The sequence below is a fragment of the Phyllobacterium brassicacearum genome, from assembly GCF_003010955.1.
GTDB lineage: Bacteria > Pseudomonadota > Alphaproteobacteria > Rhizobiales > Rhizobiaceae > Phyllobacterium > Phyllobacterium brassicacearum.
Map to the genome: position 1 here is coordinate 56410 of NZ_PGGO01000012.1, position 56571 is coordinate 112980.

Below are 56571 nucleotides of genomic sequence, written 5' to 3' on the forward strand. Positions count from 1 at the left end.
GCTGATCATGTTTAACCAAGGATTTATTGAACATCTTCTTTTGGTCATATTCAACCGGCTACAGCGAATTTTGGGATCGCGAAATAGCGCGTAACCTTGCCAAACTGAACTATTCTTGGGCGGCAAACCCCAGCAAACCCATGAACAGGCGGTATAAATGAGGAAGCAGATCAATGTTGGCGACGCGGAATCCATGGCGATCAATTCTTTGATGTTTCTGGCTGACGACAGCGAGTTGCTTGCCCGGTTCCTTGCGTTGACCGGAATTACCGCCGATCAGATTCGAACAGCAGCCGGCGAGCCGGGATTTCTGGCGGGCGTTCTCCAGTTCTACCTTGGGCACGAACCGACATTGATGCGCTATTGCGAAGCAACTGGAACAGATCCTGCCCTCTTCCAGGAAGCGCTTCGGCTTCTTCCTGGCGGCCGGCAAGACATCGATTGAACAGTTGATAGCCCGCTGCCGGTCGTTGCAAGCCAAAGGCACCTTCGATAAGGTCTGCGTGTTCCTTTTATGTTCCGGACCTGGCCACCATGGCGACCCTCAACGATCCGAGATTTGGTTTTTGCCGTGATTGCCTGGCCGCACAGACGTCGGAAGGACGCCGCTGCCATGTGTGCGGGAGTCCGCGTCTCTTGCGCCATCCGGAGCTTTACCGGCTCCGGATCGCCCATGTGGATTGCGATGCGTTCTACGCTTCGGTAGAAAAGCGCGACAATCCGGAATTGCGAAACAGGCCCGTGATCATTGGCGGCGGCAAACGTGGCGTTGTTTCAACGGCTTGCTATGTCGCCCGCATCCATGGCGTGAAGTCTGCCATGCCGATGTTCAAGGCACTTGAGGCCTGTCCGCATGCCGTCGTGATCGGGCCTGACATGGAGAAATATGTCCGGGTCGGCCGCGAAATCCGGCAGATGATGCGCGATCTGACCCCGCTCGTCGAACCGCTATCGATTGACGAGGCCTTTCTCGACCTGTCAGGGACCGAGCGCCTGCACCACGATCCACCGGCACGTGTGATGGCGCAGTTCTCCAATCGCGTTGAGCGGGAAATGGGATTGTCCGTTTCCGTTGGAATTTCCTATTGCAAGTTCCTGGCGAAAATCGCGTCCGACTTCGACAAGCCGCGCGGTTTTTCCATCATCGGCCAAGAAGAAGCCCTCACCTTCTTGGCTGACAAGCCGGTCACGATGATCTGGGGTGTGGGCAAGGCTTTTGCGGCGACGCTGGAGCGCGACGGAATCCGCACGATCGGCCAGCTGCAAACCATGGAGCTCGGCCCGCTTATGGCCTCGTACGGGACCATGGGCCAGCGACTGTACCGCCTGTCACGCGGCCTCGACACCCGCCGTGTAGAGCCGGAAAGTGAAAGCAAGAGCGTCTCCGCTGAGACCACCTTCAACGAAGACATTGCGTCGCTCGATGAACTTGTCCCGATCCTGCGCTCGCTGTCAGAGAAGGTTTCCCGGCGTCTCAAAGCAGCCGACATCGCCGGGCGCACAGTCGTGCTTAAACTGAAGTCGCGCGATTTCAAGTTGCGGACAAGAAACCGCCAGCTTGCCTATCCAACGCAACTTGCCGATCGTATTTTCCGTACGGGCATGTCATTGCTTGAGAAGGAAATCGATGGAACCCGGTTTCGCCTCATCGGAATCGGTGTCAGCGACCTCAGCGACGACGGCCGGGCCGATCCGCTCGATCTCGTCGATACGCAGGCGACTAAACGAGCAGTTGCAGAGACTGCCATCGACAAACTGCGCGGGAAATTCGGGAATAATGCTGTCGAAACGGGCTATACGTTCAGGAAGTTCAATTCTCGAACGCCGACCGTTCCCGATGAAATCGATCCGAACGAGAATGGGTGAATTTGGTATGAGTTTTACCAAATCAGATACAAGAAACGCCGGTTCTGGTACCAGAATCTCCATCTGACATTGTGATTTTAGTGTAGCGGGTTGAAATCCTACCCCATTTCCACTTCGACAATACCTGGAATGGCCTTCATCGCGCTGGCGATCTGCGGGCCGACACGATAGCGGTTGGGCAATTCGATCTCGACTTCGGTTGCGCCGTTTTCCTTGATCAAGATCAAGCTGACGACCTGCCCATCGTTCTGTGGTGCCAGATAGGGTGTAATGGCGCTCAGCGGCTCGCTGGAGCGCATGTAGAGGCGCAAAGCCTTCTGCATGCGCGTCGCCTCGTCTTCAAGCGATTGCGCCGTCTGGATGCGTAGGCTGATGCCTTCCGGCCGGTCTTCGGCGCCAACCGTTACGACGACCGACCTGCCCGGCTCGAGCAGGTCGCGATACTGCGCCAGGGCTTCCGAGAAGAGCACCGCCTCGAATTGCCCTGAAGAATCAGAGAATTGGATGATTCCCATCTTGTTGCCGGTCTTGGTCTTGCGCTCCTGCTTGGCGGTAATGGTACCGGCCAAGCGACCGGCATTGGCACCGCGCTTCACAGCCGCCGAAAACTCGGCCCAGGTCTGCACCCGCATCTTTTCGAGAATCGGCCGATATTCGTCGAGCGGGTGCGCAGAAAGGTAGAAACCCGCCGCTTCGAATTCGCGTCGCAGTTTTTCCGCCGAGAGCCACGGTGCAGCCGCCGGCAGTTGTATCGTCTGAACGCCTGCACCTGCCATGCCGCCAAATATGTCGGCCTGGCCGCTGACACTGTCCTCCTGGGTGCGCTGAGCATGGCCGATGATGCGGTCGAGTCCTGCAATCAAGGCTGGCCGCTCGCGTCCGAAGCAATCGAATGCACCGGCATTGATCAGGCTTTCAAACACCCGCCGGTTGACGACCCGCGGATCGATCCGTTCGCAGAAATCCTCAAGGCTGGCGTAAGGCGTGGCCCCACGCTTCTCGACAATATGATCAACTGCGGCTTCGCCCACGCCCTTGATGGCCGCCAGAGAATAGTAGATGCGGTTTTCACCGACCTCGAACAGGCGATACGAGGTGTTGACGGAAGGTGTCACTACTTCAATGCCAAGCCGCACAGCCTCCCGGCGGAAATCGTTCAGCTTGTCCGTGTTCGACATGTCGTATGTCATTGATGCGGCAAGGAATTCGACCGGATAGTGTGCCTTCATGTAGGCGGTCTGGAATGACACGATGGCGTAGGCGGCGGCATGGGATTTGTTGAAGCCGTAGTCGGCGAACTTGGCGAGAAGATCGAAAATGAAGTTGGCTTGCGGCTTGGTCACGCCGCGTTCCACGGCGCCGTCGACGAACCGCACCCGCTGCATGTCCATTTCGGCACGGATTTTCTTGCCCATGGCGCGGCGTAGGAGATCGGCCTCGCCCAGCGTGTAGCCGGACATCTCCTGCGCGATCTGCATCACCTGTTCCTGATAGATGATGACGCCTTGAGTCTCCTTGACGAGATGGTCGATTTTCGGGTGGATCGACGCCATCTCCTCGTCGCCGTTCTTGCGCGCGTTGTAGGTGGGGATGTTTTCCATCGGTCCCGGCCGATAGAGCGCAACGAGCGCGATGATGTCCTCAATCCGATCAGGCCGCATGCCGATCAGAGCCTTGCGCATCCCAGTGCTTTCCACCTGGAACACGCCGACCGTCTCGCCTCGCGACAGCATCTCGTAGGTAGGCTTGTCATCGAACGGCAGATTGGAGAGATCAACGGTGATCCCGCGCCGCTTGACGAGATTAATGGCGGTCTGAAGCACGGTCAGCGTTTTCAGGCCGAGGAAGTCGAATTTGACCAGCCCCGCCTCTTCAACCATCTTCATGTTGAACTGGGTTACCGGCATGTCGGAACGCGGATCGCGGTACATCGGCACGAGTTCAGACAGGGGTCGGTCTCCGATCACGATACCCGCCGCGTGGGTCGACGCGTGACGATAAAGGCCTTCCAGCTTCAACGATATGTCAAGCAACCGCTCAACCACCGGCTCCTTGTCACGCTCCTCGCGCAGACGCGGTTCGTCTTCGATCGCCTTCGACAAAGTCACGGGATTGGCGGGATTGGCGGGCACCATCTTGGTGAGACGATCGACCTGGCCATAGGGCATTTCGAGGACGCGCCCCACGTCCCGCAATACAGCGCGAGCCTGCAGCGTACCGAAGGTGATGATCTGCGCTACCTGATCGCGGCCGTATTTGCCCTGCACATATCGAATGACCTCATCTCGCCGATCCTGGCAGAAGTCGATGTCAAAGTCCGGCATCGAGACGCGGTCCGGATTGAGGAAGCGTTCGAACAGCAGTGAAAACCGGAGCGGGTCAACGTCCGTGATCGTAAGCGCATAGGCGACGAGCGAACCTGCGCCCGATCCACGGCCCGGACCAACTGGAATATCATGGGCTTTTGCCCATTTGATAAAGTCGGCAACGATGAGAAAGTAGCCCGGATATTTCATCCGGGTGATGATGGAGATCTCGTATTCAAGCCGCTCGGCATATTGCTCGCGCGTGTGCCCTTCCGCGAGCCCCGAAGTCTCGATGCGTTGCGCCAGGCCTTCCCTGGCCTGCCGTGCCAACTCATCGGCTTCGGCCCGCAGGGCAGCCTCGGGATCATCACTCTCGCCGGTAAACCGCGGCAGGATAGGCGCCCGATTTTTCGGATAATAGGAACAGCGCTGCGCGATCTCGACCGTGTTCTCCACCGCTTCCGGAAGGTCTGCAAACAATTGCACCATCTCGTCTTCGCTTTTGAGATAGTGGTCGGACGTCAGGCGCCGCCGGTCGTCGATTGACAAAAGCGAACCCGATGCGATCGCCAGCAGGGCATCGTGGGCCTCGTAATCCCCGCTCTTCGAGAAGAAAACGTCGTTCGTTGCTACGAGCGGTAATTCCAACTCGTAGGCAAGTTCAACCTGTGCTGCCTCGAGCGCGCGATCATAGCCCCGATGCCGCTGCAACTCGATATAGAGCCTGTCGCCAAAGAGCGACCTCAAATAGATGAGCCGCTGACGCGCGCGATCAACACGGTCGTCCTTGATCGCCTTGGCAATCGTTCCTTCCGGCCCGCCGGACAAGGCAATGATGCCCTCCGCACGGCCCGGCAACCAATGGGACGCAATATGAACGGGATCACCAGCCGCCGTCTCGAGATATGCGCGGCTCACAAGGCGCACGAGATTTGCGTAACCTTCTTCCGTTGCCGCAAGAAGGACAAGCGGCGCCAGACCAAGGGCCTCGCGGCGATTGGCGCTGCGGCTTTCTTCCGTTTGATCGTGAAAAGCGATGTCAAGCTGGCAACCAATGATAGGCTGCAGTCCGGCTTTTGACCCCTTCTGCGCAAACTCCAGAGCGCCAAAGAGATTGTTGGTATCGGTGATGGCAATCGCCGGCGCCTTACTTGCAACGGCAAGATCGATGACTTTTGGAACCTGCAAAGCGCCTTCAAGCAGCGAATAGGCAGAATGAACCCTCAGGTGAACGAAGCGCAACGCCTGCCTGCTTGCATTGCTCTCGCCGCTATAGCCCTGTTCGTCTGCCAATTTTCACTATCTCCGGAACACGTACGGAGAAACCGATTCACCGCGCCATTATAGTCCGACATGCGCGATGAGGTGTCCACCTGAATTGAGGATTCCTCCCGCTTCAACAGTGGACAGAAATGGATCGCAGGATCTCCGATCTCTGCGACCCTTATCAATCAGATTGCGCTTACCCACATTGCGAACGTCGCAATGAAAAGGCTAACTGTAACGAATGACATGACGTCCTGGAAAAGTTCGCTCATCGGTAAAACCCTTCTTCGTTGTCTCTATGTCTATGTTTTGTTCTATTTTTGTTCCAAAGTCAAGCGGGCCAAAGCGCCGAATGGCGCTATGGTTTTCGAAATATTAATGGAAGGTAAAATGAGAAGGAAACGGTCAAAGATTGGTGATCTTGCCGTCCTTCAGAGTCACGCGGCGGTCCATGCGGCGTGCAAGCTCAAAATTGTGCGTGGCAATCATCGCCGACAGACCCGATTGGCGCACCAGTGCCTCCAGCGCCTCAAACACATAGGAAGACGTTACCGGATCAAGGTTGCCTGTCGGCTCGTCCGCCAGGAGCACCAGTGGAGCATTGGCTACCGCGCGGGCAATTGCGACGCGCTGCTGTTCGCCACCAGAGAGTTCGCTTGGCCGATGCGAGGCACGTGCACCCACTTTCATGTAGTCGAGCAGTTGCTGGGCGCGCTCGGAGGCCACGCCAGGTTTCATGCCGCGAATCAATTGCGGCATCATCACGTTTTCAAGCGCGGAAAACTCCGGAAGGAGATGGTGAAACTGGTAGACGAAGCCGATATCGTTTCGGCGGATTGCAGTTCTCTCGTCATCGGAAAGCGACCCGCACGACCTGCCATCAAGGAGAACGTCGCCGCTGTCCGGTCGCTCAAGCAAGCCGGCCGTGTGCAGCAATGTTGATTTGCCCGCCCCGGAGGGGGCGACAAGCGCGACCATCTCACCCTTGCCAAGGGAAAAATTGGCGCTGTCGAGAATGACCAGTTCACGGCCGATCTCATTGTACCGACGACCGACGCCCGTCAGCTCAAGAATGGACCCGTTTGCCATATTATTCGTACCTCAAGGCTTCAACGGGATCGAGCGTGGCCGCGCGCCATGCCGGAAACAGCGTTGCCAGAAACGACAGGACAAGTGCCATGAGGATAACCGAGAACGTTTCGTTGAAATCCATCTTTGCCGGCAATGTGCTCAGGAAATAAAGCTCAGGATTGAACAGGGTTGTTCCAGAAACCCAGGAGAAGAACTCCCTGATGCGCTCGACATTGAGACAGACAACCACACCAAGCACGACCCCTGCAATGGTCCCCGTGACACCGATCGCGGCACCAGTCATCAGGAATATGCGCAGGATCGAGTTACGTGTCGCGCCCATGGTACGGAGGATCGCGATGTCATGCCCCTTGTCCTTCACCAACATGATCAGGCCGGAGATGATGTTAAGCGCAGCAACGAGCACAATCAGCGTCAGGATCATGAACATGACATTACGCTCGACCTGCAGCGCGGAGAAGAACGTCTGGTTGCGCTGGCGCCAGTCGGTGAGCATCAACGCCCGCTGCCCTGCTTCTTCAATCGGCTTCTTCAGCGCATCCACATTGTCCGGGTTATCGGCAAATATCTCGATCGACTGAACTTTGTTGTCCTGATTGAAGTAGAGCTGCGATTCTTCGAGCGGCATCAGCACGATCGAGGCATCATACTCGGACATGCCAATCTCGAAGATCGCCGTTACTGGATAGGATTTGACACGTGGCGCCATACCGAGCGGCGTTACATCGCCGTCCGGCGAAATCAGGGTCAGCTTGTCGCCGAGGCCCAATCCCATGTTCTCAGCCATGCGTGTGCCTATGGCGACGCCGCCGCCGCTGTTGAATCCCTCGAACGTCCCCTGGCGAACATTCTTGGCGACGAGTTGGAGTTTCGCGATGTCTTCCTCGCGCAGGCCGCGAACCAAGGCGCCGGTGCCAGCCCCGACATTGCCCTTGGCCAGCACTTGCCCCTCCACGACGGGAATAGCGAAGGAAACCCCGGGTACGGCATCGATGCGCTTGATCACGGCATCGAAATCGTCAAGCGGCCGATCCATTGGCTGCATTATGACATGGCCGTTTATGCCAAGGATGCGTGTCAGGAGTTCGCTGCGGAAACCGTTCATCACCGCCATCACGATGATGAGCGTCGCGACGCCGAGCATGATCCCGGTAAACGAAAATCCGGCAATCACCGAAATAAACGTTTCCTTGCGCCTGGCCCGCAAATAGCGCCAGGCGATCATTCGCTCATAGGATGAGAAAGGCTTGGAACCGGACGTCGCGGTGGCGGTCGCTTCGCTCATAGAATTCCTGCCTGAAAGTTCGCAGGCCCCGCGAGCTTGTTGATTGCCGCCTCTATGCTCAAGGTTTCCCGTGCACCGGTTGCGCGGTCCTTGATTTCAACTTCACCGGCCACGACCCCGCGCGGACCGACAATCACCTGCGTTGGCAAGCCGATGAGATCCATGGTCGCGAACTTGGCGCCCGGACGATCGTCGGTATCGTCCAGCAACGGCTCGAGACCGGCGTTCGTCAGGGCTTCGTAAAGCTTGCCCGAAACGGCATCACAGCCTTCATCACCCGGCTTCATGTTGACGATGCCCGCGCCGAAAGGCGCAACGGCTCTCGGCCAGATAATACCGTTCTCGTCATGCGAGGCCTCGATGATCGCTGCAATGACACGCGACGGGCCAATGCCGTAGGAACCCATCGACACCAGATGATCCTTGCCGTCAGGGCCGCTCACCTTTGCGCCCATAGGTTCAGAATACTTTGTGCCGAAATGGAAAATGTGGCCCACCTCGATGCCGCGCGCGGCGAGCTGTTCGGATTGTCCAACCTTTGCCCACGCAGCCTCGTCATGCATTTCGTCGGTCGCCGCATAAGGCGTCGTCCAGCGGGTGACGATATTGGCGATCTCAGCGTCATCGTCGAAGTTCGTATCGGCACCCGGCACCGGTAGATCGAGATATGCACGGTCGCAGAAGACCTGGCTCTCCCCCGTATCGGCGAGAATGATGAATTCATGGCTGAGCTCGCCGCCAATCGGTCCCGTATCGGCCCGCATCGGGATTACCTTGATACCCAAACGCGAGAAAGTGCGCAGGTAAGCGACAAACATGCGGTTATAGGCAGCCTTGGCGCCGTCAAAATCGAGATCAAATGAATACGCATCCTTCATCAGGAATTCGCGCGAACGCATGACGCCGAAGCGCGGACGGCGTTCATCGCGGAATTTCCACTGGATGTGATAGAGATTAAGCGGCAGGTCCTTATAGGATTTCACATAGGCCCGGAAAATCTCTGTGATCATTTCCTCGTTGGTCGGGCCGTACAGCATCTCACGCTCGCCCCGGTCCTTGATGCGCAGCATCTCGTCACCGTAGGCATCGTAGCGACCACTCTCGCGCCACAGATCGGCCGACTGGATCGTCGGCATCAGCAATTCGATCGCACCGGAACGATTCTGTTCCTCGCGGATGATGTTGCTGACCTTGTTGAGTATGCGCAGACCCGCCGGCAGCCAGGCATAGATGCCGGCAGATTCCTGACGGATCAGACCGGCACGCAACATCAGCCGATGCGAGACGATTTCCGCCTCCTTGGGGTTTTCTTTGAGAATGGGCAGAAAGTAGCGGGAAAGGCGCATCGAGAATCACCAAATTGAACACTGCCTGAGTGCTTTAAGAATCAGGCAAAACCAAGTGCAAAGTCGATGTTTCTTAACCGTATCGAAGCTGATTGGGAACCCGCAACCGCAAATGAAACGGCCGGGAATTCACGGAGGATTCACCTCTCTGCCAGATTTGTAAGCAAAAAATGACCAGGACGAATATTTTTCGTGACATTTCGAAGGCACTCCGCTATTTTTTTAATCATAAGGAGAAAGTAAGAATATTTCTGCTTTCCTACGCGGTCAAAGTCTTGGGAGGATGTGACCTTTGGCGCGGTTAAACCGCAGCCGCCACGCAAGTGGATTAGGTCGGACGCGATCTTCAAATGCAAGGTGAAAGCCTTGCATTTTTTTTGTCCTCAATCGCCTGCTCAATATGTTACTGGCTTTTCCTCGAGTAACTTTTCAGCGTCGCATTGGAATAGCCAAAGATCCATCACGAAGACTGTAAAGCGTCCGGCTCTGCATCTGGAATGACCATGGCAGATGGACTTGCACAGGTGAACCCGGACAATTCGACCCTTTGCAGTTTTGTTGGCTAATGAATATCCGGCCATTCAGGTTGTCTTTCGCCGTCCCAGGGAACAGCGCAACCTACCTTAACTGCGGGAAGAACACCGGAATATCGTCAACACCATATCCAAGTTTCTGGTTCACGACATAAAAGATCGCAAAGATGATGGCGGAAATGATCGTCGTGAGCAGAAAGACCCTGCCCATTCTATGTTTGTGCGGGGCGCTTGCAGGCGTTCCTAGCGTCACATCCTCTTCATCGCCCTGGGTCCGCAGACCGATCGGCAGCATGGTAAAGAGTGTCAGCCACCACAGGATAAAATAGACCGCCATGGCGGTTGCGATTGGCATTTACTCTTGCTCCAGTTCAATCAGTGTCCCATTGAAGTCCTTCGGGTGAAGAAACAGTACGGGTTTGCCGTGTGCGCCGATTTTTGGCTCTCCATCGCCGAGAATACGCGCGCCCTGTTCTTTTAGCCGATCGCGCGCCGCAAGAATATCGGGCACTTCGTAGCAGACATGGTGGATACCACCGGACGGGTTCTTTGCCAGAAACGCCGCGATTGGCGAATCCGCACCCAAAGGCTCCAGCAGCTCGATCTTCGTATTGCCAACGTCGATGAAGACGACCGTGACGCCGTGTTCCGGCAGAATCTGCGGGTCTGTCAGCTTTGCTCCAAGTGTGTTCCGATAAATCGCGGACGCCGCCGCCAAATCCGGGACTGCAATTGCGACGTGATTGAGGCGGCCAAGCATTTGTCTACCTCAAGGCCGCGTCACGAAGACGGTCACTATCGGCTTCTTGCCCCACACTTCATTGGTTGCGGCCCGTACGGCCCGACGCACGGCCTCGCGCACCATGGCAATGTCCTTGCGCTTTTCGCGCGGAATACTTTGAACGGCACCGACTGCCGCGTCATAAAGGAGATCTTCGAGCAATTCCCCCTCATCATCATTCTCAGGGAGGCCGATCGGAACGATCTCGGGATCCTCAATAATGTTGTATCTCTCATCAAGCAGCATCGAAACGGCAACGTGACCGACATAGGAGAGCTTGCGCCGGTCGACGATCCCAACCTCCTCTTCATCGCCAATCAGCTTGCCATCCTTGTACAATCGTCCGAAGGGCGCCTGATCGATGATTTCAGCTCTGCCGGGTGCCAGACGTAATACGTCGCCGTTGCGCACCTGCGGCACTTCCGGAATCCCAGCCATGGCCGCCAGCGACCCCTGCCCTACAAGATGTGCTGCCTCGCCGTGCACGGGAACGAGAATGCGCGGGCGCACCCATTCATACATGCGTTTCAACTCATTACGGCGCGGATGTCCAGAAACATGCACCAACGCATCGCCATCGGAAATAACGTGGATGCCCTGCTCGATCAGGAGGTTCTTCGTCTCAATGATCGGCTTTTCGTTACCCGGAATGGGACGCGAGGAGTAGATCACTGTGTCTCCCGGCGACAATGCAACACTACGCATTTCGTCACGAGCCAGCTTTGCCAGCGCGGCGCGCGGCTCTCCCTGGCTGCCGGTAAGAATGACAACGATATTCTCGCGTGGAATGAAGCCATAATCGTCCTCGGAAAGGAACTCCGGAACGCCATCAAGGTAGCCAAGTTCGCTCGCCACATCGATCATGCGCTTCATCGAGCGGCCAAGAACGAGAACCTGGCGTCCGGCATCACGCGCGGCCAAGGCAATCGAACGAATGCGCCCCACATTGGACGAAAAGGTCGTGATGGCAACGCGCCCGCGCGCTTTCTCGATGATTTCGCGAAGGCTTTCGCCCACTTCCAGTTCCGATGGAGACTCTCCATCGCGAAGCGCGTTGGTGGAATCACACATCATGGCGAGCACGCCTTCGTCGCCGAGCGCACGGAAACGTGATTCATTGATCAATGGTCCGAGCGACGGTTCCGGATCCATCTTCCAATCACCGGTGTGAACAACCATGCCGAGCGGCGTTCTGATCGCCAACGACATCGGTTCCGGAATCGAATGGGTCACTGCCAGCGCTTCGAACTCGAAAGGACCGACCGTGAAGGTCTCACCGGCTCGATAGACAGTCACCGGAATGTCCGGGGCTCCTGGTTCCGACTGACGCTTTGCATCGAGCAAGCCAGCGGTGAAGGGTGATGCATAGACAGGAACGTTGAGCATCGGCCACAAATCAAGCAAAGCACCGTAATGGTCTTCATGGGCATGCGTAATCACAATGCCCTTGAGATTATTGCGCTCTGCTTGCAGGAAACGGATGTCTGGCAGCACGAGATCGGCGCCCGGAAGGTCCGGGCCAGCGAAACTCACGCCCATGTCAACCACGACCCATTCACGCTTGTGCGCGGGGCCATAGCCGTACATGGCCAGATTCATCCCGATCTCACCGACACCACCTAAGGGAAGGAAAACAAGCTCGGCCTGATCGGAAGTTGGCATTTATACTCCTAGAAACTGAACTATTCGGCACTGGCCGACGCAACTGCACCAAAATGGACATCGCCGGCGGCAATCTTCACCCGCTGTCCATCATTGTCGCGAATAACGAAGCGGCAGTCCTCGTCAATCGTCTCGAATATACCACGCAGGACGGTCCCGTCGACTCGCACAGCCACTTCGCTGCCTAGACCGGCCGCGCGCGCAAGCCAACGCTTGCGTATTGCGGCAAGCCCACGCCCCTCACCCCACATACGGCTATTCTCTTCCCATGCATCGGACAGTGCCAAAAAGAGCGTTTCCGCATCACAATTAGCGCCAAGCCGTGTTAGCGAAGTGGCCGGGTAAGGAACATCCTCGGGATAGGCAACGACATTGACACCAATGCCGACGACAATCGCCATGCGATTATCCGGCAACTGCGTCGACTCGAGCAATATGCCCGCAAGCTTTGCCCCATCGGCCAAGAGATCATTGGGCCATTTGAGCTCCACGCGCAAAGGTGACTTGCCCGTCTCCGTGTTGGCGGCGCCATCAAGGCCAACCGAGAATTTGGCGGATGGACACACAGCATCCAAGGCGTCGGCCAGCGACAGTCCCGCGACAAAGCCAAGCGTTGCCGCAGTCTTGAGCTCAAAACGACCAGTCAACAGTAATGAAGCCGCAAGATTTCCGTGCGATGTGGCCCAGGCGCGGCCACGCCGGCCGCGTCCGCTTTCCTGCTTCTTGGAGACAATCCATAATTTTCCCGGATCACCCGCCTGCGCCCTTTCGAGCGCGACGGCGTTGGTCGAGCCGATCGTCTCAAACGCCTCCAGCCGAAAGCCATTTTGCTGTGCCAGAGGCGAAAGCGAGAATCCCATGGGGATGCTCAGAAGAAGGTCTTGGCGGCAGCTTCTGCGTATGTGCTGACTGGTCCACCAATCAGAACGTAGAACAGAACCAGCAGACCGGACACTCCGAGCACGAGACGAAGTTCGCCCGACATTGGTACAAAGGCGCCGACCGGTTCATCGAACCACATGATCTTGATAATACGTAGATAGTAGAAGGCACCCACGACCGACGCAACGATGCCGATGATCGCCAGCGCGTAAAGATTAGCCTGCATTGCCGCCAGGAATGTGTACCACTTGCCCCAGAAGCCGGCGAGCGGTGGAATGCCGGCGAGCGAGAACATCAGGATGGTAAGGATCGTCGCCATGATGGGATTGGTGCGCGACAACCCCGCCAGATCACCGATCTGCTCGACATTTCCTTCCTTGCGGCGCATGGCAAGAATGAAGGCAAATGTGCCCAATGTCGTCACAAGATAGATCAGCATATAAATCGCAACACCGCGAACACCAATCACTGTACCGGCAGCGAGACCGACGAGAGCGTAGCCCATGTGGCTGATCGAAGAATAGGCCATCAGGCGCTTGATGTTGCGCTGACCGATCGCCGCGAACGCACCAAGGATCATCGATGCGATTGCAATAAATACGATCACCTGCTGCCAGTCATGGGTGATCGGCTGGAAAGTCTCAACGGCAACACGGGTCAGCAAAGCCATGGCAGCCATTTTCGGCGCGCTGGCGAAAAACGCCGTCACCGGGGTTGGCGCACCCTCGTACACGTCCGGCGTCCACATGTGGAACGGTACGGCTGAGATCTTGAAAGCCAGTCCGGCCAAGATGAAGACCAGGCCGAACACCACGCCAAGTTGCCGCTGTTCGCTTGCCAGGGCCTGGGCAATAGCCTCGAAACCAGTGTGGCCAGTGAAGCCATAGACCAGAGAAATGCCGTAGAGCAGCATGCCGGACGACAAGGCCCCAAGGACGAAGTATTTCAGGCCAGCTTCTGTCGAACGGACATTGTCGCGATTGATGGCAGCGACGACGTAAAGTGCAAGCGACTGCAATTCGAGACCAAGGTAAAGCGACAGCGTGTCGTTTGCCGAGATCATCAGCAGCATGCCGAGCGTCGCCAACAGGATCAGGATCGGGAATTCGAAGTTGTCAAACTTTTCGGCCTTGGCGAAGCCAACGGACATGACTAGCGTCACAACTGAACCAACCAATGTCAGCACTTTCATGAAACGCGAGAACGGATCGCTGACAAACGCACGTCCAAACACATTACCATCCTGCGGAAACAGAACGACCAGGGCGAGCGCAGCCAGAAGCACGGCCACCGAGAGGCCAACAACCAGCGTATTTGCCCGCTCACCGGAAAACGCGCCGATCATCAGGAGAGCCAGCGCACCCACTGTGATCAGTAGTTCAGGTGCCATAAGCGTCAAGTTGGCAATCATGTCGTTTCGGCCTCTTCCTGCTATTTCAGCGCCAGTGTGGCAGCTGAGGACAGCGCGTTATTGTATTGATTGATCACGGCGTGGACGGAGCTTGCCGTCGCATCGAAGACAGGCATTGGATAGACGCCATAGAAGATCGTCAGGATCACCAGCGGATAGATCACTGCCTTTTCGCGCGGTGTCATGTCCAGAAGCGATTTCAGGCTGTCCTTGTCGAGTACACCGAATATCACCCGGCGATAAAGCCAGAGCGCGTAGGCCGCCGAGAAAATAACACCGCTGGCGGCAAAGAGCGCAACCCAGGTGTTGACGCGGAAGACACCGAGCAAAGTGAGGAATTCACCGACAAAGCCCGAGGTGCCCGGCAGGCCCACATTGGCCATGGTGAAAATCATGAACACCACAGCATATTTGGGCATGTTATTCACGAGACCGCCATAGGCCTTGATTTCCCGCGTGTGCGTCCGGTCGTAGACGATGCCGACGCATAGGAACAGCGCGCTCGAGACCAGCCCATGCGAGAGCATCTGGAAAATGGCACCCTGGATACCCTGCTCGTTGGCGGCAAAGATCCCCATCGTCACGTAGCCCATGTGGGCGACCGACGAATAGGCGATCAGCTTCTTGATGTCGTCCTGCATCAGCGCGACGAGTGACGTGTAGATGATGGCGACGACCGAGAGCGTATAGATCAACGGAGCAAAGTCAGCCGAAGCAATCGGGAACATCGGAATGGAGAAGCGGATAAAACCGTAGCCGCCGAGCTTCAACAGAATGCCCGCCAGGATCGCAGACGCTGCTGTTGGCGCCTCCACATGCGCGTCCGGCAACCAGGTATGAACCGGCCACATCGGCATCTTCACGGCAAATGAGGCAAAGAAAGCCAACCAGAGCCACGTCTGCATTGATGCCGGGAATTTATAAGCAAGCAACGTCGGAATGTCGGTCGTGCCTGCCTGCCAGTACATGGCCATGATGGCCAGCAACATCAGGACCGAGCCAAGCAGCGTGTAAAGGAAGAACTTGAAGCTCGCATAGACACGGCGCTTGCCGCCCCACACGCCGATAATGATGAACATCGGCAGGAGAACGGCTTCGAAGAATACGTAGAACAGGACGATGTCGATTGCACAGAATACACCGATCATCAGCGTTTCCAGTACGAGAAACGCGATCATGTATTCCTTGACGCGGTTCTGGATCGCCTCCCAACTCGCCAGAATGCACAGCGGCATCAGGAAAGTCGTTAGGATGACGAACAGCATCGAGATGCCGTCCACGCCCATATGATAGGAAATGCCGGAATCGAGCCACGCGGCCTTTTCGACGAACTGGAATCCGGCTTGGCCGTTGTCGAAATAGTACCAGATCGGCAGTGACAGCAGAAACGTGATGATCGTCGTCCACAGTGTCACAATGCGAATGTTGCGCGTCGCAGCCTCACTGTCATCCCGGATCAGCAGGATAATGAGGGCACCGACCAAAGGCAGGAAGGTAACGGTCGAGAGAATTGGCCAGTCGGTCATCAGAAGTTGCTCCCGAGCATCATCCACGTGACGAGTGCGGCGACCCCAATGAGCATCGCAAACGCATAATGATAAAGGTAACCCGTCTGTAGGCGGACCACCCGGTTGGTGACGTCAACGACGCGCGCGGAAATTCCATCCGGCCCATGACCATCGATCAGCCAGCCATCGCCCTTCTTCCAGAGGAAGCGGCCGAGCGACTTTGCCGGGCGAACGAACAGGAAATCGTAGAGCTCGTCGAAATACCACTTGTTGAGCAGGAACTGGTAGAGGCCAGGATGGTTGGCAGCCAGCTGCTTCGGCGTCTCCGGCGACCTGATGTAGTAATACCAGGCGACGATAAAACCCGCGGCCATAGCTAGGAACGGCGACATGGCCACCAGGAACGGCACGTGGTGATGTTCCTCGAGAATTTCGTTTTCCGGACCAGTGAAAATTGCGCCCTTCCAGAACTCGGCATACTCATGGCCGAAGAAATATTCGCGGAAACCAACGCCGGCAAAAAGCGCGCCGAAGGCCAGGATGAACAGAGGGATCAGCATCACGTACGGCGATTCATGCACGTGATGCATGACATCGTGGCTGGCGCGGGGCTTGCCGTGGAATGTCATAAATATCAGACGCCATGAATAGAAGCTGGTGAAGATCGCAGCGACAACGAGAAGGATGAAGGCATAGCCTGCAACCGGGCTGTGCGATGCATAGGCCGACTCGATGATCATGTCCTTGGAGAAGAAGCCGGCGGTGCCAATGAGCGTCCCCGGAATACCGAGGCCGGTTAGTGCGATCGTACCGATGATCATCATCCAATAGGTCTGCGGGATCAACTTCCGGAGACCGCCCATATGGCGCATGTCCTGTTCGTTAGACACGGCGTGAATGACGGAGCCTGCACCGAGGAACAGCAGCGCCTTGAAGAATGCGTGCGTAAACAGGTGGAAAATGCCGGCACCGTAAGCACCAAGACCGAGCGCCACGAACATGTAGCCGAGTTGCGAACAGGTCGAATAGGCGATGACGCGCTTGATGTCGTTCTGCACCAGACCGACGGTTGCGGCGAAGAAGGCGGTCGTTGCACCGATGAAGGTGACAAAGATCAAGGCCGCATGCGACAATTCAAAGATCGGCGACAAACGAGCGACCATGAACACGCCGGCCGTCACCATCGTCGCTGCATGGATCAGTGCCGACACCGGTGTCGGGCCCTCCATAGCGTCAGGCAACCATGTGTGCAGCAGGAACTGCGCCGACTTGCCCATCGCGCCCATGAAGAGCAGCAGGCAGGTGATCGTGATAGCGCCCTGCTTGTCGAGCGAATAACCCAGGAAATTCAGGACAGTCTGGCCGCCCTCGGCCGCCCCTTCTGCCGGGAGATACTGTGCGGCAGATGTGAACAGCGTGTCGAACTGCACCGTATCGAAAAGAACGAAAAGTGCAAAAATGCCGAGGAGGAAGCCGAAATCGCCGACGCGGTTGACAACGAAGGCCTTGATGGCAGCAGCGTTGGCGGAAGGCTTTTTGTACCAGAAACCGATCAGCAGGTAGGATGCAAGACCCACACCTTCCCAGCCAAAGAACATCTGGACAAGATTGTCGCCGGTCACCAGCATCAACATGGCGAAGGTGAAGAGCGAAAGATAGGCGAAGAAGCGTGGCCGATCCGGATCGTGATGCATATAGCCGATCGAGTATGTATGGACGAGCGCCGAGACGGTGTTGACGACAACCAGCATGACCGCTGTCAGCGTATCGATGCGCAGTGCCCAGTCGAAGCTCAGCGAACCAGACTCGACCCAAAGCGCAACTGGCACCTTGAACGCTTCGCCGTGGCCGAGTGCAACTGTGCCGAAGGCAATCCAGGACAGGACCGCACAGACGATCAGCAGTCCGGTCGTAACATACTCGCTCGCCTTCGCACCGATCGACGAGCCGAACAGACCCGCGATCAGGAAGCCGAGCAGCGGAAGGAAGACAATCGCCAGATACAGCATGCCCCCGTCAACCTTTCATCATGTTGACGTCTTCCACGGCAATCGATCCGCGATTGCGATAGAACACGACGAGAATAGCAAGACCGATAGCTGCCTCCGCGGCGGCAACGGTCAGTACAAACAATGCGAAAATCTGGCCGACCAGATCACCGAGCGCTGCAGAAAACGCCACGAAGTTGAGATTGACCGCAAGCAGGATCAGTTCGACGGACATCAGGATGACGATGACGTTCTTCCGGTTGAGGAAGATGCCGAAGATCCCGAGCGTAAACAGCAGGGCAGATACGGTCAGATAATGTGCGATACCGATTTCCATCATGACACCTCTGTCAGGCCCTTGCCTGTCTCAACCTGTTTAACTTCGATGGCAGTGGCAGGCGTACGAGCGACCTGCTCCGAAATATTCTGGCGTTTGATGTTGGGCTTGTGGCGAAGCGTCAGCACGATCGCCCCGATCATCGCAACCAGCAGCACAAGACCAGCGATCTGGAAGAAATAGATATAATCCGTATAGAGAATATCCCCGAGCGCGGCCGTGTTTGTGCGCGTAGCAACGTCGGGTGTTGGCTGAAACGCCGGGGTTCCCAACTGCGGCGCGAATACCGAACCTCCGAGAACGATGATCAACTCTGCAGCAAGGATGAGGCCAACGAGTGCGCCGATTGGCGCGTATTGCAGCGCACCGCTCTTCAGTTCCGCAAAATCAACGTCCAGCATCATGACGACGAAGAGGAAGAGAACCGCAACCGCTCCGACGTAGACGACCAGAAGTATCATCGCAAGGAACTCAGCGCCGGTCAGCAGGAACAATCCTGCGGCGTTGAAGAATGCAAGGATCAAGAACAGCACGGAATGCACGGGATTGCGTGCCGCAATCACCATGAACGCACTGGCGACGGTTATGAAGGCGAATAGGTAAAAAAACGCCGCCGCGATACCTGTCAGCATGGGTTCCCCCGATTTCCATTCCGGCAGGTCTTCCTGCCATTTCTAACTTCGTCTTGCCGCAATTCCGGTCGGGAAACCGGTTCCCACTTACCCTGGAATTGCTCATGCGATTCACGGTGTTTCCGTACGTTCGCAGCTCTTAACGCATGTTTCCGTCCGGTAGAAGCACCCTTCCGAGGACACAAGCGCGCACTCACTATTTACCGGTACGGCGCATCCATAGCGATGTTGCGCGCCAATTCCCGCTCCCAGCGGTCGCCGTTGGCGAGCAGCCGGTCCTTGTCGTAATAGAGTTCTTCCCGGGTTTCCGTTGCAAACTCGAAGTTCGGTCCCTCGACAATGGCATCAACCGGGCAAGCCTCCTGGCAGAAGCCGCAATAGATGCACTTCACCATGTCAATGTCATAACGCACAGTGCGGCGCGTTCCATCATTGCGGCGCGGGCCAGCCTCGATGGTAATGGCCTGCGCCGGGCAGATCGCTTCGCAGAGCTTGCAGGCGATGCAACGCTCTTCGCCGTTTGGGTAACGGCGTAACGCATGCTCACCGCGAAAGCGGGGGCTGAGTGGCCCCTTCTCATACGGATAGTTCAAGGTCGCCTTTGGAGCGAAGAATTGCCGCATCGACAGGAAGAATGCCCCGACGAATTCCAGAAGCAGGAGCGATTTTGCAGCTTGTGCAAGTGAACTCATGGTGTAAGCCCCGTGATTTTAAGGAAGGCGGCAGTGGCGATGACCATGAAGATCGAGATCGGCAGGAAAACCTTCCAGCCAAGACGCATCAGCTGATCGTAGCGGTAGCGCGGAACGAATGCCTTCACCATGGCAAACATGAAGAAGCAGAAGAAGAGTTTCAGCAAGAACCAGACGACGCCCGGTACCCAGTTCAGAATCCAGATATCAACGGGCGGAAGCCAGCCGCCGAGGAACAGAATGGTGGTCAGGGCGCACATCAGCGTTATCGCAACATATTCGCCGAGGAAGAACAGCAGGAACGCCGTTGAGGAATATTCGATCATGTGACCGGCAACGAGTTCTGATTCAGCTTCGACCAGATCGAAGGGTGGGCGGTTGGTTTCCGCCAGTGCCGAAATGAAGAAGATGATGAACATCGGGAACAGGCCGAGCCAATGCCAGTCGAGGAACGAGTTCGGCAAGCCGACCATCGTACCAAGGCCATTTGTCTGCGAGATCACGATGTCGGTCAGGTTCAACGAACCAACACAGAGCAAGACCGTGACAATGACGAAACCGATGGAGACTTCATAGGAGACCATCTGTGCGGCGGAGCGCAATGCACCAAGGAACGGATACTTTGAGTTCGAAGCCCATCCGGCCATGATCACGCCGTAGACCTCCAGCGAAGAAATCGCGAGGACGTAGAGTATGCCGACATTGACGTTGGCAACCGCCCAGCCCTCATTGACCGGGATAACCGCCCAGGCGGCCATGGCGAGAACAGAAGAAACCAACGGCGCCAACAGGAAAATGCCCTTGTTGGCGCCAGATGGGATGATTGGTTCCTTGACGACGAACTTGAGCAAGTCAGCAAAGGATTGCAGCAATCCGAAAGGACCGACGACATTGGGGCCACGACGCAACTGCACGGCCGCCCAGATCTTGCGATCCGCCAGGAGCAGATAGGCAATGATGAGCAGCATCACCACCAGCAATAGCACGGACTTTCCGAGGATGATCAGCAGCGGCAGGATGTAGGTTGCGAAAATTTCTTCCATATCAGTCTCTTCCCGCCTACTCGGCTGCCTGCTTGAAGCCGCCCTTAGCGAGCGCAGAGCATTCGGCCATGACGGCAGAAGCGCGCGCGATCGGGTTGGTCAAATAGAAATCCTTGATCGGCGATACAAAGGCTGTTTTCTCAACAGAACCCGATGCATTTGCCAGCTTCTCGATGTCGGCCGGATCGCCGGCCGCAATCGAGTCGGTTGCGGCGAGATGCGGATACTCTGCATAGAGGGCCGAGCGCAAGGCCGCCAGCGAGTCGAACGGCAATTTCTTGCCGAGAACATCCGACAGGGCACGCAGAATTGCCCAATCTTCCTTGGCGTTACCGGGTGCAAAGCCAGCTCGGCTGGTCATCTGCACGCGACCCTCAGTGTTGACGAATGTGCCCGACTTTTCCGTATAGGTTGCGCCAGGCAGAATCACGTCCGCGTTGTGCGCACCCTGATCGCCGTGTGTCCCAATGTAGACAGTGAAGGCCTTGTCTGTCTTGGCCCAATCCAATTCGTCGGCGCCAAGCAGGAACAGCACGTCGAGCTTGCCCTTCATCGCGGCGACAGCCTTGCCGCCCTTGCCTGGCACGAAGCCGATATCGAGCGCACCGACGCGGCTGGCAGCTGTATGGACGACACCAAAGCCATTCCATTCGGTGCTCAGGGCGCCGGTGTCCGCCGCAATCTTGGCCGCGAGACCAAGCACCGCCGCACTGTCCGGACGTGACAGAGCGCCCTGCCCGATGATGATCATCGGATTTTTGGCTTTCTTCAGAACGGAGAGGAATTTTACGGAGCCGGCAGCTAGATCCGCCAATGTCTCGGCTCCGCTACCCAGATACTCATATTTGTATCGCAGATCCGCCTGCTCGCCGATCACGGCGATCGGCGTTCCGGACGCGCGCCAACGCTTGCGGATCCGGGAATTAAGCAACGACGCTTCAAAGCGCGGGTTCGAACCGATAATCAGGATCGCATCCGCTTGCTCGATACCATCGATGGTCGGATTGAAGATGTAAGACGCACGTCCATTGGCCGGGTCCAGTACCGAGCCATCCTGACGTGCGTCGATGTTGGCAGAACCGAGCGCCGTCATCAGCGCTTTCAGCGCATACATTTCTTCAACGCTGGCAAGATCACCCGCGATAGCACCGATTTTGTCGCCCTTGGCCGCGGCCACAGCCGCCTTGATCGCATCAAACGCTTCCGGCCAGCTTGCAGCCACCAGACGGCCATCATTGCGGATGTAAGGACGGTCGAGCCTCTGCGTGCGCAGGCCATCCCAGATGAAGCGGGTCTTGTCGGAAATCCACTCCTCGTTCACCTGCTCGTTGACACGGGGGAGAATGCGCATCACCTCGCGGCCGCGCGTATCAACGCGAATTGCCGATCCGACGGCATCCATCACATCAATGGATTCGGTCTTGTTGAGCTCCCACGGACGTGCCTGGAAGGCATATGGCTTCGAGGTCAGCGCACCAACCGGGCAAAGGTCGATCACGTTGCCCTGCAACTCCGAGGTCATCGCATGTTCGAGATAAGTAGTGATTTCGGCGTCTTCACCGCGACCGATCAGACCAAGCTCGGAAATGCCGGCAACCTCCGTGGTGAAACGGACGCAACGCGTGCAATGGATGCAGCGCGTCATGATCGTCTTGACGAGCGGACCGATGTACTTGTCCTCAACGGCGCGCTTGTTTTCCTTGTAGCGCGAAGAATCCACACCGAAGGCCATGGCCTGATCCTGCAGATCACACTCGCCGCCCTGATCGCAGATTGGGCAATCCAGGGGATGATTGATCAGCAGAAATTCCATCACGCCTTCGCGGGCCTTCTTGACCATCGGCGTATTGGTGAAGATTTCCGGTGTTTCGCCGTTCGGGCCAGGACGGAGATCGCGCACGCCCATGGCGCAGGATGCTGCCGGCTTGGGTGGTCCGCCCTTCACTTCAATCAGGCACATGCGGCAATTGCCAGCGATCGACAAACGCTCATGGAAACAGAACCGCGGCACTTCCGCACCCGCCGTTTCTGCTGCCTGCAGAAGCGTGTAGTGATCCGGTACCTCGATTTCCTTACCGTCGACTTTGATCTTTGCCATCGTCTGTCCAACCTCGCGGAACATTCCGCATTTCATCTGGCATTTCCGCCATACGGCCGAATGCCTTAAATTACGCGCGTCAGCTTTCGCCAGCGCTGTTTAATCTTTACTTTTCCCGGCCAGACCACTCGCCTGCCCCACCCAGTCGTCACGCCCGATACGTCCGCCGAATTGCAGCCGATCGTCGACCTGAGCGACGTCCTCTGGGGACCAGGCCGCAATCTGCGCATAGGTACGAATGCCCATACCGTTTAGCACTTGTTCAAGCTTGGGACCGACACCGGAAATACGCTTCAGATCGTCAGGCGCTGTTGCCGTTTCGATCTTCGCCGGTTGAGCCGGCTCCTTAACCGCAACGGGTGCCTGAACTTCCACAACCGGTAGCTCGACAACCTTCGGCGAATTGTCCGACGCATTCTTGCGAATGATCGTCTTCAACGCATCCACATCAGGTACAAGCCGAGGCGACGGCATGCTCTCCGCTTTCGGCAGCGGCTTGAATGCAGTGTTCGCATCAAGGATGCCAGCAACTGCACCAGCCCAAAAGCCCCACATCTGGCTGGCGACGCCAAGACCAAGTACGGAGACAGCTGCCGCTGCTCCGAGTTGAGGCGTCAATAGATTGGCCGCGGGCACGATTTGTTTCGGCATGACAGCCGCCCAGTCGGCTCCCGATCGTTTGTTTCCGGTCTCAGGCATTACCCCATGAACCCTATTCAGCGGCTACAAGCACTGGGCTTGATGCAGCGTTGCGTGAAAACTCATCAATACGGCGTTCGATTTCCGGACGGAAGTTCCGGATGAGCCCCTGTACGGGCCAGGCAGCAGCATCACCAAGGGCGCAGATTGTATGACCTTCGATCTGCTTGGTGACATCAAGCAGCATTTCGATTTCGCGCTTCTGCGCATTGCCAACAACCATACGTTCCAGGACGCGCCACATCCAGCCTGTGCCTTCACGGCAGGGCGTGCATTGGCCGCAGCTCTCATGCTTGAAGAAATACGAAATGCGCGCAATCGCACGAACGATATCAGTCGATTTGTCCATCACAATTGTGGCTGCCGTTCCGAACGAGGATTTGACGCCGCGCAAGCCATCGAAATCCATAGGGCAATCGATGATGTCAGCTGCCGGTACGACGGGACATGATGCACCGCCGGGAATAACGGCAAGCAGATTGTCCCAGCCGCCGCGAATACCGCCGGCATGCTTGTCGACCAGCTCGCGGAATGTGATCCCCATGGCTTCTTCGACAGTGCATGGACGATTGACGTGGCCCGACAGCATGAATAGCTTCGTGCCGACGTTGTTTGGCCGGCCAATGCTGGAGAACCAGGCAGCACCGCGGCGCAGGATCGTCGGCGCCACAGCGATTGACTCCACGTTGTTCACTGTCGTGGGGCAGCCATAAAGACCCATATTGGCCGGGAATGGCGGCTTCAGACGCGGCTGGCCCTTCTTGCCTTCAAGGCTTTCCAGCAGCGCGGTTTCCTCGCCGCAAATGTAAGCTCCGGCACCGTGGTGCACGAAAATATCGTAGTCCCAGCCGTTCTTGTTGTTCTTGCCCAACAATCCGGCATCGTAGCATTCGTCAATTGCGGCCTGCAGCGCTTCGCGCTCGCGGATATACTCGCCGCGTACGTAGATGTAGCAAGTGTTCGCGCCCATCGCGAAACCTGCAATCAGGCAGCCTTCGATCAGCGTATGCGGATCATGGCGCATGATATCGCGGTCTTTGCAGGTGCCAGGTTCGGACTCGTCGGCGTTCACGACAAGATAGTGTGGCCGCCCGTCGCTTTCCTTGGGCATGAAGGACCATTTGAGACCCGTCGGGAAGCCAGCGCCACCGCGCCCACGCAACCCCGACGCCTTCATCTCATTGATGATCCAGTCGCGGCCCTTCTCGAGGATCTGCTTGGTACCATCCCAATGGCCGCGTGAAATCGCGCCTTTCAAGGACTTGTCCTTGAGGCCATAGATATTGGTGAAGATGCGGTCTTTATCAGCGAGCATTTCGCACCTGTCCTACTCTCTTCGTCATTCTATGGCGCATGCGCTGTGCATCCGCCAATTCATTCACCTGGGCTTCTTACCGAAAACCTTTATGTACTCCGCCTCGCCGCCCTTGGCCAAAGCCTTGGCTTGCTTGACCCAATCGTCACGCTCGATGCGGCCCTTGAAATTCAAATAGCTGTCGACCCAGTAACGCTCGGCCTTTTTCCATGCAGCAACCTGCGCGTAGGTATAAATGCCGAGCTCATGCAGAATGATTTCAATCTTCGGTCCGACGCCAGCAATGAGCTTCAGATCATCGATTTCCGCGGGCTTTTCGATTGCTGCAGGCCGGTTCTTGTCCCCCAGCGATACCTTGGCCGGTGCCTTGATCGCCTGAACCGGAGGCTTGTCTTTCAAAGAACCCTCTACCGTCGGTGGATTCTTGATCGCCTTAGCTGCAACCGGCGCGCTGGCTGGTACGGAAGTCGCATCTTCGGCAGCCTTGGTGGCCTTCTTCTTGGATGGAGACTTGATCGCAGCACTTGTCACGTCATCATGCGTCACAGGCTTGGCAGCGTTTGACGGCGGAACATCTGCGACTTGCGCAGCAGCACTCTTGGCCGCACGCTTCGGTTTGGCAGTGCCGTTACCGTCATTAAGCGATGTCAGCCCACCTTCCGGAGCCGAGGAATAGCGTTCAATCTGCGGTCCGACTGGAACCGAAGCTCCTTTCCCCGCCTCGAACGCATCGATGATTTCTTCAAGGCGTTCCGGCGTCAGGTCCTCATAGGTATCCTTAAATACCATGACCATCGGAGCATTGACGCAGGCGCCAAGGCATTCGACCTCTTCCCACGACAGGGTACCCGCTTCGTTGGTATGGAACGGATCGTGGTGGATTTTATGCTGGCAGACTTTTTTCAGGTCTTCCGCCCCGCGCAGCATGCAAGGCGTTGTTCCGCAAATCTGAATGTGGGCGCGGGTGCCAACAGGTTTCAGCTGGAATTGCGTGTAGAACGTTGCAACTTCCAGAACCCGGATCATCGGCATGTCGAGCATGGTTGCCACATGTTCGATTGCAGCCCTCGTGACCCAGCCGTCCTGCTCTTGTGCCCGCATCAACAGCGGAATGACGGCCGACTGTTCACGGCCCTTCGGATATTTTTGGATAGCCTGCTTCGCCCAAACGCTGTTTTCGCGATTGAACGCAAACGCTGCTGGCTGGACGTTATCTTCTGCGAGACGACGGACGGACATTAGCGATCAACCTCACCAAATACGATATCGAGCGAGCCGAGGACGGCAGAGACGTCGGCTAGCATGTGACCACGGCACATGAAGTCCATGGCTTGAAGATGCGCGAAACCAGGCGCACGGAGTTTGACACGGTATGGCTTGTTTGACCCATCGGAAACAAGGAACACGCCGAACTCGCCCTTTGGCGCTTCAACAGCGGCGTAAACTTCGCCTGCAGGCACGTGATAGCCTTCTGTGTAGAGCTTGAAGTGGTGGATCAACGCTTCCATCGACCGCTTCATCTCGCCGCGCTTAGGCGGCACGATCTTGGCGGAAGTATTGGACACAGGCCCCACCCGCTCCTTGCCAAGCAGCTGATCGATGCACTGGCGCATGATGCGAACGGACTGGCGCATCTCTTCCATGCGGATCAGATAACGATCATAGCAATCGCCGTTCTTGCCGATGGGAATGTCGAATTCCATTTCCGAGTAGCATTCGTAGGGTTGCGACTTGCGCAAATCCCATGCAGCGCCGGAACCGCGTACCATGACGCCCGAGAAACCCCATGCCCAGGCATCTTCCAATTTCACGACGCCGATATCGACGTTGCGCTGCTTGAAAATGCGGTTCGGAGTGATCAGGTCATCGAGATTCTTGACCGTTTGCAAGAATGGATCGCACCATTTGCCGATATCTTCGATCAGTTGGTCCGGCAGATCCTGGTGGACGCCGCCCGGACGAAAGTACGCGGCGTGCATGCGAGCGCCGCACGCTCGCTCATAGAACACCATCAACTTCTCGCGCTCTTCGAAACCCCAGAGCGGCGGCGTCAACGCGCCAACATCCATGGCCTGCGTGGTCACATTCAGCAGGTGCGACAGGATGCGGCCAATTTCCGAGAACAGAACGCGAATGAGCTGGCCACGCTTCGGCACCTCGATCTCGAGCAGACGCTCGACCGCCAGTGCATAGGCGTGCTCCTGGTTCATCGGAGCGACGTAGTCGAGGCGATCCAGATAGGGTACGGCCTGCAAATAAGTCTTGGCTTCCATCAACTTTTCAGTGCCGCGATGCAGCAGGCCGATATGCGGATCGACGCGCTCGACCACCTCGCCATCCAGTTCAAGCACAAGGCGCAAAACGCCATGCGCGGCCGGATGTTGCGGGCCGAAGTTGATGTTGAAGTTGCGGACGCTGTGTTCAGTCATGGGTAAATTCCCGGTGGGCTGCGTCAAATGTCATCAGCACGCTCAATTTGCCTTCGCCTTCTCATCGCCTGGCAGCACATAATCCGTGCCTTCCCAAGGGGACTGAAAGTCGAAGTTGCGGAATTCCTGCCTCAGTTCGACCGGCTCATAGACGACACGCTTGACCTCGTCGTCATAGCGAACCTCAACGAAGCCGGTAAGCGGGAAGTCCTTGCGCAACGGATGACCTTCGAAACCATAGTCTGTGAGGATACGGCGAAGGTCCGGGTGGCCCGAAAATAAGACGCCGTAGAGATCATAGGTTTCGCGTTCATACCAGTCCGCACCTGGATAAACCGGTGTCGCCGATGGCACTGGCGTATCTTCGTCGGCCGCGACTTTGACGCGAATACGCAAATTCTGACGCGGTGAAAGGAGATGGTAGACGACATCGAACCGCTCAAAGCGCGACGGATAGTCCACGCCGCTGATGTCGATCAGCGAGATGAACTGACACTGCTTATCGTCGCGCAGGAAGGTCAGCGTGGCGATGAGTTCGCTTGCGTTGACCTCAACTGTCAGCTCGCCATACGCAAGTTCGACCGATTTGAGGGCGAGCCCTGCCGTGTCCTTGAGATAGTTGCCAAGTTCGCTCAATGCTTCTTCAGCCATCGCCGTATCCTATCGCTCGATCGTGCCGGTACGGCGGATTTTCTTCTGCAGCATCAACACGCCATACAAAAGAGCCTCTGCAGTCGGTGGGCAGCCCGGCACATAAATGTCGACAGGCACGACGCGATCACAGCCACGCACTACAGAATAGGAGTAATGATAATATCCGCCGCCATTGGCGCACGAGCCCATGGAGATCACATAGCGCGGCTCCGGCATCTGGTCGTAGACCTTCCGCAACGCAGGCGCCATCTTGTTGGTCAGCGTGCCCGCGACGATCATCACGTCAGACTGGCGCGGCGAGGCGCGCGGCGCAAAGCCAAAGCGCTCGCCATCATAGCGCGGCATGGATGTGTGCATCATTTCGACGGCACAGCAGGCAAGACCGAACGTCATCCACATCAGCGACCCGGTGCGCGCCCAGGTGACGAGCGCGTCCGCCGAGGTAACGAGAAAGCCCTTGTCCGCGAGTTCGTTGTTGATCTCGCCGAAGAATGCATCGTCCGACCCGATCGGCTTGCCAGTGTTAGGATCAAGTATGCCCTTTGGCTGTGGGGCGACGAGTGTTGTTTGGCCAGCGGTCAATCCCATTCCAGCGCTCCCTTTTTCCACTCATAAATAAAGCCGATGGTCAGAACCGCGAGGAAGATCATCATCGACCAGAAACCAAACCAACCGATTTTGCCGAAGGAGATGGCCCACGGGAACAGGAAAGCTACTTCAAGATCGAAGATGATGAACAGGATCGATACCAGATAGAAGCGCACGTCGAATTTCATGCGGGCGTCATCGAATGCGTTGAAGCCGCACTCATAGGCCGACAGCTTTTCCGGGTCCGGCGCACTATATGCGACCAGAAAAGGCGCAACCAACAGTGCCAGACCGATTACCAACGCTACTCCAATGAAGATAACGATGGGCAGGTAGGAACTTAATAACTCGTTCATGATCCGTCTTTTTCCGCCTTGTGAACTCAGGCTGACAAGAATGCCATGTTATGCACATGACTGTCACCAATAGGCGACAGATCGCACCATCCTGGAAGTTGGTCCGATGGCGCGAGCGTTAGCGCGTTAGCGCCATGCGCGCAAGTGCAACAATCGCCGTAGAAGCAGTGGTGATGCAGCATGAATAGCGAGCTGGCTCGCGTGAAAATCGCCAAATTGCGCATTTTTTCCTGTATTTCGCGATAAAATGGCCCTGAATTGCTTTTTAGAATGATATTAATGTGGCCTGGCGATCCAGAGCTTCGCCCGGTTGATTTTCTGGCTGCGACATTCGGTCCTATAAACGATTTAGAGCAGAAAGTTTGCTCATCCGAGCCGAGCGAAACCATGCGCTCGCTAAGGCACTCAGATGCCGCTCCAGACACATTGAAAACCAGGTCGTCAGCCCCCTGCCAAAGGCTCGAGGCTGAGCCGCTGCCCCTCCTCAGCGAGTTGCCTCTCATAGTGTGCCCTGCGGTCCAGCATCAGCGACCAGAGTGCTACAAGCAGACCAATCAGGGCGAGCGCCGCTCCGACAAAAGGCAGGTTCTGATAGGATACCCCCCACACGAGTGCTGCCCCACCAATCCAGGCGCCGGAGGCATTGCCGACATTGAATGCTCCCTGATTGAGGGTTGCCGCCAGGTTCGGAGCTTCACCCGCTGTTTCGACCACGCGCATCTGCAATGGAGGAACGATGACAAAAGTCAGAACACCCCAAACAAACACGACGGCGATGGTGGCAACCGCGCTGCCGCTCGTTTCCGCAAAGAGCGAATGAACGAGCACGAGTGCAGCAAGCGTTCCTATGACAGTGGGCATCAGCTTCCAGTCGGCGAGCTTGCCGCCGATGATGTTGCCCACTGTCATCCCGGCTCCGAACAGCAGGAGTATCCAGGTAACCATCGGTGTGGAGATGCCGGACACCTCGGTAAGAATCGGCTTGATGTAGGTGAACACAGCAAAGAGGCCCGCCGAAGCCAATGCCGAGATCAGCATTGCCAGCCAGACCTGCAACTTTCCGAGAACCTTGACTTCGCTGAGGATACCCCCGCTCTTCTGTTCGCCGCTTGTCGAGGGAACGAGCAGAGCAATCGCGGTGACCGCCACAACGCCAATAGCCACCACGGCTACGAATGTTGCGCGCCAACCATATTCTTCGCCTAGCGCTGTACCCGCGGGAACCCCGAGAATGTTGGCGAGCGTCAGGCCGGCAAACATCAGTGCGATCGCACTCGCCCGCTTGTGGCGGGGAACAAGGCTGGCAGCCACTACGGAACCAATTCCGAAGAACGCGCCATGGCCGAACGCAGTGACGACGCGGGCAATCATCAGCATCCAGTAATTGGGCGCCAGAGCACAGAACAGATTGCCAATTACGAAAAGAGCCGCCAATCCAATCAGCACAGGCTTGCGCGGCAACGACGCAGTTGCGATCGCGATGATCGGAGCACCAACCACCACGCCGAGCGCGTAACCGGTCACCAGCAGGCCAGCACTAGGAATAGAGACACCAAGGTCGGCTGCTACTTCGGGCAACAGCCCCATGATGACGAATTCGGTTGTTCCGATACAGAACGAAGCGATAGCGAGGGCGAGAATCGGTAGGGGCATGGAGAGAACCGCGAGTCTTGAGAAAGACTGATGCTGCATAGAGAGCGGAAGTCTTACAAATGATTTTTGTGCATTGCAGCGATGCATTTATGAGGGAGGAATGAGCGCCTCGACAGGGCGCGCAAAATTCACAGGGCTTTGTACATCACCGTTGTGGAATCGAGCCGATCTTCCAAGGGATCGAGGCAATATCCCGGGATGATGCCTGCAGTGCTATAACCCAAGGATGCATAGAGCGGCTCCGCCCGATCACCGGTGCGGGTATCAAGCGTGATCAAACACCGGCCCAACTGGGCCGCAAGTTGCTCCAGTTCCGCCATTAACGCCTTGGCGATGCCCTGGCGGTGAAAGTCCGGATGCACAAGGAGCTTGCGCACTTCCGCACGATGCGGCTGATTGGGCGGCGTGTCAAAGTCCAGTTGACCTGACCCGACCAATCTGCCGTCTTTATACGCGACCAGCAGCACACGTTTTCCATTCCGTAGCGCAGGCAGCACACTGCCGCTAAAGAACGCCTCGCTATCGTCTTTTGAGAACGGCTGCACAAAGCCGATACTCGCACCATCCTTGACGCAGGCACGCAGGACGGCGCCAAGTTCGGTGAGATGGTTGGCCAACTCATCTGCTGAGACTTTTGAGATTTTCAGCGGCGAATTCGTCGTCATGCTGCTCACACTATAAAGAGGATGTATCTGGCCGTTGTGTCTTTCGGCGTCGCAAAGGCACTGGGCCCAAAGAGCTGGTAGCGCAGGCAATCGCCGGGCCGAAGGTCATGGGTCTGCCCGCCCACCGTGACTTCCAATTGCCCTTCGATCATCAGGAGATGATGTTCAAGGCCCTGCCTGGGCGGATGGTCGTAGCCGATCCGCATTCCAGGCTGGAGTTCGCACTCAAGGACCTCGCCTGCCAGGGATTGCGCTGGCGGGGAAACGGAGCGCCGCCGGAATTCTATCTCGGGATCGGTCCATAGCTGTTGAGCGGTTCGCCGGATGAGCGGGACGAAGCTGTCCTCGACCATGTGCATCAGCCGCGACATAGTAAGACCATAGGATGCGCACAGTTTCCCCAGGACGCTTGCGGTCGGACTCACCTCTGCGTTCTCAAGACGTGACAGAGTGGCCCTGCTCACATTGCTGCGCCGCGCGAGTTCGTCCAACGACCAACCCCGCTCATTGCGCAGGCTCTTGAGACGCGCGGCAATCAGTCGGTCGATTGCCATCTCGTTTAAATCAGGTGTTTCCATATTAGAGATGTTGTCTCATATATGGGATTGCGTCAAGGCAACCGAACAACCTGCAAGAAAATCCAGGTTCAAAACAGCACAATTAAAGCGTGACGGCTCGTCAGTACTCTGGTTGCAGCCGGACGATTTGTGAGCCACATCAAGAATCAGATGGTCAAAAGGCCGCCAATTTCGTCAGCGATAACGCAGGAACGAAGTATAAAACCAACTGGGGAACGGGAAAGCGTGCGGTGCACCACTTTATGCAATAACAAGTATTTACTGCGAATACTTGAGAGAAAAGTGGCGCGAGTGACGGGGCTCGAACCCGCGACCTCCGGCGTGACAGGCCGGCACTCTAACCAACTGAGCTACACCCGCGCACTTTCGTACCGAACAATTTGTCCGGCGTGAGCGGTCGTTTAAGGGGTTCGAGGGGGAGTGTCAAGCACAACCGAACAGGAAAAATGCGAATGTGAAAAACTCTTCAAACAAATCATAAAAGTGTCGCATCCCCTCTTGCCAATATCGCTCTAAACGCATAAACGCTCCCCACGCACCCTTTGCGAAGGGCGATTAGCTCAGTTGGTAGAGCGCTTCGTTTACACCGAAGATGTCGGGAGTTCGAGTCTCTCATCGCCCACCATTCCCCCTCGATACATCGATCGCAAACATCAGCCAGCGATAGCCAACATTGATGCTGGCCGCGTCGTGGGCGAATTGTTCCCAATGCCCGATAGCGCGGACCAACGTTTCACAGAGCGCTTCTGTTTCGACCGCATATTGAGCGGTCGCAGCATTTTGCTCTTTCGCCAGCGTGCTTCTGCTGCAACAATATCGCCAGCACTCCTTCCAAGAACGCTGAAAAACGGGAACATCAAATGCCATCCAACCGCACATCACGAATCGCTCTTTCGCTCGCAGCCAGCCTCTACCCCGCCCTCGCCTATGCCCATGTCGGCGCCGGCGAAACGAGCGGGTTCGCGCGTGGCTTTGCCCACCCCATTTCCGGACTTGATCATGTACTGGCGATGATTCTGGTTGGCGTCTTGGCCTTTCAGCTTGGAGGACGAGCACTGTGGCTCGTTCCCCTCACCTTTGTCGGCATGATGGCGATTGGCGGAGCCCTCGGCGCTACGGGCGTCAATTTGCCGTTCGTGGAACTTGGTATCGCCATGTCTGTCATGGGGCTCGGCGCTGCCGTTGCGTTCGAGATCAAGGCACCTGCTGCAATCGCCGCCGGCCTGGTTGGGCTGTTCGCCATTTTTCACGGCCACGCACACGGCGCAGAAATGCCGGAAAACGCCGCCGGCCTCGCCTATGCCGCAGGTTTCATGATTGCGACGGGGCTGCTGCACGTCGAAGGCATTGGCCTCGGATTCGGGATCGGCCAGCGCGTCGGACCGAGCGTTGTGCGCTTCATTGGCGGCATAGCTGCGCTCGCCGGCCTCGGTATCCTCACTGGCGCGCTCTGACCAACAATTTGCGAATCAAAAAGGCCGGGCAATTTCTTGCCCGGCCTTTTTTGTTTAAGCTCGCTTTAATGAGCGATCTGCGCTGCCGAATCGTCCTCGGTGACAGAGGACGGCACGTGTGCCGGTTCGGTCCATTCGATCGGCTCCGGCTGGCGTGTCAATGCGTGCTTGAGCACTTCATTGGCATGCGAAACCGGGATGATCTCAAGGCCGTTCTTCACATTGTCAGGGATTTCCACCAGATCCTTGGCGTTATCCTGCGGGATCAAAACGGTCTTGATGCCGCCACGCAATGCGGCAAGCAGCTTTTCCTTCAGTCCGCCGATCGGTAGAACCCTGCCCCGCAGCGTGATTTCGCCGGTCATGGCGATATCCTTGCGGACCGGAATGCCCGTCAGTATCGAGACGATGGCTGTGACCATCGCAACGCCGGCCGATGGACCATCCTTCGGCGTCGCACCTTCCGGCACGTGCACGTGAATGTCACGACGATCGAACAGTGGCGGCTCGACGCCGAAATCAATAGCTCGCGAGCGGACATATGATGCCGCCGCAGAGATCGATTCCTTCATCACGTCACGCAGGTTGCCTGTCACCGTCATGCGGCCCTTACCGGGCATCATGACGCCTTCAATGGTCAGCAATTCGCCGCCCACTTCGGTCCAGGCAAGGCCGGTGACAACACCAACCTGATCTTCGCCATCGATCTGGCCGAAACGGAACTTCTCGACACCGAGGTATTCATCGATGTTCGTTTCCGTGACCTTTACCGCCTTCTTCTTCGTCTTAAGAATTTCGGTAACGGCCTTGCGTGCCAGCTTCATCAGCTCACGTTCGAGACTACGGACACCGGCCTCCCGCGTATAATTGCGGATGATGGCGCGGATGGCGCCCTCAGAGACCGAGAACTCCTTCGGCTGCAATGCATGATCGCGGATGGCCTTCGGCAACAGGTGCCGCTTGGCAATTTCCAGCTTTTCATCTTCCGTGTAACCGGCGATACGGATGATTTCCATACGGTCCATCAACGGACCCGGAATGTTCAGCGTATTGGCGGTCGTCACGAACATCACGTTCGAAAGGTCGTACTCAACTTCAAGGTAGTGATCCATGAACGTTGAGTTCTGTTCAGGATCCAATACCTCGAGCAGAGCGGACGAAGGGTCGCCACGGAAATCCTGGCCCATCTTGTCGATCTCATCGAGCAGGAAGAGCGGGTTGGACTTCTTTGCCTTCTTCATCGACTGGATGACCTTGCCGGGCATCGAGCCAATATAGGTGCGGCGGTGACCACGGATCTCGGCCTCATCGCGCACGCCGCCCAGCGACATACGGATATATTCACGACCGGTCGCCTTGGCGATCGAGCGGGCGAGCGAGGTCTTGCCAACGCCGGGAGGGCCAACGAGGCAAAGGATCGGACCCTTGATCTTGGTCGAACGGGCCTGTACCGCCAGATACTCGACGATACGGTCCTTGACCTTGTCCAGGCCATAGTGCTCGGCATCGAGAACCTCGTCGGCGAGGTTGAGATCGTTCTTGATTTTCGACTTCTTGCCCCACGGAATGGACAGCAGCCAGTCGAGATAATTCCGGACAACTGTCGCCTCGGCGGACATCGGGCTCATCTGACGCAGCTTCTTCAGCTCCGCATTGGCCTTTTCACGCGCTTCCTTCGACAGCTTCGTCTTCTTGATGCGGTCTTCCAGTTCGGCAGCCTCGTCGCGGCCATCTTCGCCGTCGCCGAGTTCCTTCTGGATCGCCTTCATCTGCTCATTCAGGTAGTATTCGCGCTGGGTCTTCTCCATCTGGCGCTTGACGCGCGAGCGGATACGCTTCTCAACCTGAAGAACCGAGATTTCAGATTCCATGAATGACATGGCCTTTTCCAGCCGCGCACGCACGGACAGGATGGACAGCATGTCCTGCTTCTCAGGGATCTTGATCGCGAGATGCGAGGCGACCGTATCGGCGAGCTTCGAGTAGTCCTCGATCTGTCCGGCGGCGCCAACCACTTCAGGCGAAATCTTCTTGTTCAGCTTCACATAATTTTCGAAATCCGACACGACAGAACGCGCCAGTGCCTCGATTTCGACTGGATCTTCTTCCGGTTCCGCGAGTGTCGCTGCGTTGGCTTCGTGATAATCTTCGCGATCGCTGAAACTGGTGATTTCGGCGCGGGCGATGCCCTCGACCAAAACCTTGACCGTACCGTCAGGTAGTTTCAGCAACTGCAGCACGTTGGCAATCGTGCCAACCGTGTAGATCGCGTCGGCCTGCGGATCATCATCCGCAGCGTTCTTCTGTGTGGCAAGCAGGATTTGCTTGTCGACGCCCATTACTTCTTCGAGCGCGCGAATGGATTTCTCGCGACCGACAAAGAGCGGAACGATCATGTGGGGGAAGACAACGATATCGCGCAACGGCAGAACGGCATAAAGCCCGCTCTCACCACCCGCCGGTGTCTTCTTGCTTGCAACCGTCATTTCATGTCCTTTCTCAGGCCATTTTGGCCAGATCGCCACAGCCGGGTACCCTTTGGTCGCACATCAATCCAGCAAATTGGAATCCACTTTAAGAACTATACCCCAAACTTTTGAACCGTGCACTGAGCGGCGTACTACCAGTTGTGCAGCTTAACCATTACTTGGAGTGACGGCTCGCTCGTTTCAAGCATCCCGGCTCCAAGTGCATTCACAGAATCGTAATCTATCCTGCTCCTGGAAGAGTACGAGCGCAATCTTTTGCCACGCAAAGCACCTTCATTGGAGGTGATTTTCGTGGAAATCCCCGATGCTGGTGGCCGGTGCCACGGCTGTATCGAGACCCCATTCTGCCATGCAAAATCCTGCGCCCGCATGGTTAACCAAATGTAAACAATTCTTCTTAGCGGAATTGCGAGGCGTATAAAACAGAAAAGCTCCGCATGACGCGGAGCCCTTCTTATGTTCGCCATGCTTCCACCATCAGGCAGAAACATTGCCCTTCTCTTCCTTGCGCTCAGCATAGATGTAAAGCGGCCTTGAATTGCCTTCGACCACATCACCGGAGATCACGACTTCCTGGACGCCATCGAGTGTCGGCAGCTCGTACATCGTGTCGAGAAGTATCTTCTCCATGATCGAACGCAGACCACGCGCGCCAGTCTTGCGAGCAATGGCCTTCTTGGCGATGGCCTTCAGGGCATCTTCGTGGAACGTCAGTTCGACATTCTCCATGTCGAACAGGCGCTGATACTGCTTCACCAGAGCATTTTTCGGTTCCGACAGGATCTGCACGAGCGCAACTTCATCGAGATCTTCAAGCGTTGCAATGACCGGCAAACGGCCGACGAATTCGGGGATCAGGCCGAATTTCAGCAGATCCTCTGGCTCGAGTTCGCGGAAGATGGCGCCGACGCGGCGATCATCCGGTGCCTTGACAGCAGCACTGAAGCCAATGGACGTCTTTTCGCCGCGGGCCGAAATGATCTTGTCGAGTCCAGCGAAAGCTCCGCCGCAGATGAACAGGATGTTGGTCGTGTCGACCTGCAGGAATTCCTGCTGCGGATGCTTGCGGCCACCCTGTGGGGGCACGGAAGCAACCGTGCCTTCCATGATCTTCAACAGTGCTTGCTGCACGCCCTCGCCCGACACGTCGCGCGTAATGGACGGGTTGTCGGATTTACGGCTGATCTTGTCTACCTCGTCGATATAGACGATGCCACGCTGCGCCCGCTCGACATTGTAGTCAGCCGACTGCAACAACTTCAGAATGATGTTCTCGACATCCTCGCCGACATAACCTGCTTCCGTCAGCGTCGTCGCGTCGGCCATCGTGAACGGCACGTCGATGATGCGGGCAAGTGATTGTGCCAGATAGGTTTTGCCGCAACCGGTTGGGCCAACCAGAAGAATGTTGGACTTCGCCAGTTCGACTTCATTGTTTTTCGATGCGTGGGCCAACCGTTTGTAGTGGTTGTGCACCGCGACGGAGAGAACACGCTTGGCATGGCTCTGGCCGATAACATAATCATCGAGCACCGCCATGATTTCCTGCGGCGTCGGGACGCCTTCGCGGGATTTCACCATCGAGGATTTGTTTTCCTCGCGGATGATGTCCATGCACAATTCCACGCATTCATCGCAGATGAATACAGTCGGGCCCGCAATCAGCTTGCGAACTTCGTGCTGGCTCTTCCCGCAAAACGAGCAATAAAGCGTATTCTTGGAATCGCCGCCGCCGTTGCTGACTTTGCTCATTGCAGTTTCCTTTCAGTATCGGCCCCGCTCTCCCGGAACCGCCACTTCCTCGAGGTGGAAGTGAATAGTCATTCGTAGAATAGGCTTCCTAGCTCACCAATGGCTTAACGTAACGTCTGCTCAGCTCTATGCAAGCCGGATATGTGGCGAAAAGTCCGCAACCGGGTCAAAAAATGTTCATTTTGGACCCGGCAACGTGATTTAGCCGGTTACTTTCCATCGCCTTCGATGATCGCACGGGACTCAAGCACCTTGTCGATGAGACCGAACTCGAGTGATTCCTGAGCAGTCATGAAGTGATCGCGGTCAAGAGTGCGCTCAATCGTCTCATAATCCCGGCCGGTGTGCTTGACATAGATCTCATTCAGACGCCGCTTCATCTTGATGATATCCTGGGCGTGGCGCTCGATGTCGGAAGCCTGCCCCTGGAAACCGCCCGATGGCTGGTGCAGCATGATGCGGGCGTTCGGCAGGACAAAACGCATATCCTTTTCGCCGGCCGTCAGGAGCAGCGAGCCCATGGAAGCAGCCTGGCCGAAGCACAGCGTTGACACGGCCGGACGGATGAACTGCATCGTGTCGTAGATCGCCATGCCGGAGGTCACGACACCGCCTGGCGAGTTGATGTACATGTTGATTTCTTTTTTCGGATTTTCCGATTCAAGGAAAAGCAGCTGCGCGCAAATGAGCGTCGCCATGCCGTCCTCGATCGGTCCGGTAATGAAAATGATGCGTTCTTTCAGCAGGCGCGAGAAAATATCATAGGCCCGCTCGCCCCGATTGGTCTGTTCGACGACCATGGGTACGAGGTTCATAGCTGTTTCGATTGGATCTCTCATCGGTGGGCCTCAGCGTTTTGGGGAATAAGGGGCTCAAACACCCCAGATTCGTGGACTACACTTTCGATACATAGGGCGTTGCCACCCGTTTCCGCAAGATGTTCTGGCCCCTGATCATTGCCACAAGGTGAACGGATGTTAGGCGATCAGGCCGCCTCCGCCCTTAACCAGCGCTGAAGCTCAGGTACGTTGCCATCCTCGACCGAGTTAGCGACGCGCCGGCCAACGGCCGCGCCAAACTTGTACCCGTGACCTGAACAAGCTGAAACGACAAGGCATTTGTCTATTTCCGTTGCAAAGAACCGCTCGTCGGAAGTGAAGGTGTAGGCGCATGTGACAACGTCTGTAACTTTATATTCGCCCAGCCTTTTCATTGGCGGCGCAAAGAGATCACGAATTGCTTCGCCCTCGCCTTGCGCTGGAACCCTATCGAGATTTGCATCAGGTGTCTTGCGCTTGTGCAGACCGGAGCCGAATTTCAGGCCGCCACCACCGCTTGCCGGAATGATGTAGCCGTCGGTACGGCCACCGACATCCAGCACCACCGGCGATGTGTCCCAAACCGCTTTCATGTCCGCCGGAGGTTCGAGATAAACGACAGCGGTCCGATAGGTGGTCAGCGTCGTTGCCAGATGCGGAAACAGCCTCAGCACCCAGGCGCCGGCGGTCACAATGACTTTGTCGCCAGAAATGACCGTTCCATCCGCGAGAGTAACGGAACCGGCGGCGCTGTCGACAGCGGTTACCCTGGTGTTTTCCAGCAGCGTAGTTCCGCGTGCACGCAGCCATCGGGCAATATCGGACGCAATCTTCTTGCAATGGAGAGCACCGCCCTCCGGCGAGAAAAAGGCGTAGCGGAACGTTCCCTCTTCCAGGTATCCATAGCGTTTCACCGCCTCATGAGGCTCATAAAGCTCCAGTGGATAGCCACCCTGCTCAAGCCCTTCACGATATTCTTCTGCCTCGTCCCCGGCTTCACGCGACACGCAGATGAAACCACGCGGATCGAGATGGGTGGTACCGATATCCTGCCACAATTCATCCCAAGCAGCATAGGCCTCGGATATCGCATCCGCGTAGCCGCCTGCATTACCGTAGGCGCGGCGGATAATGCGGTGGTGGTCACCCGAAGCGGCAAGTGGGTTCGGAATCGGTCCCTGCTCAATCAGCGTGACCGAGTGGCCCGCCTTGGTCAGCGACCACGCAGTCGACAGTCCGGCGATACCTGCGCCGACGATAGTGATTTTCATGATCTGGTCCTGCTATTCTTGGGAGAACGGATTCGCAGGCAATATGAAACATTTCGCGGCGAATGCTCAATGGCTTTACGCAATCTTGCGCGAACGGAGTTCTTCTGATGCCCCTTCAAACTCCCTTATCGTTTGATTTCGATGGCCGGCGCCTGCGCCTTGATCCGCACGACCCAACATTCTATCAGGACCCCTATCAAGCCTATACTTTGCTCCACGCCGATGCCCCTTCGTTCTTCTGGGAGAATTACGGTTTCTGGTGTTTCATCGGCTATGACGCCGTCAACAGACTGCTGCGCGACCGCCGTTTCGGACGGGAGAAGCGCGACAGTGCAGCGGATTCGCAAGGTGTTGTTGGCGATCGGTCGCATCTGAAGGATTTTGACCACGTTGAAAAGTTCTCGATGCTGGAGCTGGAGCCGCCGACGCACACGCGGCTGCGTACACTGGTCAGCCGGGCATTCGTATCACGCCAGGTCGAACGGCTGCGCCCGCGCATCGAAATACTTGCGCACGACCTGATCGATCGGTTCGAGCCGCGCGGCGAAGCTGATCTCATTTCCGATTTCGCAACCCCAATTCCGGTGACAATCATTGCGGAAATGCTGGGCGTGCCGGTAGAATCCGCTCCACAATTGCTCAACTGGTCGCATCGCATCGTCTCGATGTACATGCATGGCCGCAATCGCCAGTGCGAGGACAACGCCAATGCCGCAGCGGCGGAATTTTCCGCTTTCCTGCGCGATTACGCCGGACGCCGGCGCGCCGAACCTGCCGATGACCTACTAAGCCTGCTGCTCGCCGCAGAGGCGGATGGGGCAAAACTTTCGGAAGACGAGCTCATCACCACCGCCATCCTCCTCCTCAATGCAGGGCATGAAGCCACGGTGCACCAGACCGGCAACGCGGTTAAGACAATACTCGAAAGCAACCTCGATCCGGCCGAGCTGTTCGCCAACCCGGAAAGCACAGCAAAAACAGTGGAGGAATGCCTGAGATTCGACGCGCCTCTGCATATGTTCACGCGCTATGCCTATGAGGAGATCGATCTCGGCGACGGCATCTTGCTCAAACCCGGCAACCAGATCGGACTCATGCTGGGCGCCGGCAATCGCGATCCCCGAGCTTTCTCTTCGCCAGACGCCTTCCTGCCCGGCCGTGACGATCAGAAGAACCTGTCATTCGGAGCAGGAATTCATTTCTGCATCGGCGCGCCACTGGCGCGGTTAGAATTGCAGGTTGCTTTGAAGGTGCTTTTTGACCGTTTGCCCAACCTGCGGTTTAAAGAACGGCCCATGTATCGCGATACATATCATTTCCACGGGCTGGAGCGGCTGGACGTCGAATGGTGATCAAAGCTTGATCACATATTCCTTCCGGGTCGTCTCGAGCACCTCCCACGTTCCGCGAAAGCCCGGACGCAGCACGAAGCTGTCGCCCGCCTCGACATGGTGCTCCACACCGTCATCCTCGGTGATCACCGAGCGACCCGACAGGATGTGGCAGAATTCCCATTCATCGTAGGCGATGCGCCATTTGCCGGGTGTGGCCTCCCAAATTCCGGCATATATACCACCTTCCGCCTCATCGCAGTTCCATGTACGGAACTGCGGATCCCCCGAAATGACGCGTTCCGGCTTCGGCGCTCCGTGTTCCGGATCGACGCCATCGAAGTCGATTTTGACAAGATTTTTCATGGCTTTAACCAGCTTTTGCAAGGGCTTGTTCAAGATCGGAGATTATATCCTCGACGCTTTCAATGCCAATGGAAAGGCGCACCACGTCCGGTCCGGCACCCGCGGCGACCTTCTGCTCGTCGCCAAGTTGGCGATGCGTTGTCGATGCCGGATGGATGATCAGCGATTTCGTATCCCCGATATTGGCCAGATGCGAAAAAAGCTGGAGACTCTCGACGAGTTTGACGCCCGCGTCGTATCCACCTTTCAATCCAAAGGTAAAGACCGAACCCGCTCCCTTGGGCGCATATTTCTTCAGCAGGGTATTGTACCGGTCTTCAGGCAGACCGGCATAGCTGACCCACGCCACTTTCTCGTGTCTGCTCAGCCACTTAGCCACCAAAAGCGCATTGTCCGCATGGCGCTGCATACGCAGCGGCAGGGTCTCGATTCCGGTCAGGATCTGGAATGCATTGAAAGGCGCCAGGGCCGGACCAAGATCACGCAAGCCGAGCACCCGGCAGGCGATGGCAAAGGCAAAATTGCCGAAGGTTTCGTGCAGGACTACGCCGTTATATTCGGCACGCGGCTCTGACAGCAGCGGATAGTTTCCGGATTTCGACCAGTCGAACGTGCCGCAGTCCACGATGATCCCACCCATCGAATTACCATGGCCGCCGAGGAACTTCGTCGCAGAATGTACAATAATATCAGCACCATACTCGATCGGACGGATGAGATAGGGCGACGCAAGTGTGTTGTCCACGATCAAGGGAAGACCATGCTTGTGGGCGATTTTGGCGATGGCTTCGATGTCGGTAATGACCCCGCCGGGGTTGGCAATGCTCTCGATGAAGATGGCGCGGGTCTGTTCGTCGATCTGAGCCTCGAAGGACGAAGGATCATCGGCGTCGGCCCAGCGCACCCGCCAGTCAAAGGATTTGAACGACTGCCCGAACTGGTTGATCGAGCCGCCGTACAGTTTGTTCGACGCCACGAAGTTGTCGCTCGGCTGCATCAAGGTATGAAAGACCAGTAGTTGTGCTGCATGGCCTGACGCAACCGCCAATGCTGCCGTCCCGCCTTCAAGTGCCGCTACACGTTCTTCCAGTACCGCATTGGTTGGATTGGTGATTCGGGTATAGATATTGCCGAACGCCTTCAGCCCGAACAATGACGCCGCATGGTCCGCATCATCAAAAACGAAAGCCGTTGTCTGATAGATCGGAGTCGCCCGGGCTCCTGTAGCCGGGTCGGGCTGGGCGCCCGCATGGACGGCAAGTGTTTCGATTCCGGGTGCGCGGTGCGCCATGTCTTACTCCCTCGTGCAGTTGATCCGGTGAGGCTATGAAATTGCGACGCTGACGCCAAGCGCGCATTTCCACAACTGACGGCAATCTAATTTCACCCAAGGATTGAGATTCTTGTACCAATTTCGAGGACTCCAGTACGAGAATGAGCAATTCTTGTACGAGAATCGTACGGGAACGTTCAACTCGTGCCCGGGAACGGCGCGACGCCGTCTCTGTTTCCCGTCGGCTAGGCTGCATGCATGCCAAGACGGGGATATTCAATGGCCGGACAGCGATTCATGATGACGCTGATACCTGCTGCTTCCGCCCGGCGCGCCGCCTGTTCATGTTGAACGCCAAGCTGCATCCAGATGACACGTGGCAGAACCTTCAAGGACAGCACCTCATCGACAAGGCTCGGAACTGCAAAGGAGTTGCGGAAGACGTCAATCATATCGATCGGTTCGGGAATGTCGGCGAGATGGGCATGGACCAACTGGTCGTGGATGCGCTTGCCCGCCTGCCCCGGGTTGATCGGGATAACGTGGTAACCCTTGGCCAAGAGGAATCTCATGACTGAATTGCTTGGTCGTGCTTCGTTGATCGACGCGCCGACCAGGGCAATGGTTTTGACGGACGTCAGAATGCCACGGATGAAATCGTCGGTGTAATGATTGTGATCCATTGAACGCTCAATCAATCCTAAAGGCGCGCTTTAGTATCTCGTAGAGCTGTCGTCCGGACACCTCATCGAGCTGAAAAGTTTGACTGAGCTTGCCGGTATCTTGCCTGGACGAACGTCCAAATGTCGAAATCTGCAACATGCGCTTGTCATCACGATCTGAATGTAATATTTCGCTTCAATGGGATCATGAAGTTGAAAGCGATCCATCTGACCTTGTTCAAATTCCGTTATCCTAGCCATCCTATTCACCCTTCCAATCAGGCCGACGCTTCTCGATGAACGCGTTGATGCCTTCCTCCGCATCGCGGGCCAGCATGTTCTCGACCATCACCTGAGCCGCATAATCATAGGCCTCCGTCAGTCCCATTTCCGCCTGCCGGTAGAAGGCTTCCTTGCCGATCTTTACGGTCAAAGGTGATTTGGTGGCAATGGTTTGCGCATATTTCCGGACAATCGGATTCAGATATTCCTGCGGCACGACGCGGTTGACGAGCCCGAACTCACGGGCCGTCGACGCATCGATGGTTTCGCCGGTCAGCAGCATCTCCATCGCCTGCTTGCGGGATACGTTGCGCGAGAGCGCCACCATCGGCGTCGAGCAGAACAGGCCAATATTGACCCCCGGAGTGCAGAAGGTGGACTTGTCGGTGCAGATGGCAAGGTCGCAGGACGCGACCAGTTGGCAGCCTGCCGCCGTCGCCAGACCATCAACAGCGGCGATAACGGGTTTCGGATGCCGGACGATCGCCAGCATGAGCTCAGCACAGAGCCGCATAGTCTTTTCGAAGAAGTCGCGGCCGCGGTCCGCATCCTTGCGATGAGCGGTCAACTCTTTCAGGTCATGCCCGGCCGAGAACAGCTTCTGCGCCGAATCGATGATGATGACCCGAACCGCGTTGTCGTCCCGAGCCGAGGCAAGATGATCAAGCAGCAATTGCATCATTGGCAGCGACAGTGCATTGGCTGGAGGATTTTGCAATGTCAGTCGCAGAACTCCGCCCGCCAATTCGTGTCCGACAATCGGTTCCTCACGGCGGATAGCGTGGATTTCGCCCATATCGTTCCTCTTCGGCAGTTATTGCGCCGGCGGCGCCCACTGTTCGTAGAGGGGCTTCAACGTGCGCAAATGACGCTGGACAATCGCCAGGTTTCCTGGCGTTGGTTTTGCATTTTCCACCTTGGCAAGTCCAGCCTTCAATCCATCGATCATGTCGGTCTTTTCCTTGTCGGAAAGAGTAACCATCGATGGAATGGAGCTGATCGCCTTCTCGACCTCCTGACGCGGATCGGGATTGGTTGCCCAATGATAGGTGACCATGATCGTATTGGTCGTATTAAGCCAATCGGCAAAACTGGCAAAGCCGAATTCCGCCGCCTTCTTGTCCAGTATCGCCGTACGCTGCTCTGCCGTGCCCTTTGCGTCCAGTTCCCGCGCTGTGGAGGCAACGGGAGCAAAGCCATAAAGAAAGCGGGTGACCATTTCTTCGGTCAAGACAACGGAACGCTCCGGCAAAGCGAAGGCTTCAACGATCTGTATGGGCCTTGGAGGGGGTTGCGTAGCGAGGAACCCCGCATAGGCAAGCGCAGCAAAACAGGTTGCAACAACTATTCCTGGCGGTTTCATAGCGTCTCCTTGTAAAGGCGATGCGGGATACTAAAAATAGCAGCGAAACACTCAAGAAAACAGTCGGAGGGCACATTTGTGAGTATAATGATGGATGTGGAAGCGTTGTCATCCTTTCTGGAGCGTGAATTTCCGCAGGTAAATGCTGACGGAATAGCGTTTACGGTGACCGGCGCCGGTCCCGGCTTTGCTTCCATGCGGCTTGACCCGATGGAACGGCATTTGCGTCCAGGTGGTACAGTATCCGGGCCAACACTGTTCACACTCGCCGATGTGACCGCGTATTTTGCAATCCTTGCGCAGATCGGACCAGTTGCCCTGGCCGTGACGACCAACCTCAACATCAATTTCCTGCGCAAGCCGGAACTCGGCCCTATCGACGCCGTGGCCAAACTGCTGAAGCTCGGCAAACGGCTCGCCGTCGTCGACATCGCGATGACCAGTGCGATGAATGGTCAACTCGTTGCCCACGCGACGTCGACCTATTCGATACCGCCGCGAGCGTCAGATTAGTGTCAGGACCTGCTAGTCGGATCGCGGTGGCTTTTCGTTCGGAATAAGAAAATCCTTGCGGAAGCCTATCACCCGATTTGGGTAAAGCGCGAACGGCCATTTTTCTCCATAATGATGTGCAAGCATATTATCCGGGAGCATTGGCAGGGTGCCTCTCCTGGCCCAATGCGTCTAACATTAGTTGGGGGATTTGCCGTGAAACGCCTACTTGCTGTGTCAGTTCTGGCCACAATGTCGCTTACTCCTGCGGCGTTTGCCGGCAACACGTCGTCGAATTCGAGCTCCAACTCTTCGAACGGCGTTCACACCCGTGTCGATACCATCATAACCGACGATGACAATGGGCAATCCATTTATGTGCGGCGCACCGTCCGTACCGAACCTCGCAGAGACAGGCCAAGGTACGTCATCCGTGAACGGGAGAGATCCAGCCAGCGAACAGTGCGCCGCTGGTATGCCGACGATGACGATTGATATCTCCGCGACATCGCTATTCGTAATCGCGGGTATCGAACGGCGGAACGTTGCGGAAAATCGTGATCAGATTTGGCAGGTGTCAGCTTCCGCGTTTGCTGCAGCGGGAGTATAGTCTGGCATTCCCTCGCGAATGTCCGAAATCGAGGGAAATTTGACCTTTGCCGCCTGCCTAACGCCCATTATCACCATGGGGATACGCGTCCTCGATCGCAGGCGCGCCATCCAGTCCGGATAACAAAGGGGCCCGACAACATGGCTACCACTATCAAGATCAACGGCGTCGACCGAAGCGTCGATGTAGACGACGACACACCTCTCCTATGGGTCTTGCGCGATGTTCTGGAGATGTCCGGCACGAAGTTTGGATGTGGCCAGGCTCTTTGCGGCGCCTGTACCGTCCATGTCGATGGCGTCGCGACGCGCTCCTGCGTCACGACGATTGACAGCCTGGGCAGTTCCGAGGTCACGACAATTGAAGCGATCGGCCAGACACCGGCGGGAGCGAAGATCCAGAAGGCCTGGCTCGATCTCGAAGTTGTCCAGTGCGGCTATTGCCAGTCGGGCCAAATCATGTCGGCATCGGCGTTGATTGCGGAGAATCCAAATCCGACCGACCAGGATATCGATGATGCGATGTCCGGAAATATCTGCCGCTGTGGTACCTATATCCGTATCCGCGAAGCCATCAAGCTGGCGGCTAAATCATTGAATCAGGGAGGCTGACATGATCCTCGATCGTCTGAACACCCTGAGCGGCGCTGATACACGGGTAGAGCGCGGGATCTCCCGCCGCCATTTCCTGCAAACTGGCGCAGCTGCCGGCGGCGGCTTGCTGCTCGGATTGCACCTGCCGTTCGCTACGCCTGAGGCACGCGCGGCTGGCGGAAATTTCGCGCCGAATGCCTTTATCGGCATTGATACGAACGGTCAGGTCATTCTGACCATGCCCTATGTCGAAATGGGGCAAGGCACCTACACTTCCGTCCCCATGTTGATAGCCGAGGAGCTGGAGGTGGACCTGTCGCAAGTGCAGCTCGAGCACGCACCTCCGGACGAAAGCCGATATGGCAACCCTGCCCTTGGCGGGCTTCAGGCTACCGGCGGTTCGACCACGATCCGCGCGGCATGGGAACCGATGCGCCAGGCAGGGGCTGCGGCAAGGACCATGCTGATCGCCGCTGCGGCAAAGCGCTGGAGCGTCGATCCTTTATCTTGCCGGGCCGAGAAGGGCGAGGTTGTCGATGCGGCAACGGACCGCCGTGCAAAATATGGCGATCTGGCGGCTGAAGCCGCGCTCATGAGTGTCCCCGCCAACGTAACACTCAAACGCCGCGAGGATTTCAAACTCATCGGCACGCCGGCAAAGCGGCTGGACACCCCGGCGAAAGTCAATGGAACTGCCGTCTTCGGGATCGACGTTCGACTGCCGGATCTCAAAATCGCAACGCTTGCCCAATCGCCGGTGTTCGGCGGCAAGTTGAAGAACGTGGACGACACGGCAGCCAAGGCGGTGAAAGGCGTTCGCCAGATCGTCAAGCTTGACGATGCGGTCGCCGTGGTGGCCGATCACATGGGAGCGGCAAAGAAGGGGCTGGCGGCCCTGGTCATCGAATGGGATGAAGGTGCCAACGCCAAGCTCAGCACCGCCGATGTCCTGCATCAGCTTGAAGAGGCGACGCTGTCCGAAGGGCCTGTCGCCAAGAACATCGGTGATGTGACCAAAGCGATGGAAAGTGCCGCGACCAAAGTCGAAGCGACCTACCACGTACCCTTCCTTGCCCACGCAACGCTTGAGCCGATGAATTGCACGGTGCATGTGACTGGGGATGGCTGTGACGTCTGGGTTGGCTCACAAATACTCGCGCGAGCGCAGACGGTTGCGGCGCAAGTCGCCGGTCTGCCCGTGGAGAAGGTGCGTGTTCACAACCACCTGATCGGCGGCGGCTTCGGCCGGCGTCTGGAAGTCGATGGCGTGGCCCGCGCCGTCCAGATTGCGAAGCAAGTCGAAGGCCCGGTCAAGGTGGTATGGACCCGGGAGGAAGACATCCAGCATGACATGTACCGGCCGTTTTTCTTCGACCGCATGTCCGCCGGACTGGACAAGGATGGCATGCCTGTTGCCTGGAACCATCGTTTCGCAGGCTCTTCGATCCTCAAGAGATGGGCTCCACCGTTGTTTGCGAATGGCCTTGACCCTGAAACGGTGGATGGAGCAGTTGAACCGCCATACACCTTGCCGAACATGCGGGTCGAATATCTGAACGTCGAGCCACCGGGCATTCCCACGGCATTCTGGCGAAGCGTCGGTCCCTCGCACAATATATTTGTGGTTGAGACCTTCATGGATGAGCTTGCCCATGCGGCAAAGAAAGATCCGGTCGAATATCGGCTGGCTCTGCTCGATGCCCAGCCCCGCGCCAAGGCGGTCGTCGCCCTTGCAGCGGAAAAGGCCGGATGGGGAAGCCAGCTTGCCCAGGGTATGGGCCGAGGTGTCTCCGTTCAGACCGTTTTTGGCTCCTACATGGCGCAGGTCGCCGAAGTGGAAGTGGCAAAGGACGGGTCAATCAAGGTGCACCGTGTGGTCTGCGCGGTCGATTGCGGTATCGCGATCAATCCCGATACCATCCAGGCGCAGGTCCAAAGTGCCGTGATGTTCGGCATCACGGCGGCCCTCTACGGCGAAATTACCGTCAAGGATGGCCGTGTCGAGCAGTCGAATTTTGACACCTACCAGCTTCTGCGCATGAACGAGGCCCCGACGGTCGACGTCCATATCGTCCAAAGTGGAGAATCTCCCGGCGGCATGGGCGAACCCGGGACGTCCGCAATCGTGCCGGCCATCGGCAATGCGATTTTCGCAGCGACCGGGAAGCGTTTGCGCAAGATGCCAGTTGATACGAGCCTGTTGAAGGCTGGCTGAGAAAGAGGCGCGCGATCCGAGCTTGGTAACCGCGCGCCACCACCACTAGTTTGCCGCGAAGCAGTAAAAGAGTCCGTCGCCGCCAGTGCCTTTGAAGGCCTCCACCGTGCAGCCGCCACGCGTCGGATGTGAAGAGTTCCAGGATTTGGCCTCGGCGGAATCATTCAAGCCGGTGCGGTCGCTGTGGCCGACAATCGCGGCGCCCTCGGCGCCGCCCATGGTCCAGTTACCGCAGGTTTCCGGCGCGGCGGTGCCGTCGGCCTTCGACCCGGTCAGAATGTCGTGACGGTTCGGCGTGTCTCCTCGGCCGTTGATGACTTCGCCCTTTTCGTTCAGCGCCGTCTGCTTGGTCAGATTGTTCTTGTCGCTGTGCAGCGTGGCAACATCGTCGGCGATCTTCTCGCCCTTGGCGTTATACCACGGACCTGCGCCAATGCGGTCTTTGGCATTCTCGGCGTCAGTGGAAAGGTAGGCCTTCCAGGTCTTGCCTGTCGAGCCGCCGGCCGTGGCTAGCGTGGTGCAATAGGCGTCGGCACCTGCAAGGCCGCCGAGATCTCCCCCTTTTCCGGGATTTACGCTGGTGACGAAGAAACTCATGGCGGTGTCCTGGGCATAAGCCCCCGCCACCAAGCAGACCAAAGCGGCTGCGGCAAGTGCAAGCCTGCGTTTCATGACATGTCCTCCCTGTTCCCGATTTTACTCAGAGGTCAGCGTATTGGGGGGCAAGATGGGAGTAAAATCGCAACTCTGTGATGAATCTCAACGGGTTCGCGCCAGCCCGATCACCCAAGCTCAGACGACAAAGTCGAAGCGGCCGAATTTTCCGTCGGCGGTATCGCTCATCTGGAGCAAAAGCCTCTTGTCGAAGATGCGGTCCTCTTCATTCTGGGGCTCACCGGGAAAATACAGCTGGGTCGTCAGGACTTTTCCACCCGGCTTTTGAACCTTCAGATGATAGTGGCGGGTACGCCCGGGATAGAGCGCCGGAACAATGGTCGAGAACCACCAGCGGCCGCTGTCGTCGCTGAACTGGTGACCACGCAATTTGTATCCGTCCAGGTCGTAGGCGCCATGATCATCCGCATGCCAAAGCTCGACAAGCGCCTTTGAGACGGGTTCGCAGTTCGTGCCCAACACAAATCCGGCTATGGTGATCCTGGTTCCACCGGGCGCATCGGCAGCAAAGTCCTGTTTGAGGGGCGAGCTCGGCTTGAAGTACGGGCCTTCTGTTTGCGCAACAGTCAGTTCATCGGCGTCCCCGCATGCGGGCGTCAAATCCAGAACAGGCTGCGGGCTGAGGGCATGTGCATCGAACACACCCGCGGCTTTGATCGAGGGGACGGCGAGAAAAGCAGCAAGGATCGATCTGCGTGTTGGCTTCATCGTTCTGACTCCACACCCGTTAGAGAGCGATTGCGCAAGGGGCGCCTGAAATATACATCACAGGTCCGGTCCGGAAAAATCACGGGATGGTGTTGCCGCCCTGGCCAAAGTCCACCACCCTGCCCTTCGGCGTTACACGCTTTCCGGAGTGAAAATCTGCAGCGGAAGATTGTGGTGCATGTATTGCCACTCGCTTTTGGGCTGCAGGCTCTTTTGAGCGAGAAGTTCAACTGCCTGTGTGGCGACCGCCTCGATCGGATGGGAGAGCACCACACTCAAGGTGCCATCGACCAAACCATGTATCGTCGGATCGGTCAGATCATGCCCGATGATTGTCGGCACGCGCTCACCGGCTGCTTCCTTCACCGCCTTCAACACCCCGCCGATACCGCCGCCAGCGACATACAGCCCTGCCAGGCCAGGATGCCGCCGCAACAGGTCGAGCGTTGCCTCGAAGGCATAGTGGTCACTTTCGAGCGTCGCCACCGGATCGATGAGGACAAAGTCCGGGGCGCGCTCCCTAAGGCAAGATCTGAAGCCGATCTCGCAGGCCTCCTGACAGAGATAACGATGGCTGCCGACGAATATCGAGACGGCAGAACCTGCCGGAAGCATGTTCGACAGAAACCAGGCGGCAGTTCGCCCGACCTTCCTGTTGTCCAGTCCGACATAGCCTGCGCGCGAAGCTGCGGTGAGGTCGGATACCAGCGCGACGACCGGAACCGACTTGGAGCCAAGTGTATCGATGGCAGCAGTCACGTTGGGGTGGTCGGCGGCCACGACGGCGATACCGTCCGCGACCTTCCCCATCCGCAGCAGCGTCTCCGCGACGGCGCCCGGCGTCAGATCTTCCATGAACTCGATGACGGCTTTGCCCCGGACGCCTGCGCATTCGTCTGTGGCTTTTTGCAGGGCCTCGCCGAGCAGCTTGTAGAAGGGAGTCGATTTCTGCTGGAGCAGAAAGGCGAATGTCCGCTGCGGCAAGTCCGCCTTCAGCCGATGCCTGAGCAGCGGTGTGGCGTAAAAGCCGATACGCTCGGCCGCCTCGAGAACGCGGCGGGCCGTATCTTCCCGCACCTCGGCGCGTCCGTTCAACACCCGGTCGACGGTCGAGACGCCAACGCCCGCCTCCTTGGCCAGGACGGACATATTCGGTCGCCGCATGTTGATCTCCTTGACAGAATTCTTTCATCCAGATCGTAGATGTTTCCGGCAGGTTTTGAAAGGAAAAATTTCATGACGTTGAATGAATGCTTTCAAGCCGGTATTATCAATCATCGCCGGTTCTGCGCTGGCTGGTAGAATTGGGAGGCCATCATGGGCGGAGGATATCGCAGCTACGCGCTCATCGGTGACGCAAGCGGTGCGTCTGATATCACCGGAGACGCGTTCGAAGACAGGGTCGAAGCGGAGTGGTTTTCGGCGAAGGTTGACAGGAAGGCCTTCAAGCAATTGATCAAGCGGTCCGATGCGGCGGGATTGAAGCACTTCGGCCTGTGGCTCGGGCTGCTCGCCGGTTCAGGAACCGCCGCGTTCCTGACCTGGGGCACCTGGTGGTGCGTTCCCGCCTTCCTTGTCTACGGCCTCGTCTATTCGATGTCCGATCACCACGCGCATGAACTGTCGCACGGAACGCCATTCAAGACGCGCTGGATCAACGAGATTTTCTATCATCTCAACGGCTTCATGACATTGCATGAAGGCCACTACTGGCGCTGGAGCCACTCGCGCCACCATACGGAAACGCTGATTGTCGGCCGCGATCCCGAAATTGCCGTTCCGCGCCCGCCCGACATTGTTGGCATACTGCTCGATCTGTTCTTCATCAAGTCGGGTCTGAAGCAGATGGGATCGATCATCCGCCAGGCCTCGGGCAGCCTCAATGAGGAAGGACGCCACTTCATTCCAGAGGGCGAGAAACGCAAGGTCTTCTGGTCGTCACGCATCTTCGTAACCATCTTTGCCGGGGTTATCCTGGCGTGCATCGCCACAGGCTCGATCCTTCCGGCAATGTTTGTCGTTCTGCCGCGCTTCTACGGCGGGTTCATGGCCCAGCTGTTCAACCTGACCCAGCATGCGGGGATGCAGGAGGATATCCGCGACCACCGCCTGAGCACGCGCACCTGGCACACCAACCCGGTTTTCCGGTTCATGTACATCAACATGAACTACCACATCGAGCACCACATGTTTCCGATGGTGCCGTTCTACAACCTTCCCAAGCTGCATGAGATAATCAAGGCGGAATGCCCGCCGCCATACCAGGGCCTGTGGGCATGTTATGGCGATATCATACCGGCGGTGCTCAAGCAGGTGAAAGATCCGAGCTGGTATGTCCGGCGTCCGCTGCCAGTAGGGCTTGCCGCAGCCGAATGAGCAGCCAGCGCCTCGCTACTATTCACGACGCCAGGTTGAACCCTTACAGACGAGACCGCCGAGTACGCAGCCCGAGAGTTCGACACTCTGGCCAGAAAATTTAGCCTTGCCCGAATAGGTCTTGCCGCTTTCGGTATCATAGAGTGTGCCAGCATAGGTACCGTCGCCAGCCGGCTTCAATGACACCGCCTGAATGCCCACCACGGAGCGGTCACGTTTGGAGACGTCAGGATTGTTAACGTCGTTGACGGGTTCCTTCATCCAAACCACAGTACCGCAGACGCCGGCACCACACTCACTCAGTCGTACCTTCGTGCGACCAGATTCATTAACGTAGGTTCCAACAATCTCCGGTGCCTGAGCAACAGCGGTCGTCGTCAATGCTCCTGCCAAAATAAGAGAACAGATAATCTTCTGCATGCTAAACAATTCGTATCTCCTGAACATCTTAAGCTGTCCAATCGCAACGCCACACGCGCGTTGGATTCGACTTGCGAGAGCCCATACAGAACAAATTGGTCAGGAATAGGGGCAAAACATCAAATATCCTGCTCCAATACTGAGCGGGACTACAGGGTGGCAGGAAGAGATCGGCCAGCTTAGAATGGGTTCACGTAGTTTGTTATGGCGACCTGGCGGAGCAATACCTTTCGGATCACGTGCGCAGCATTGACGTGATCCGTAAAGATCGCTGCAGTGCCGGTGCTACCCGCGGGCAGCCGCGACGCGAACTCGGTGTCGTCCAATTTGATCCTGACAACGAAGGGGACACTCTGGATCGCCTCCGGCATGACCGCGGCACCCGAGACCTTTGCCTGGCCCGTCGCCACAACCTGCAGCACGCTTTCCACTTTTCCTGGATAGACCTTTCCAGGTTCAAATTTGAATGTCACTTCAACGGGCTGGTCTGCCTCGATGTAACGGGCGTTGATCTGGGACACCTCAACCCCAATGATCGTATCCGAGTGTCAATGAACGCCATCACGGGCGACAGCGGCAGGCTACTGACGCGAGCGCCCACACGGAGGGCCAGATTGGTGACATACCCGTCGGCCGGCGCACGTACGACCGTTTTGTCGAGGTCCCATTTTGCACCAACGAGTTGAGCTGCGAGTTGCTCAACTTCTGCCTGCCGTTGTTCGACGTCAAAAACGGGCCCAGCTCCGCTTTTTTGAAGTCTCGTGGCTTCAGACAAACGAAGCCGTTGGAAATCCAGTTGCGCCTGAAGTGCGTCGACTTTTGCCTTGAATGGCTGCGGGTCGATCTGAAAAAGAACAGCACCTGCTTTGATTGGCGTGTTTGGCGTGACAGGCACTTCTGTGACTTCGCCCGCGACATCGGGAACGATACCAACTGAGTTGCGAACCACGAGAGCAGTTCCTTGTGGCGCTCCCCAATTCATTGGAATGAAGAGCCCTATCAACAGTAGGAGCAGGACGAGAATGGGTGAAACCTTCCAGAAAAGGTTGAACCGCACGATCCCAAATCTGACAAGGCAAAACAGAGTGACGAGATAGACATTTAGAAGGACGACGATCATGCCGCGTTCTCCAAAGCGGTGACACGCGGCACGTCGACATACGCCCAGATCAGAACGATTGGCCAAAGCGCAAAGCCAAGAAATAGCGTGACCCAACCAGCCACTGTCACAGCCCGTGCCCAAGGATGGTTGCGCCGTCTGGCGATCATACCGGGAAGAGCAGCCAAAAATACGATCACGGCGACTGTGCTGAGAACAAGTATGATCAAAACGATCCAAGCGAACACGTCGAGTGCACTCATAGGTTTACTTTCCCGTTCATTTCATCTGCAGCAGGCGGTTTGAACTGGCCACGTGGTGATCTGCGCATGTGCCATGATTGCCGCATCGTCGGGCCATATCCCCTACACTGGTCCCGGTGCCAAGTTACGTTACGGTTACAAGCTGCGATGCGGGGCCCTGTTACGCCAAACCTCGGCGCGATGCTCTGAGATGGCCTGTTCCACGCGCTGTTCGCCATCAAGCGCATTGACATGCAGGCATTTTACTGCATTTCATACGCGTATGAATGACGAAGAGCTGGACCTGATCTTCAAGGCTCTTGGCGATGCGACCCGGAGGCGCATCCTCGATCTTCTCCAAGAGCGCTCCGAGCGGTCGTTGTTCGAGATCTGTGCTTCATTTGTCGCCGCGGATGGCAAAAGCCTGTCGCGACAAACGATTTCCCAGCACCTCGACATGCTGGAAAGGGCGGGATTGATCACAACCTCGTGGAAGGGCCGGACCAAAACCCATTCCTTGAATGTCGCGCCAATGCAAATGGCGACCAATCAGTGGCTCAAGAAGTATCTCTAGGAAAGGTATCCACCATGCGAATCTATGTGACCAGCGTCTTAGTCGATGACCAAGCCAAGGCTCTGAAGTTCTACACCGATAAGCTTGGCTTCATTTTGAAGCACGATATTCCCGTCGGAGAACACCGCTGGCTGACAGTTGTGTCAAAAGAGCAACCCGAGGGAACGGAATTGCTGCTTGAGCCGGGTGCGCATCCAGCCGTTCAGCCCTTCAAGGACGCTCTCGTCAAAGACGGTATTCCCGCAACATCATTCCAGGTCCAGGATCTGAACGCGGAGTTTGCAAGGCTTCGCGAACTCGGGGTCGTGTTCACGCTGGAACCGATGGACGCCGGATCTGTGCGCATGGCAGTCTTGGACGACACCTGCGGGAATCTCATCCAGTTGGTCGAAATGAAACAGGAGCTTCCGGCCTGATCGGACTGGCCAATGGTCGCAACAGTTTGCCAATGGCAGCTATCGGCGGATGACCGTAGCCTGTCGATCCCGTTCGTTTCCTTCACACCGGACTCTGAAAGTCACATCCAGGTTCAATCATTCCTTGGCCTTTCACTCCAGGAGCACCACCAAGGCGATGGCCGAGCGGGCTGGACGCCGGCCACCAAACAAGCGATTGGAGCCATTGTCCTTCCCCACTACGGCTGTTTCGAAAACGTCATCTTTGGACCGGCGCTCGCAGCCACCTCGCTTAGAACCCATTTCCAGACAGGTGGAGTCAAGTCACTCAGCATTTCGTTCTGGAACATGAGGTTCGCCAAAAGGACACCAATCGAGTTAGATTGGTACGCTTTGCTTTGCGCCAACGCTGCTGAGGAATGATCATGAACAGACCAACAATAGCTCTTCTTCCTTTGGTCTTAACTATCGGTTTGCATTCCCCGTTTGCATTTGCCGACGAAGGCAGTGCATCGCAGCTCGCAACCATCAACAAGATCATAAGAGGTGAGGGAAAGCCCGGTGAAACCGCTACAACCAAGAACGGGGAAGTTGTTTACACCGTCCTAGAAGGTGGCGTCGTTGAAATCAGGAATTTACGCTACAAAACGGTGCAACGTTTCAATACAATAAAGCCGAACGATAACTACAGGTCAAAATAGCGACGCTTATATTTGCCATTGTTCGCAACATGACGCGAATTATGCTGCCCTACAGTTGGTGGCCTTTGTTACCTCACATGGGATCTAATTCCGCAAAAGGTCGCCTAGTGTCCCGTCAAGACGAGAGTCTGGACAGGTAGCATCACCGCCTGCAGGCGCAGGATCATGGCATGCACGAGTGCGACTGCGTCCACAACATGCAGATATATCCATTCTCCAGTGCCAATATCCGGTGCGTGAAGTCTCTCATGGTTGTTGGTGTAGGCGTTGGCTATGCAGCTGCTGCCCGGCGGCACGCCGTCGAGCAGCCCCGGATAAAGCGGTTGCAGGAAGACTGTAAGCGTTCCCGGCCGGGCGATCTGCTGCACATCGATAAGCTGATCGGTTGCGCGGAACTGTCCGGCAGCAATGACGTCCTGGACGTCTACAACCACCATCGGGATGATCTTGAAAGGCTTGCCGATGCAAGTGGCCTCGGCGATCATGCCGACCTTCATCACTTGCGCTTCGATCTGGCCAAAGCCGGCAATCAGGGTCCCCCGCCCGGCTTCTTCCGGCACCAAAATTCCTGCTGGGCGGATCATGGTATTGACCACGTCACCGGCCCGGAGGGCAAATTGCTGAACGGTTCCGGCAATGCCGGCGCGGACGGTTGTCTTGTCCAGTTCGACCTGAGCCTGGGCAAGTGCCGCTTCGGCGCTGGCTTTCTGCGCTGGAAGAAGCGTAGCGATCTTTGTCTCGAGCG

Annotated in this window: 54 protein-coding genes, 2 tRNA genes and 1 pseudogene (1 of these 57 only partly in view); 13 read left to right on the forward strand and 44 right to left on the reverse strand. The window is 56.9% G+C overall.

Annotated features, from left to right (window positions below):
- Window positions 1-157: 157 nt before the first annotated feature.
- Window positions 158-445: a DUF3572 domain-containing protein gene (locus tag CU102_RS16470; RefSeq protein ID WP_106712190.1), complete on the forward strand. Its 288-nt coding sequence runs from the start codon at window positions 158-160 to the stop codon at window positions 443-445.
- A gap of 89 nt (window positions 446-534) precedes the next feature.
- The gene (locus tag CU102_RS16475; RefSeq protein ID WP_106712191.1) at window positions 535-1866 is read left to right on the forward strand and encodes a DNA polymerase IV; all 1332 of its coding nucleotides are present in this window, start codon (window positions 535-537) and stop codon (window positions 1864-1866) included.
- A gap of 98 nt (window positions 1867-1964) precedes the next feature.
- On the opposite strand, the gene dnaE is transcribed toward CU102_RS16475, so the two are convergent.
- The 27 genes from dnaE to CU102_RS16610 form a co-directional block, all read right to left on the reverse strand.
- Window positions 1965-5465 (reverse strand): DNA polymerase III subunit alpha, encoded by a 3501-nt coding sequence (gene dnaE, locus CU102_RS16480; protein ID WP_106712192.1) that lies wholly within the window; start codon window positions 5463-5465, stop codon window positions 1965-1967.
- 378 nt (window positions 5466-5843) lie between these two features.
- Complete coding sequence (locus CU102_RS16485) at window positions 5844-6527, reverse strand: ABC transporter ATP-binding protein (protein WP_106712193.1); 684 nt, start codon at window positions 6525-6527, stop codon at window positions 5844-5846.
- 1 nt (window position 6528) lies between these two features.
- Window positions 6529-7815, reverse strand: coding sequence for a lipoprotein-releasing ABC transporter permease subunit (locus CU102_RS16490; protein ID WP_106712194.1), 1287 nt, complete (start codon window positions 7813-7815; stop codon window positions 6529-6531).
- Window positions 7812-9161 carry a proline--tRNA ligase gene (gene proS, locus CU102_RS16495; protein WP_106712195.1) on the reverse strand — a complete coding sequence of 450 codons (1350 nt, stop codon included), beginning with the start codon at window positions 9159-9161 and terminating at the stop codon, window positions 7812-7814. The genes CU102_RS16490 and proS overlap by 4 nt, the downstream gene beginning before the upstream one ends.
- Window positions 9162-9779: 618 nt before the next feature.
- The gene (locus CU102_RS16500) at window positions 9780-10049 is read right to left on the reverse strand and encodes a DUF1467 family protein (protein WP_106712196.1); all 270 of its coding nucleotides are present in this window, start codon (window positions 10047-10049) and stop codon (window positions 9780-9782) included.
- Window positions 10050-10454 (reverse strand): methylmalonyl-CoA epimerase, encoded by a 405-nt coding sequence (gene mce / locus CU102_RS16505; protein WP_106712197.1) that lies wholly within the window; start codon window positions 10452-10454, stop codon window positions 10050-10052.
- Window positions 10455-10463: 9 nt separating this feature from the next.
- Entirely contained in the window at window positions 10464-12137 is a 1674-nt protein-coding gene (locus CU102_RS16510) for a ribonuclease J (protein ID WP_106712198.1), read from the reverse strand.
- A 20-nt stretch (window positions 12138-12157) separates the two neighbouring features.
- Window positions 12158-12997: a biotin--[acetyl-CoA-carboxylase] ligase gene (locus CU102_RS16515; protein WP_106712199.1), complete on the reverse strand. Its 840-nt coding sequence runs from the start codon at window positions 12995-12997 to the stop codon at window positions 12158-12160.
- 8 nt (window positions 12998-13005) lie between these two features.
- Window positions 13006-14430: an NADH-quinone oxidoreductase subunit NuoN gene (gene nuoN, locus CU102_RS16520; protein ID WP_106712200.1), complete on the reverse strand. Its 1425-nt coding sequence runs from the start codon at window positions 14428-14430 to the stop codon at window positions 13006-13008.
- Window positions 14431-14450: 20 nt separating this feature from the next.
- Window positions 14451-15956 (reverse strand): NADH-quinone oxidoreductase subunit M, encoded by a 1506-nt coding sequence (locus tag CU102_RS16525; RefSeq protein WP_106712291.1) that lies wholly within the window; start codon window positions 15954-15956, stop codon window positions 14451-14453.
- Window positions 15956-17947, reverse strand: a complete 1992-nt coding sequence (gene nuoL, locus CU102_RS16530) for an NADH-quinone oxidoreductase subunit L (RefSeq protein WP_166648473.1) — start codon at window positions 17945-17947, stop codon at window positions 15956-15958. Before nuoL ends, CU102_RS16525 begins: the two co-directional genes overlap by 1 nt.
- A 7-nt stretch (window positions 17948-17954) precedes the next feature.
- Window positions 17955-18263: an NADH-quinone oxidoreductase subunit NuoK gene (gene nuoK, locus CU102_RS16535; RefSeq protein WP_099999304.1), complete on the reverse strand. Its 309-nt coding sequence runs from the start codon at window positions 18261-18263 to the stop codon at window positions 17955-17957.
- A complete protein-coding gene (locus CU102_RS16540; RefSeq protein WP_106712201.1) occupies window positions 18263-18895 on the reverse strand; it encodes an NADH-quinone oxidoreductase subunit J in 633 nt (210 codons plus the stop codon). Before CU102_RS16540 ends, nuoK begins: the two co-directional genes overlap by 1 nt.
- Before the next feature lie 200 nt (window positions 18896-19095).
- Window positions 19096-19587: an NADH-quinone oxidoreductase subunit NuoI gene (gene nuoI, locus CU102_RS16545; protein ID WP_106712202.1), complete on the reverse strand. Its 492-nt coding sequence runs from the start codon at window positions 19585-19587 to the stop codon at window positions 19096-19098.
- The gene (gene nuoH / locus CU102_RS16550) at window positions 19584-20630 is read right to left on the reverse strand and encodes an NADH-quinone oxidoreductase subunit NuoH (RefSeq protein ID WP_106712203.1); all 1047 of its coding nucleotides are present in this window, start codon (window positions 20628-20630) and stop codon (window positions 19584-19586) included. Before nuoH ends, nuoI begins: the two co-directional genes overlap by 4 nt.
- A gap of 16 nt (window positions 20631-20646) precedes the next feature.
- Window positions 20647-22728 (reverse strand): NADH-quinone oxidoreductase subunit NuoG, encoded by a 2082-nt coding sequence (gene nuoG / locus CU102_RS16555; protein ID WP_106712293.1) that lies wholly within the window; start codon window positions 22726-22728, stop codon window positions 20647-20649.
- 99 nt (window positions 22729-22827) lie between these two features.
- Window positions 22828-23379: an NADH-ubiquinone dehydrogenase gene (locus CU102_RS16560; protein ID WP_133624590.1), complete on the reverse strand. Its 552-nt coding sequence runs from the start codon at window positions 23377-23379 to the stop codon at window positions 22828-22830.
- 61 nt (window positions 23380-23440) lie between these two features.
- Window positions 23441-24742 carry an NADH-quinone oxidoreductase subunit NuoF gene (gene nuoF, locus CU102_RS16565; protein WP_106712205.1) on the reverse strand — a complete coding sequence of 434 codons (1302 nt, stop codon included), beginning with the start codon at window positions 24740-24742 and terminating at the stop codon, window positions 23441-23443.
- A 63-nt stretch (window positions 24743-24805) separates the two neighbouring features.
- On the reverse strand, window positions 24806-25981 hold the full coding sequence (locus CU102_RS16570) for an NADH-quinone oxidoreductase subunit E (protein ID WP_106712206.1): 1176 nt from the start codon (window positions 25979-25981) through the stop codon (window positions 24806-24808).
- Window positions 25981-27171, reverse strand: a complete 1191-nt coding sequence (locus tag CU102_RS16575) for an NADH-quinone oxidoreductase subunit D (RefSeq protein WP_106712207.1) — start codon at window positions 27169-27171, stop codon at window positions 25981-25983. Before CU102_RS16575 ends, CU102_RS16570 begins: the two co-directional genes overlap by 1 nt.
- Before the next feature lie 42 nt (window positions 27172-27213).
- A complete protein-coding gene (locus CU102_RS16580) occupies window positions 27214-27822 on the reverse strand; it encodes an NADH-quinone oxidoreductase subunit C (protein ID WP_106712208.1) in 609 nt (202 codons plus the stop codon).
- 9 nt (window positions 27823-27831) lie between these two features.
- Window positions 27832-28413 (reverse strand): NuoB/complex I 20 kDa subunit family protein, encoded by a 582-nt coding sequence (locus CU102_RS16585; RefSeq protein WP_106712209.1) that lies wholly within the window; start codon window positions 28411-28413, stop codon window positions 27832-27834.
- Window positions 28404-28769, reverse strand: a complete 366-nt coding sequence (locus CU102_RS16590) for an NADH-quinone oxidoreductase subunit A (RefSeq protein WP_106712210.1) — start codon at window positions 28767-28769, stop codon at window positions 28404-28406. Before CU102_RS16590 ends, CU102_RS16585 begins: the two co-directional genes overlap by 10 nt.
- Before the next feature lie 441 nt (window positions 28770-29210).
- On the reverse strand, window positions 29211-30422 hold the full coding sequence (locus CU102_RS16595; protein WP_106712294.1) for an MFS transporter: 1212 nt from the start codon (window positions 30420-30422) through the stop codon (window positions 29211-29213).
- Between the two features lie 128 nt (window positions 30423-30550).
- A complete protein-coding gene (locus CU102_RS16600) occupies window positions 30551-31087 on the reverse strand; it encodes a GNAT family N-acetyltransferase (protein ID WP_106712211.1) in 537 nt (178 codons plus the stop codon).
- Between the two features lie 5 nt (window positions 31088-31092).
- Window positions 31093-31641 (reverse strand): helix-turn-helix domain-containing protein, encoded by a 549-nt coding sequence (locus CU102_RS16605; RefSeq protein WP_245425373.1) that lies wholly within the window; start codon window positions 31639-31641, stop codon window positions 31093-31095.
- 307 nt (window positions 31642-31948) lie between these two features.
- Window positions 31949-32025, reverse strand: a tRNA-Asp gene (locus CU102_RS16610).
- Between the two features lie 189 nt (window positions 32026-32214).
- Between CU102_RS16610 and CU102_RS16615 the strand changes: the two genes are divergently transcribed.
- Window positions 32215-32290, forward strand: a tRNA-Val gene (locus CU102_RS16615).
- Here the strand turns inward: CU102_RS16615 and CU102_RS16620 are convergent.
- Window positions 32278-32532: a hypothetical protein gene (locus tag CU102_RS16620; RefSeq protein ID WP_106712213.1), complete on the reverse strand. Its 255-nt coding sequence runs from the start codon at window positions 32530-32532 to the stop codon at window positions 32278-32280. The genes CU102_RS16615 and CU102_RS16620 overlap by 13 nt on opposite strands.
- On the opposite strand from CU102_RS16620, the gene CU102_RS16625 reads away from it, so the two are divergent.
- Window positions 32526-33119 (forward strand): HupE/UreJ family protein, encoded by a 594-nt coding sequence (locus CU102_RS16625; protein WP_106712214.1) that lies wholly within the window; start codon window positions 32526-32528, stop codon window positions 33117-33119. The genes CU102_RS16620 and CU102_RS16625 overlap by 7 nt on opposite strands.
- A gap of 65 nt (window positions 33120-33184) precedes the next feature.
- Here CU102_RS16625 and lon read toward each other — a convergent pair whose 3' ends face one another.
- The 4 genes from lon to CU102_RS16645 form a co-directional block, all read right to left on the reverse strand.
- Complete coding sequence (lon, locus tag CU102_RS16630) at window positions 33185-35605, reverse strand: endopeptidase La (protein WP_106712295.1); 2421 nt, start codon at window positions 35603-35605, stop codon at window positions 33185-33187.
- A 480-nt stretch (window positions 35606-36085) separates the two neighbouring features.
- A complete protein-coding gene (gene clpX, locus CU102_RS16635; RefSeq protein ID WP_106664975.1) occupies window positions 36086-37360 on the reverse strand; it encodes an ATP-dependent Clp protease ATP-binding subunit ClpX in 1275 nt (424 codons plus the stop codon).
- A gap of 209 nt (window positions 37361-37569) precedes the next feature.
- Entirely contained in the window at window positions 37570-38199 is a 630-nt protein-coding gene (locus CU102_RS16640; RefSeq protein ID WP_106712215.1) for an ATP-dependent Clp protease proteolytic subunit, read from the reverse strand.
- Window positions 38200-38345: 146 nt separating this feature from the next.
- A complete protein-coding gene (locus tag CU102_RS16645) occupies window positions 38346-39449 on the reverse strand; it encodes an NAD(P)/FAD-dependent oxidoreductase (RefSeq protein WP_106712216.1) in 1104 nt (367 codons plus the stop codon).
- Between the two features lie 107 nt (window positions 39450-39556).
- On the opposite strand from CU102_RS16645, the gene CU102_RS16650 reads away from it, so the two are divergent.
- Window positions 39557-40801 carry a cytochrome P450 gene (locus CU102_RS16650; RefSeq protein ID WP_106712296.1) on the forward strand — a complete coding sequence of 415 codons (1245 nt, stop codon included), beginning with the start codon at window positions 39557-39559 and terminating at the stop codon, window positions 40799-40801.
- On the opposite strand, the gene CU102_RS16655 is transcribed toward CU102_RS16650, so the two are convergent.
- The 5 genes from CU102_RS16655 to CU102_RS16675 all read right to left on the reverse strand — a co-directional run bounded on the left by CU102_RS16655 (window position 40802) and on the right by CU102_RS16675 (window position 44726).
- Complete coding sequence (locus tag CU102_RS16655) at window positions 40802-41146, reverse strand: cupin domain-containing protein (RefSeq protein ID WP_106712217.1); 345 nt, start codon at window positions 41144-41146, stop codon at window positions 40802-40804. It lies immediately after the preceding gene.
- 4 nt (window positions 41147-41150) lie between these two features.
- Window positions 41151-42437, reverse strand: a complete 1287-nt coding sequence (locus CU102_RS16660; protein ID WP_106712218.1) for an O-acetylhomoserine aminocarboxypropyltransferase — start codon at window positions 42435-42437, stop codon at window positions 41151-41153.
- Window positions 42438-42664: 227 nt separating this feature from the next.
- Window positions 42665-43102 (reverse strand): CoA-binding protein, encoded by a 438-nt coding sequence (locus CU102_RS16665; protein WP_106712219.1) that lies wholly within the window; start codon window positions 43100-43102, stop codon window positions 42665-42667.
- 241 nt (window positions 43103-43343) lie between these two features.
- The gene (locus tag CU102_RS16670; RefSeq protein WP_106712220.1) at window positions 43344-44159 is read right to left on the reverse strand and encodes an enoyl-CoA hydratase; all 816 of its coding nucleotides are present in this window, start codon (window positions 44157-44159) and stop codon (window positions 43344-43346) included.
- 18 nt (window positions 44160-44177) lie between these two features.
- The gene (locus CU102_RS16675) at window positions 44178-44726 is read right to left on the reverse strand and encodes a hypothetical protein (protein ID WP_106712221.1); all 549 of its coding nucleotides are present in this window, start codon (window positions 44724-44726) and stop codon (window positions 44178-44180) included.
- An 87-nt stretch (window positions 44727-44813) separates the two neighbouring features.
- On the opposite strand from CU102_RS16675, the gene CU102_RS16680 reads away from it, so the two are divergent.
- The 4 genes from CU102_RS16680 to CU102_RS16690 all read left to right on the forward strand — a co-directional run bounded on the left by CU102_RS16680 (window position 44814) and on the right by CU102_RS16690 (window position 48636).
- A complete protein-coding gene (locus CU102_RS16680) occupies window positions 44814-45239 on the forward strand; it encodes a PaaI family thioesterase (RefSeq protein WP_106712222.1) in 426 nt (141 codons plus the stop codon).
- A gap of 195 nt (window positions 45240-45434) precedes the next feature.
- Window positions 45435-45713 carry an acid shock protein gene (locus CU102_RS29445; RefSeq protein ID WP_133624592.1) on the forward strand — a complete coding sequence of 93 codons (279 nt, stop codon included), beginning with the start codon at window positions 45435-45437 and terminating at the stop codon, window positions 45711-45713.
- 255 nt (window positions 45714-45968) lie between these two features.
- Entirely contained in the window at window positions 45969-46439 is a 471-nt protein-coding gene (locus CU102_RS16685; RefSeq protein ID WP_106712223.1) for a (2Fe-2S)-binding protein, read from the forward strand.
- A 1-nt stretch (window position 46440) separates the two neighbouring features.
- On the forward strand, window positions 46441-48636 hold the full coding sequence (locus tag CU102_RS16690; protein ID WP_106712224.1) for a xanthine dehydrogenase family protein molybdopterin-binding subunit: 2196 nt from the start codon (window positions 46441-46443) through the stop codon (window positions 48634-48636).
- Window positions 48637-48681: 45 nt separating this feature from the next.
- Here the strand turns inward: CU102_RS16690 and CU102_RS16695 are convergent, their stop codons facing one another.
- The 3 genes from CU102_RS16695 to CU102_RS16705 all read right to left on the reverse strand — a co-directional run bounded on the left by CU102_RS16695 (window position 48682) and on the right by CU102_RS16705 (window position 51183).
- Entirely contained in the window at window positions 48682-49308 is a 627-nt protein-coding gene (locus tag CU102_RS16695) for a hypothetical protein (RefSeq protein WP_106712225.1), read from the reverse strand.
- A 120-nt stretch (window positions 49309-49428) separates the two neighbouring features.
- On the reverse strand, window positions 49429-50019 hold the full coding sequence (locus CU102_RS16700) for a dioxygenase family protein (protein WP_106712226.1): 591 nt from the start codon (window positions 50017-50019) through the stop codon (window positions 49429-49431).
- A 132-nt stretch (window positions 50020-50151) separates the two neighbouring features.
- Entirely contained in the window at window positions 50152-51183 is a 1032-nt protein-coding gene (locus tag CU102_RS16705) for a LacI family DNA-binding transcriptional regulator (RefSeq protein ID WP_106712227.1), read from the reverse strand.
- Between the two features lie 153 nt (window positions 51184-51336).
- Between CU102_RS16705 and CU102_RS16710 the strand changes: the two genes are divergently transcribed.
- Window positions 51337-52395, forward strand: coding sequence for a fatty acid desaturase (locus tag CU102_RS16710; protein ID WP_106712228.1), 1059 nt, complete (start codon window positions 51337-51339; stop codon window positions 52393-52395).
- Window positions 52396-52413: 18 nt separating this feature from the next.
- On the opposite strand, the gene CU102_RS16715 is transcribed toward CU102_RS16710, so the two are convergent.
- The 3 genes and pseudogenes from CU102_RS16715 to CU102_RS16725 form a co-directional block, all read right to left on the reverse strand.
- Complete coding sequence (locus CU102_RS16715) at window positions 52414-52776, reverse strand: DUF2147 domain-containing protein (protein WP_245425374.1); 363 nt, start codon at window positions 52774-52776, stop codon at window positions 52414-52416.
- A gap of 218 nt (window positions 52777-52994) precedes the next feature.
- Window positions 52995-53935, reverse strand: a pseudogene (locus CU102_RS16720) (HlyD family secretion protein).
- Complete coding sequence (locus CU102_RS16725) at window positions 53932-54177, reverse strand: DUF3302 domain-containing protein (RefSeq protein WP_106712230.1); 246 nt, start codon at window positions 54175-54177, stop codon at window positions 53932-53934. The pseudogene CU102_RS16720 and the gene CU102_RS16725 overlap by 4 nt, the downstream one beginning before the upstream one ends.
- A gap of 262 nt (window positions 54178-54439) precedes the next feature.
- Between CU102_RS16725 and CU102_RS16730 the strand changes: the two genes are divergently transcribed.
- The 3 genes from CU102_RS16730 (at window position 54440) to CU102_RS16745 (ending at window position 55826) form a co-directional block, all read left to right on the forward strand.
- Window positions 54440-54730: an ArsR/SmtB family transcription factor gene (locus tag CU102_RS16730; RefSeq protein ID WP_106712231.1), complete on the forward strand. Its 291-nt coding sequence runs from the start codon at window positions 54440-54442 to the stop codon at window positions 54728-54730.
- Between the two features lie 14 nt (window positions 54731-54744).
- Entirely contained in the window at window positions 54745-55146 is a 402-nt protein-coding gene (locus CU102_RS16735; RefSeq protein ID WP_106712232.1) for a VOC family protein, read from the forward strand.
- 404 nt (window positions 55147-55550) lie between these two features.
- Window positions 55551-55826 (forward strand): hypothetical protein, encoded by a 276-nt coding sequence (locus tag CU102_RS16745; RefSeq protein ID WP_133624594.1) that lies wholly within the window; start codon window positions 55551-55553, stop codon window positions 55824-55826.
- 104 nt (window positions 55827-55930) lie between these two features.
- Here the strand turns inward: CU102_RS16745 and CU102_RS16750 are convergent, their stop codons facing one another.
- A protein-coding gene (locus CU102_RS16750; protein WP_106712235.1) for an HlyD family secretion protein crosses the window boundary here: on the reverse strand, window positions 55931-56571 show its 3' portion. The gene runs 586 nt beyond the window's last position; the window shows 641 of its 1227 coding nt (coding positions 587-1227); the start codon falls outside the window, past its right edge — the gene reads right to left on this strand; the stop codon is at window positions 55931-55933.

Excerpts from the sequence above, each read along its gene's own strand:
- CU102_RS16675 (WP_106712221.1), bottom strand. The coding sequence starts at position 44,726 with ATGAAACCGCCAGGAATAGTTGTTGCAACCTGTTTTGCTGCGCTTGCC.
- nuoG (WP_106712293.1), bottom strand. The coding sequence starts at position 22,728 with ATGGCAAAGATCAAAGTCGACGGTAAGGAAATCGAGGTACCGGATCAC.
- CU102_RS16540 (WP_106712201.1), bottom strand. The coding sequence starts at position 18,895 with ATGCTGACAGGTATCGCGGCGGCGTTTTTTTACCTATTCGCCTTCATA.
- CU102_RS16500 (WP_106712196.1), bottom strand. The coding sequence starts at position 10,049 with ATGCCAATCGCAACCGCCATGGCGGTCTATTTTATCCTGTGGTGGCTG.
- CU102_RS16570 (WP_106712206.1), bottom strand. The coding sequence starts at position 25,981 with ATGTCCGTCCGTCGTCTCGCAGAAGATAACGTCCAGCCAGCAGCGTTT.
- CU102_RS16705 (WP_106712227.1), bottom strand. The coding sequence starts at position 51,183 with ATGCGGCGACCGAATATGTCCGTCCTGGCCAAGGAGGCGGGCGTTGGC.
- CU102_RS16600 (WP_106712211.1), bottom strand. The coding sequence starts at position 31,087 with ATGACGACGAATTCGCCGCTGAAAATCTCAAAAGTCTCAGCAGATGAG.
- CU102_RS16525 (WP_106712291.1), bottom strand. The coding sequence starts at position 15,956 with ATGACCGACTGGCCAATTCTCTCGACCGTTACCTTCCTGCCTTTGGTC.
- CU102_RS16690 (WP_106712224.1), top strand. The coding sequence starts at position 46,441 with ATGATCCTCGATCGTCTGAACACCCTGAGCGGCGCTGATACACGGGTA.
- nuoL (WP_166648473.1), bottom strand. The coding sequence starts at position 17,947 with ATGCTGTATCTGGCGATTGTCTTCCTTCCGCTGCTCGGCTTCCTGATC.
- CU102_RS16580 (WP_106712208.1), bottom strand. The coding sequence starts at position 27,822 with ATGGCTGAAGAAGCATTGAGCGAACTTGGCAACTATCTCAAGGACACG.
- CU102_RS16725 (WP_106712230.1), bottom strand. The coding sequence starts at position 54,177 with ATGAGTGCACTCGACGTGTTCGCTTGGATCGTTTTGATCATACTTGTT.
- CU102_RS16620 (WP_106712213.1), bottom strand. The coding sequence starts at position 32,532 with ATGGCATTTGATGTTCCCGTTTTTCAGCGTTCTTGGAAGGAGTGCTGG.
- CU102_RS16640 (WP_106712215.1), bottom strand. The coding sequence starts at position 38,199 with ATGAGAGATCCAATCGAAACAGCTATGAACCTCGTACCCATGGTCGTC.
- CU102_RS16625 (WP_106712214.1), top strand. The coding sequence starts at position 32,526 with ATGCCATCCAACCGCACATCACGAATCGCTCTTTCGCTCGCAGCCAGC.
- CU102_RS16710 (WP_106712228.1), top strand. The coding sequence starts at position 51,337 with ATGGGCGGAGGATATCGCAGCTACGCGCTCATCGGTGACGCAAGCGGT.
- CU102_RS16735 (WP_106712232.1), top strand. The coding sequence starts at position 54,745 with ATGCGAATCTATGTGACCAGCGTCTTAGTCGATGACCAAGCCAAGGCT.
- CU102_RS16475 (WP_106712191.1), top strand. The coding sequence starts at position 535 with ATGGCGACCCTCAACGATCCGAGATTTGGTTTTTGCCGTGATTGCCTG.
- CU102_RS16515 (WP_106712199.1), bottom strand. The coding sequence starts at position 12,997 with ATGGGATTCTCGCTTTCGCCTCTGGCACAGCAAAATGGCTTTCGGCTG.
- nuoN (WP_106712200.1), bottom strand. The coding sequence starts at position 14,430 with ATGATTGCCAACTTGACGCTTATGGCACCTGAACTACTGATCACAGTG.
- CU102_RS16665 (WP_106712219.1), bottom strand. The coding sequence starts at position 43,102 with ATGGATCACAATCATTACACCGACGATTTCATCCGTGGCATTCTGACG.
- CU102_RS16700 (WP_106712226.1), bottom strand. The coding sequence starts at position 50,019 with ATGAAGCCAACACGCAGATCGATCCTTGCTGCTTTTCTCGCCGTCCCC.
- CU102_RS16585 (WP_106712209.1), bottom strand. The coding sequence starts at position 28,413 with ATGGGATTGACCGCTGGCCAAACAACACTCGTCGCCCCACAGCCAAAG.
- mce (WP_106712197.1), bottom strand. The coding sequence starts at position 10,454 with ATGCTTGGCCGCCTCAATCACGTCGCAATTGCAGTCCCGGATTTGGCG.
- CU102_RS16685 (WP_106712223.1), top strand. The coding sequence starts at position 45,969 with ATGGCTACCACTATCAAGATCAACGGCGTCGACCGAAGCGTCGATGTA.
- nuoK (WP_099999304.1), bottom strand. The coding sequence starts at position 18,263 with ATGGAAATCGGTATCGCACATTATCTGACCGTATCTGCCCTGCTGTTT.
- CU102_RS16745 (WP_133624594.1), top strand. The coding sequence starts at position 55,551 with ATGAACAGACCAACAATAGCTCTTCTTCCTTTGGTCTTAACTATCGGT.
- CU102_RS16650 (WP_106712296.1), top strand. The coding sequence starts at position 39,557 with ATGCCCCTTCAAACTCCCTTATCGTTTGATTTCGATGGCCGGCGCCTG.
- CU102_RS16490 (WP_106712194.1), bottom strand. The coding sequence starts at position 7,815 with ATGAGCGAAGCGACCGCCACCGCGACGTCCGGTTCCAAGCCTTTCTCA.
- CU102_RS16680 (WP_106712222.1), top strand. The coding sequence starts at position 44,814 with ATGATGGATGTGGAAGCGTTGTCATCCTTTCTGGAGCGTGAATTTCCG.
- CU102_RS16510 (WP_106712198.1), bottom strand. The coding sequence starts at position 12,137 with ATGCCAACTTCCGATCAGGCCGAGCTTGTTTTCCTTCCCTTAGGTGGT.
- CU102_RS16655 (WP_106712217.1), bottom strand. The coding sequence starts at position 41,146 with ATGAAAAATCTTGTCAAAATCGACTTCGATGGCGTCGATCCGGAACAC.
- CU102_RS16595 (WP_106712294.1), bottom strand. The coding sequence starts at position 30,422 with ATGCCCCTACCGATTCTCGCCCTCGCTATCGCTTCGTTCTGTATCGGA.
- CU102_RS16660 (WP_106712218.1), bottom strand. The coding sequence starts at position 42,437 with ATGGCGCACCGCGCACCCGGAATCGAAACACTTGCCGTCCATGCGGGC.
- CU102_RS16605 (WP_245425373.1), bottom strand. The coding sequence starts at position 31,641 with ATGGCAATCGACCGACTGATTGCCGCGCGTCTCAAGAGCCTGCGCAAT.
- CU102_RS16695 (WP_106712225.1), bottom strand. The coding sequence starts at position 49,308 with ATGAAACGCAGGCTTGCACTTGCCGCAGCCGCTTTGGTCTGCTTGGTG.
- lon (WP_106712295.1), bottom strand. The coding sequence starts at position 35,605 with ATGACGGTTGCAAGCAAGAAGACACCGGCGGGTGGTGAGAGCGGGCTT.
- proS (WP_106712195.1), bottom strand. The coding sequence starts at position 9,161 with ATGCGCCTTTCCCGCTACTTTCTGCCCATTCTCAAAGAAAACCCCAAG.
- nuoH (WP_106712203.1), bottom strand. The coding sequence starts at position 20,630 with ATGGAAGAAATTTTCGCAACCTACATCCTGCCGCTGCTGATCATCCTC.
- nuoI (WP_106712202.1), bottom strand. The coding sequence starts at position 19,587 with ATGAGTTCACTTGCACAAGCTGCAAAATCGCTCCTGCTTCTGGAATTC.
- CU102_RS16645 (WP_106712216.1), bottom strand. The coding sequence starts at position 39,449 with ATGAAAATCACTATCGTCGGCGCAGGTATCGCCGGACTGTCGACTGCG.
- CU102_RS16670 (WP_106712220.1), bottom strand. The coding sequence starts at position 44,159 with ATGGGCGAAATCCACGCTATCCGCCGTGAGGAACCGATTGTCGGACAC.
- CU102_RS16575 (WP_106712207.1), bottom strand. The coding sequence starts at position 27,171 with ATGACTGAACACAGCGTCCGCAACTTCAACATCAACTTCGGCCCGCAA.
- clpX (WP_106664975.1), bottom strand. The coding sequence starts at position 37,360 with ATGAGCAAAGTCAGCAACGGCGGCGGCGATTCCAAGAATACGCTTTAT.
- CU102_RS16470 (WP_106712190.1), top strand. The coding sequence starts at position 158 with ATGAGGAAGCAGATCAATGTTGGCGACGCGGAATCCATGGCGATCAAT.
- CU102_RS16485 (WP_106712193.1), bottom strand. The coding sequence starts at position 6,527 with ATGGCAAACGGGTCCATTCTTGAGCTGACGGGCGTCGGTCGTCGGTAC.
- CU102_RS16730 (WP_106712231.1), top strand. The coding sequence starts at position 54,440 with ATGAATGACGAAGAGCTGGACCTGATCTTCAAGGCTCTTGGCGATGCG.
- nuoF (WP_106712205.1), bottom strand. The coding sequence starts at position 24,742 with ATGCTCGCTGATAAAGACCGCATCTTCACCAATATCTATGGCCTCAAG.
- CU102_RS16590 (WP_106712210.1), bottom strand. The coding sequence starts at position 28,769 with ATGAACGAGTTATTAAGTTCCTACCTGCCCATCGTTATCTTCATTGGA.
- CU102_RS16560 (WP_133624590.1), bottom strand. The coding sequence starts at position 23,379 with ATGCCGAAACAAATCGTGCCCGCGGCCAATCTATTGACGCCTCAACTC.